Raw genomic sequence first — 57,671 nt, forward strand, 5'->3', positions numbered from 1 at the left:
AATCAAGGCTGTACCAATCCCTTGCCCTTTAAAGTCTTTGGAGATAGACAAACTAGTAACTGCAATAAAGCCTCCTTGACTAGCATTAGGAACCACCCTATGGAACAAGTCATCTGTAAGATAACGTTCCGCAATCACAGGCCCTTCAATGTAGCCAGCTACAACGCCATCAATTTCAGCAATTAGAAAGGTATCACAAATCGTCTTTAAACGCTCCGCAATAGCCTCTGGAGTTGCAGCCTCTTCAGGTGAAAAATTATCTTGTTCGATACGGGCAACATCAGCCCAATCATCCTCTCGGGCATGTCGAATAAGCATACTAAATTCCTTTCTATTAAGAGAAAGAGCTGAGCGAAATCGCTACAGCCCTTAATATATTACATGTGTGTTTGCAAGCTTGCTAGGAGCTCTTCAAACGAGCGTTCGTAAAGTTGGATGTCCCCAGCTCCCATAAAGACATAAACAGCATTGTCATGATCAAGGAGAGGTGAGACATTTTCAACTGTAACCACTTTGGCCGGTTTATTGATCTTAGCAGCAAGATCTTCAACCTTAACATCACCATGGTCAACTTCACGCGCTGAACCATAGATTTGCGCCAAATAAACAGCATCTGCTTCGTTCAAAGCTTCAGCAAATTCATCAAGAAGAGCAATGGTACGTGTGAAGGTATGTGGTTGGAAAATAGCAACAATCTCTTTAGATGGGTACTTTTGGCGTGCTGCATCAAGCGTTGCAATAATTTCAGTTGGATGGTGAGCAAAGTCATCGATGACAACAGTACCACTGATAATTTTTTCTGTGAAACGACGTTTAACACCTGAGAAAGTTTTAAGGTGTTCTGCAACCAAGTCCATGTCGAAACCAGCTACATAGAGGGTCCCAATAACCGCAGTTGCATTCAAGATATTGTGACGACCATAGGCTGGCACATGGAATTCTCCAAGGATTTGTCCATCATGTTTCACCTTAAAATTAGACCCTGTCGTTGTACGCACAATGTCTGTTGCTATAAAGTCATCATTTTCTTCGAAACCATAGTAATAGATTGGCGCATTGGCTGTAATCTTACGAAGGTGTGGATCCTCACCGTAAACAAAGAGTCCTTTTTGCACTTGCTTAGCATAGTCATCAAAGGCAGAGAACACATCATCGATACTTGTAAAGTAATCAGGATGGTCAAAGTCAATGTTAGTGATGATTGAGTATGCTGGGTGGTATGGCATGAAATGACGTTCATATTCATCAGACTCAAAGACAAAGTATTGTGCATTAGCAGAACCTCGTCCAGTTCCGTCACCGATAAGGTATGACGTGTCGGTGATATTTTTCATAACATGTGACAAGAGACCTGTTGTAGAAGTCTTACCATGTGCACCTGCCACACCAAAGCTAGTGAATTGATCCATGAAGTGACCCAAGAACTCGTGATAACGCTTAAAGCTGTAGCCATTTTTAATTGCATAAGCAACTTCAACGTTGTTATCTTCACGAAAGGCATTTCCAGCAATCAATTCAACATCTTCTGTGATGTTTTTTTCATCGAAAGGAAGAATAGGGATACCTGCTTGCTCAAGACCACGTTGAGTGAAGTAATATTTTTCCACATCTGAACCTTGAACCTTGTGTCCCATTTGGTGGAGCATCAAAGCCAAAGCTGACATACCAGATCCTTTAATTCCAATAAAATGATAAGTTTTTGACATAGTTTCTCCTTACAATCGCACTGCGATTAGTTTGCGTCTTCTAAATGCGTCAAATTTAATTCTTGAGCAACTCGGTGTTCACGGTAAGTTTGACGTTCTGGGTAATTATAAACCTGGCTACGTTTCAAGAAGTCATAGCTATTTTTCTTGACCTTCTTACGAGATGGGTTACTAGGCTGTTGATAGGTTGGAGCCACTTCTGCCAAGATGTAAGAATCTTGTTGCAGACGATTTGCCAAGTGATGGATCTTTGAGTGCTTCCCATTAGGTGCTAAAGTTCGCTTGATAGCACTTACAGGAGCTCCCAAGATAGAGGCTGTCACTGGTCCTTTATCCGTTGTTACAGCAGCTGGCTCAACAGTAGCCTCAAAGCTTGGTTTAGCTTCTACCTTAGGCTTAGCAGTCAGTTGACGGCTATTAGTATGTTTGGTTTGTTGAACTTCTTGGCGGAGGAATTTTTGGCGTTTCTCACGTACATCACGCTTAGCCTTTTCACGCGCTTCCTCAGCATAAGTCATGCCAGCCTCTTGTGTCTCCACTCGTTTTGGAGCCTGCTTACGATTGCTAGGCTTAGCTGACAAGAAATCATAGTTCGGCAACAAATCATTGTAGTCCTTATCTTGGTAAGGGCCACGGATATTTGTGATTAAATCTTCATTTTCGTATAGGCGCATAGAGACCGGTTCTTGCAAGCAAGGTTCCCCGTCTGGAATCAGCGGAAATTGTCGTCTTTGGCGATGCATAAAAGACTTCCTTTCATTTTCGAGATGATGCGTATCTTAATATAAATAATCGGGAATGGGAAGATACGTCTTGCAATATTCTATTATAGCCTAATTCAAAAGATTTGCCTAGTAGCATTTTTACCTCTTAGTATTTCAATATCAAATATAACAAATTAAGATATTGCAATACCAAGAATTTCTTTAATATCCTCAACGGTCATGCTGGCACGGCTTTCATTGCCATCCAAGACGGTTGTTACCAGGTTTTTCTTGCCTTCTTGAAGCTCAAGAATTTTCTCTTCAATAGTCCCTCTTGTAATCAAACGGTAAACTTCGACATTTTGTTCCTGACCTATACGATGCGCACGACTAATAGCCTGCATTTCTACCGCTGGATTCCACCAAAGGTCAATCAGAATAACCGTATCAGCACCAGTTAGATTCAGTCCCACTCCTCCTGCTTTTAGAGAAATCAAAAAGGCATCTCGACTTCCTTGATTGAAGGCTCTGGTCATCTCTTGACGACTATCAGATGGCGTTGACCCTATTAGCTTATAAGAGGAAATACCTAATTCTTGTAAGAGCCCCTCTGTAATATCTAACATCCCACGAAATTGTGAAAAGATAAGAACACGGTGGTCTGATTCCTTAATTTGACTAAGCAACTCTCTTAGGCTATCTAATTTTCCGCTATCTCCAGCATAGTCCATAAAAAGAGCTGGGGTATCACAGATTTGTCGTAAGCGGGTAATTCCTGACAAAATTTCCACCTTACGACGGTTGATTTCCTGATCACTTGCAGAAATTAAACCTTGCTGCATCTGTTGCAATTGCGCTAAATAGATAGCTTTTTGAGCATCTGACAATTCACTTTGGTGAGTGATTTCAATCAAATCTGGTAAATCAGGAAGGACCTCTTCTTTCCTACGTCTTAGAATAAAGGGAGAAATATACCTAGCCACTTCCTTTGGTGTTAACTTAAGGAAAGTTTTCTTAGCCGGTAAAAGTCCTGGTAGAATAATTTGGAAAATAGACCAAATCTCCAACAAATGATTTTCAATAGGCGTTCCAGATAGTGCTAAGCAATGTGGAACAGAAAAATCACGTAGATATTGGGCAATCTTTGTCTGTGTATTCTTCATGACCTGAGCCTCATCAAGAATGAGATAGTCATATTTACCAGCCTTATAGGCATCAAAATCCTGACGGAAGGAAGCGTAGCTTGTAATAATAATCTGGTGGTCTTCAGCAATGATGTCATCACGTCTTGGCTTGAGTCCATAAGAAACCGCTACATCTAACTGAGGAGCGAACTTTTTAAACTCATCCTGCCAATTGTAAATCAGGCTTGATGGTGACAAAACCAAGACTCGTTGCTCTTCTTCTAAATGTGCAGAGAGATAGGCAATGGTCTGCAAGGTTTTCCCCAACCCCATATCATCGGCCAAGATACCGCCAAAACCATAGTGATGCAACATAGATAGCCACTGAACACCCTTTTCCTGGTAGGGACGAAGGTCAGCTTCTACCTTATAAGTTGGCAAATCAAAGGTCTCTGGTTTACTCAAATGTTGCGTTAAGAGTTGGAAATCTTTTGAAAAACGAACAGAATCACTTTCTGAAAGAGCATCCATTAATTGATAGGCAGTCAATTGATTTAGTTCTAGGTGACCTTGCCCTGAATATCGAGCTCTTAGAGTTTTGAGACTCTCACTAATACGATGCGTCGCTTCGTCAAAAACAATCAACTGACCACTACGATTGATAAAATAGGGCGAACTTTCCATCAAAGCTGCTAAAGCATGATCCACATCTTCATCGTCAAGACTTGAAAAATCAAAGGAAATATCTAATAAATTCCCCTGACGCTCTACCTGAACCTGTGGACTCTGTTCAACCCGTAAGTCACGCAACTCCTGCCCAATCAGAACCGTCCCTGTATTTTCAAATTCTGGTAGAGTATTCGTAAAGAAATCATAGAGCTCTTGACTGCTACTTAATCGTTTAGATGACTGAAAATCAGGGGTGAATTCATGCTTAGCCATCAAACGGAAAACAGCCTGCTCATGACGATAGTTACTCGTAAATCCTAAATGACTCAACTCTTGTCGATTATGGACTAGGAAACCATCAAAATCAAAGGCTAATGTAAGTATAACCTCACTGTCACCTTTCAGGTCAAAGTGAAATCTCGGTGTAAAATCCTTGATATTAAAGGCTTTAGGAGCTTTAACTGGTCCCATAGTCCTAAAATCAAAAAGACTAGCAGCCAAGATGGCTTGTTCATCAAGATTAAAGCTGACATGCTTATTCAAATCGCTTCCGATTGGAAGAGAGCGTAAACCAACCAAAAGTTTTTGTTGTTTTCGATTCAAGCGATAAAAAACACCTTGATAAAAGAGAATACGATTATTAAAAAAGGCCTGACTATTCTTCTCAGCAACAGTCAATTCAATCATCTTAGGCTCGACAGAAATATCAAACGAGAAGAGATGGGAATCAGCAGTCAAATCCTCAACCAAAAGTCGGTGATATTCGGTTCCTTCCCATTCAAACCTAAAGCCATCCAAATCTTGCATCCGTCTCAAACCTTCCTCAAAAAAACCGTAGGGGAGACAAAGATGACGTGCATTATTCGGTAAAATAAAGTCTAAATTAATCTTGGCTTCATCTGGAATCATCCGTCCTAAGAAGTCTAAAAATGCCTGTGAAGCCTGATCAAATTGAATAAGCGATAGGGGTTCATAATAGTTCTTACCTATCTGATAATAACCCTCAGCCTCTACAAGTTTGAGAAAGGCAGGAATATCTCGAATAACATAAGAACGTTCATCTGGTAAGCGACGTAAACGTATACTCCACCAAATCTCTGAACCAAAGGTAGATTCCTCTCCCTCTACCATCAAGCTATATCTAACAGTATCATCCTCATTTAGGGAAAGGCCTTCTAAAAATAAACCACCAAAAGAGTGTCCTCGCTCTTGTCCCTGAGAGGACTCTTGTTCCTCTTCCAATTCTGCCAATAGACGCTGGCCTTCTTTATCGTTTTTTAGATAATACTCAATCGCTGCTAAATGGGGACAATAGCCTTTTTGAGCGAAATAATCACAGTCACACGTGATTTCAGAATCATTGAGTGTATAAATTAAATGATGTTGGTCAACTGTTGTATCCAACTGAGTTTCTGAGACCTGATGAATGGTAATGAGATCCTTTTCAAAAAGTTCAATACCCTCATTACGGACTCTACCCGGCATCAATTTTGCCATAGTATTCACCCCTATCTTATCCCTCTATTATAGCACAAAATCCTTATAAACTAGGCCTTCACCAAGATAAAACAAAAAACACTCCCGAAGGAGTGTCGCAGATTATTATTCGTAATCAAGTTTATCTGAGTGACCTGAACCATTACCAACATAGTAACCTGTCTTACAGTTAATACTGAAGAGGTAAGTTCCATCTGGAAGGTACAAGTTGTAGTAACCATTACCATTGATGATGTTGACTGGCTCAAGGATGAAGTTATCTCCTGAGAAGTAACCACGTGAGTGTGATGTTTCGATAATCTTATCAAGAACACCATCAGCCCATGTCCAAGCTGGGTTACTTGTATCTGCTACTACGTTTGCATTATAAGGCACACGTGAGCGATTACGTTGAAGGATTGATGGGTTATAATTTGTGATTCCGCGTGTTACAACTGTTGAAGCTGCAGCTGAGCCACCAGTAGTTCCTCCAGTCGCACCAGTTGAACCTGCTGAATCTGCTGAATTAGCTGCTCCATTTTGCGCTCCAGAAGTATTTGATGCGGCCGCACCATCACCATTAGAAGCTGCTCCAGATGTGTTATCACCTGAAGGTGCAGCAGGACTAGCAGTATTGGCGCTGGCAGCAGCTGTCGCTGCAGATGTTGCGCTCGCAGCCTTAGCTTTTTCTTCAAGCTGAGTCTTACCACCCTTAATAGCTTCTTGGACAGTGCTGTCGAGACTCGCATTTCCAGTTGTTGTTACACTTTCTGGAAGATTATTAAAGTTAGCATCTGATTTAACAGCAATAGAGGCATTATAGCTACCATCTACAAGAGCATCTGACTCAAACTGACTGTTAATCTTTTGTACAGCTTCAATTTGTTTCTTCAAGTTATCATATTTTTTCTTAGCTGCATCATAATACTTGGTTTTCTCCAATTTCTTGAGCAGTTTTTCCAAATCTGATAACTTACCAAATTGATCATTAGCGAGTTTCGTTTGCTCGTCATCTGTGAAGAAATTCTTATACATTTCTTCAAAGGCCTTATTATCAGCAGCTGACGTATCCTTGCTTGATGATGATGTCACTGCTGAAGAAGCTGTGCTTGTTGTTTTCGCCGATTGGCTATGTGTTCCTTTATAAAGAGCATAGCTACCACCGATAATAGCTAAAGCAAGAACTGCTAGAGCACCGATAACAACACCTTTACGACGGTAAACTGGAATGTCACCATCAAAGGCACTCTTATGCGATGGTGAAACAGACTCTGAAGAGATTCTGTCTTCTGCAGATGGGCGATTAACTGCCATAGACACTTTTGGTGTTGTCTTTTCTTCATCAGCTTTTACTCCAGTTACCCCTGCCACTGTTGATGCAATAGCTGCCAAATCAATAGTGTCTGAAATAGTAACATCATCCAACAAAGGTTTTGAAGCTTGTGGCTCAGTACCGTCAATATTGGCAACATTGGCAACAGCAGGATTTTGTGGTTCTGGATCATCAATGTTAGCAATCAAAGGATTGTTATCATCAATATTATCTACCAATGCATCGTTATAGGCTGGCTGATTAGTTGAAGTAGATGAATCAGCGAGTGCATCACCAAGGTCAAATTTTTCTGTTTCTGACGTGATGAAACGATCAGCATTTGTTGACGTAATGATAACTTCAGAACTTTGACTTTCTGGTTCTGCAATAACCTCAGGTTCAACAGGGGCATTTGGCAACTGCTTGTCAATATGAGATTGAGTTTCATCAGCCTTGTTATCTGTAGCACCAAAACCAAATGTGACCGGTGTTACTTCTTCAGTAGCTGTTGTTGAGTTGATTGACTCATTAGCCATTGATTGACCAATCAAACCTGAATCCGCAAACTCCTGACGTTGCTTTTGAATAAAAGCATCCAAAGGTGATGTGTCGCCGTCAGCTTCAATTTTCTTTGAAAATTTTTGTGAGGCAACTTCTTCGCGGTGTTGCTTGATATACTTATCCAAAATGCTATCTGTTTCTGTTACACCAGCATTAATCTCGGCTTCTTTTCGGACAGCCTCACCGACCGTCATTTCCTTGGCATCTTGGAAATCTAGCTCTTGGCTACCTTCATAGCCATTTTGTGTTTTATCTTCTGACACGTTTAATTTACCTTTCTAGCCTCAGAACGGCGAACACGCTCTCCAAAATATTGATATAAATCAACACGGAGGGTTCCGTTATAAAGCTTACGTTTTTTATCGGCTTTCATACCGTATTTGCTTTCAAATTGTTCATCGCTGGTCAAGATAAACTTGCTCCAAGTTTTAAGTGGCGCAAAAGTTTGACCCATTTCATTATACAAGATATCCACAGCCTTGTCATCCAACAAACGCTCACCATAAGGAGGGTTTGAAATAATGACACCATTGATTTTATCTGTTTTCAGGTCCTGTAAACGCATTTGTTTCAATTTAATAACATCTTCAAGACCTGCCTCACGAGCATTGGCTTTTGCAATTTCAACCATACGGCCATCAATATCACAACCCATAATATCTAATTCAATATCGTAGTTTGCCTTGCTATCTGCTTCATCACGTATCGACTGTACTAAATCCTTATCCACCCAATTCCATGCTTCAAAGGCAAAATCACGATTAAATCCTGGTGCAATGTTCATGCCAATCATTGCAGCCTCAATACAGAAGGTCCCTGAACCACAAGTCGGGTCAATCAATGGTTTATCCGGATACCAATTACTAAGTTCAAGGATAGCAGCCGCCATATTTTCTTTAATCGGTGCTCCACCTTTATCAGTACGGTAGCCACGCTTAAAGAGACTAGCACCTGTGGTATCAATCAAAACCGTAGCCTTATCCTTCAAAATAGAGACTTCAATCTTAAATTCCGCTCCTGTTTCTTGGAGAGGCACTCCTTCTGGACGGTGGAAATACTTCTGCAATTTCTTAACGACAGCTTTTTTTGAAATCGCCTGAACAGATGGCTCATTATGAAGCTTTGATTTAACACATTTAGCCTTAGAAATTGGAAACTTTGCACCTAGCGCAAGATAATTTTCCCAGTCTAAAGCAAAAACTCCCTGAAAGAGTTCCTCAAAGGTACGTGCTGGAAATTCACCCACTACAATCTTGATACGATCTGCTGCTCTCAACCAAAGGTTGGTTTCAGCAATTGCACGAACACCACCTTGGAAACGCACCTTACCATTTTCAACCTGCGTGTCATAACCTAACTCACGCAATTCACGTCCAACCACAGCCTCAAGACCTGCTGCTGCAGTTGCTACTAATGTAAATGTTTCTTTCATTGTCATCCTTTTATCTCATTGTTACGCGTACAAACTTTCTTAACCGATAGCTTATTTCCCACTCTTTTCTTTAAATATAAAAGAGAGAATTCTTGCTAAAAGAAGGCTGAGACATGCGTCTCAGCCTCACCTATATGCAATTTTCTATAAGCCATGTTTTGTTCCAGAAGTGACTAGGCACCACTTCCTTCGATAATCATCTGTCTACTGCAAAGCAGTCAGGATGGTCCGTTCGTTTCCAGCCATCCCATGCCCCTACCAAAGTTTGGGTTGCTAGCTTGAGGGGTTTACCGCGTTCCACTTTTTAGGTTTCCCTAAAAACTCCGTCACTGTGGCACTTTCAGAGCTACTAAGACCTATCCAACGACTTAGCCGGTTCACTCGCCGTAACTTGAGAATCAAGTCCCTAGGCTTATTGATTCACCTAGCACAAACACTACTGGCATCACAGCCAGTGCTAGCATGGACTTTCCTCATGGAAGACTAACAACCATGCGATTATCCAAAAATTGCACAAAACCAGAGTTATTCGACAATTTGTTTTCCAAAGACTTCTTTTTCCAAACGACTGATACGTTTTAAAATATCGTAGTTTGAAGATGAAGCTACATTGGCAGTGGCACGCGATGGTTCACTTGTTGTACTTGCATAAGCTGAACGACTCGCAGGAGCAGCTGAGGCTTTAGCCTTCAATTTTGCATTTTCCTCTTGCAGTTCCTTAACCAGTGCAATATAAACACCATAGTCTTTGATGACATCATCTAGAAATTCATCAACTTCTTTTTTATCGTACCCACGCATACTAGTTTTAAATTCTTGTTCGTAGATTTTCTTGGGCGTTAAATTAATTTTAGCCATGATACTCTCCAATACTTGTCTTATCTAACTTACTAATACTTTACTGTCTAATGTTTTTATGATACAGAAAAAATAATAAAATTGCAAGCTTAAAAAACAATTATATCCTATTCTGACATCAACTCATTGAGGTCATCAAAAGTCAGCCTAGATAGAGGATAGTCCTTTGCTTCTAACATCATATCGTAAAAATATTTCAGATTTGTTTCATTTTCAGGTTCATAAAACACATAGGCCTGATCGGTATTGTCAATGAGAAACTGGTTAAACTGTTTGAATTGAGCTGGTGATTGGTAGGCAGGAAAACTATACTTAACAAAATCGACCTGCTTAAAAGCTGCAAGTTTGGCCTGATTCGCTTCATTCCAATTCTGCCCATGCGTTTCAAATGGAAAAAGGGTGGCTAATTTCAAAGAGTAATCTTCTTGAAGTTTCTTAGCCACTTCCAACGCCCAAAATTCAAAACCAAGATTTCCAGTAAAAATTATCCAGTCTACCCCTTCATCCAAAAAACGCTTAAAATCACGCTTAATAGCTTTTTTTATGATAGTTACCTTGGGATCATTATCTTTAAAAACACCAAGTTCAAAGCTCTTATAGCCAGTTACCAGTAGTGATGTCATTTGTTGTTTTCCTCATTCATTTTATGGTATAATAAAATAGTCTTTATGCATATCTTATAAAGAAGAAGGGAAAGAAATGGTAAACTATCCCCATCAGATATCTCGTAAGATAGCACAAGTACGTCCTAAAAAATCAAATAGAGTTGACTTTGCCAATCGGGGGATGAGCTTTGAATCTGCTATTAACGCGACTAATGATTACTATTTGTCGCGTGGTTTAGCCGTTATTCATAAAAAACCTACCCCTGTTCAAATTGTCAAAGTCGATTATCCCAAACGCTCACGGGCGAAGATTGTAGAAGCTTACTTTAGACAAGCTTCTACTACCGACTACTCCGGCGTTTACAAAGGATACTACATTGATTTTGAAGCCAAAGAGACACGACAAAAGACATCCATGCCTATGAAAAACTTTCATGCGCATCAAATTGAGCACATGTCTCAGGTCATCAGTCAAGATGGGATCTGCTTCGTGCTACTTCACTTCTCGACGCTTAAGGAAACCTACCTTCTGCCTGCCAAAGACTTAATCGCTTTTTATCAGATTGATAAAGGGACGAAATCAATGCCTCTTGATTATATCAAAAAAAGAGGCTATGCAATTGCAGAAGTAGCTTATCCTCAAGTTCCTTACTTAGAAATCATTGAAAAATTATTAGGTGGTAACACATAATGGCTAAATTTAATTTCAGCAACTTTAAAGAATCACTTAACGGTTTGACTAAACGTGCTAAAAACATCAAGGTCAAGCGTTCAGATTCTTCTCGCTATAGCAAAGGAAAACGCTCTGCCGCTTCAGACCAAAGTTTGGGCTGGCGTATTGCAAAATACGGATTTATTGGACTGCTTACTTTCTTTGTAGTCTGTGTCATCGCTGGTGGTAGCCTCTTTGCCTACTATGTTAGCAGTGTTCCTAAACTTACCGAGAACAAACTGCAATCAACAAACTCAAGTAAGATTTACGACGCTAATGGTAGTCTTGTTGCCGACTTGGGAGCTGAGAAACGTGAGAGTGCATCAACAGATGAAATTCCAACAACTCTAGTTAATGCCATCACCTCTATCGAGGATAAACGTTTCTTCACTCACCGTGGGATTGACGTCTACCGTATCATGGGGGCAGCTGTTAACAACCTTCGTCGTAGCAGCACCCAAGGGGGGTCTACACTCGACCAACAGTTGATTAAGTTGGCTTACTTCTCAACTAACACTTCTGACCAAACCCTTAAACGTAAGTCACAAGAAATCTGGTTGTCACTCCAAATGGAGCGTCAATTCACTAAACAAGAAATCTTGACCTTCTATATTAATAAGGTTTATATGGGTAATGGTTACTACGGTATGAAGACTGCAGCTAAATATTACTTTGGTAAGGACTTGAGCGACCTCTCTGTTGCCCAAGCAGCTCTTCTTGCTGGTATTCCACAAGCACCAACACAATATGACCCTTATGCTAATCCAGATGCTGCCAAAGAACGTCGTAACACTGTTCTTGACGAAATGTATGAAGACAAGAATATTTCTAAAGAAGAGTACGAGCAAGCTAAAGCAACTGATGTATCAGATGGCCTTCTTCCACTTACGAAGAAAGCTAGCTATGAGCCATACTTAGATAACTACATCAAACAAGTTATTGAACAGGTATCTACCGATGCCAACGCTGATATTTACTCAGCAGGTCTCGACGTCTACACTAACCTTAATCCAGATATTCAAAAATATATCTGGAACGTCTATAATACTAACGACTACGTATACTATCCAAACGATAGTCTCCAAGTTGCTTCTACTATTATTGATGTTACTAATGGTCGTGTCGTTGCCCAATTGGGTTCACGTCACCAAGACGAAAACATTGCACTTGGTACCAACCAAGCTGTTCAAACAGACCGTGACTGGGGTTCTGCAATGAAACCAATCACTGACTATGCTCCTGCTATTGAAAAAGGTGTTTATACAAACACTGGTACGACTGTTTACGATAATCCTTACAATTTCCCAGGTTCCTCAACGCCAATTCACAACTGGGACCGTAAGTATTACGGAAGCATTTCATTGACTTATGCGCTTCAACAATCACGTAACGTAACAGCCGTTAAAGCTCTTCAAGCTGTAGGGTTGGACTATGCCCAGTCCTTCTTGAAGGATTTAGGTATTGAGTATCCAGAAATGTTCTACTCCAATGCCATCTCATCTTCAACAACATCGTCAGATCCTAAGTACGGTGCATCAAGCGAGAAAATAGCTGCGGCCTATGCTGCCTTTGCAAATGGCGGTACTTACTATAAACCATCTTACATTAAATCAATCAAATTTGAAGACGGTTCAACAAAATCATTTGATTCTAAAGGTGTCGAGGCCATGTCGCCACAAACAGCTTACATGATGACAAGCATGTTGAAACAAGTAATGACAGGTGGTTCAGCGACTGAAGCTTATGTCCCTGGTACATTCAATGCTGGTAAGACTGGTACATCTAACTATGATGACGATGAATACTACAAGGTACAAAAAGAAAGTGGCGTCTATGCTTATCTTATGGTTCCAGATGAAAATTTCGTTGGTTACAATACTAAGTATTCAATGGCGATTTGGACAGGTTACAAAAACCGTAAAACACCACTTCATGATTCAGACCTTGACATTGCTAAACAAATCTACGGTGTAACAAGTAGCTACCTTAACCAGATGTATGGTGCGGGTTCTGAAGATTTCGATATGCCTAGCGGTGTTTATAATAATGGTAGCTATGTCTTCCTTACTGGTTCTTCAACATCAAATGTTTACACAGGATCACTTGGAACATCTAGCTCATCATCAAGTTTAGACTCAAGCCAAAGCAGTGACTCATCAAGTTCACAAGATAGTCAACAGTACGGTCCTGATGCTTCAACAAATCCATCGACATCGGCCTCTTCTAATGGCTCTGAACATTCAAATTCAAACACTGCTACAGCAGAAGAATAAGAAATAAAAAGGGTTATCTGATTGGATAACTCTTTTTTTACCGATAGATTTTAAAGAAACTATAAAAAACACTGGAAAATTTCCAGTGTTTTCATGTATTGTCTTATTTTGAAGCAAGGGCTCCCATTGGATCCCAAGGAGCAAGTACTTGTGGCTCTGCTTCATAGGCTGCCAATTCTTCAGCTGTAAGGAAGTCTTTGCGGACAACGATTTGATAAGTGTATTCATCCATCCAGGCATCAGAAGCGACAAAGTAACCTTTTTGTCCAACCTTGTCTCCCCAAGAGTTTTCAACTTTCCATTTAACAGGTTTGTCATCGGCATCCAAATCAACCCCAGTCAATACCATGGCATGAGTCATGAGAGATTCACTGTAGTCCAAACGTCCTGCCTTATCTTGAGTCAAGTTAATATCCATGCTAGCTGTAAAGTCATAAACATTAGTTGCAAGAATACCTTTTTGACGGTCTGAAACTTGACCAACATCTGAACCAAACCAAACAGTTTCTCCAGACTTCATCTGTGCAATTGCAAGCTCTTTGAAACGGTCCATTGGGAGGTTGATATAACGAACACTTGGTGCACCCACAACATTACCCAACATCTCAACAGTATAAGATTTTCCGTAAGGTTTATCAGCTGTTGGAGCGTTGATAACTGACACATAATCACTGAGTTTTAGACCCACATATTTTTCAAAGAAAGCTTGTGGTGTGATATTTTTCTCAGATTGATAGTTGTCATCTTTATCTCGGTAGGCAAAATCAAACTGACGTGGTGGTAAGCCAAGAGTCATGGCAAGATAGTTGAAGATTTCTTGAAGAAGCTCTTCCTTCTTAGCTTGAACAGCAGCTTGAACAGCACCACCAGCAATCAAATCACGTAAAATTTGAGCATCTTGACGAAGAAGCTTATTGAGGTATTGATTAAGCTCACGACTATTGCTTGAAGCTACAGATTCTGGATAAACTGATTTTGGCACAACACCATATTTTTCAAAAAGTGATACGACCATATCCCATTGTCCACCATCTTGTTGAGGGGTATCCAAAAGGAATTTAACCTTACGACTGCCAATCTCTTGATCTGCTGTAGCAATAATTTGTTCCAAGAACCAGTTTGATTTTTCATACTTGTCCCAGAAGAAGGTGTGGGCTTGAGAAAGCTCGAAACTTTCCAATTTGAAGTCTGAGATTAATTTATGGCGGAAAGTATTTAGTGCCGCAAACATCCAGCAACGTCCTGAAGCCTTTTGGTTAGACACCTCATCTTTAGTCAAATCGATTGAGAAAACATGGTCATTTTCAACTTCTGATCGACGTGTTTCGATGGATTTGAGCAAGCCATTATGAGTTACAGCATTCTCAATAGCACTGTACTTGGCATTGGCCTCATATTCTGCAAATAGTTTATCTGTGAAATCCGTTGATAGTGAAGTCATAAGATTCCTCCTTTTAAGCCTTATTCTTCTCTATTTTATCACTAATTTCTGAAAATTCAATTTAAAAATACCCCTAGGTTAAACCTAGGGGTACGACAATCTTATTCAACTTTATCAAACTGCGTTTCAGGTGCTAGTTTCGTTGGTTGACAAGACATGATAAGGAGGACAATGCTTCCAATCAATGAGAAGATAACCAAGATTGGTACAAGCCCTATATAACTTAGAAGTACCCAAGCCGGATGAAAGCCTGCATCTCTTAAACGACGGATTTGTAGAGACAATTGAGGGATAAGTTCAATTAAGCTAAAAAGCATTAGTGGCCAAGCATAGGTAATAATTATTTTTTGCAGTTCAGTCTGATTATTCAACAGAGCTGGGTCACTAAGGTCAACATTACTGAAGAAAGGAATAAGAACACAAAAAACAGTAAGAATAGTAATAATAATGACATTAACCAAGTAAGCCCACCAGTAGTCTGGACGAGTCGAACGTCCGCTAAAATCAAAGGCACGTTTCCAAAAGTCAATATAAGCTTTAATCATAAATCAATTCTCCTCTTATTTCCAAAAATCGTCAAAAATAGTGATTGGCAAGTGACGTTTGTGTTGACCTTTACGCCACCAAGACTCAATCGTTTCCTGGGCTTTAGCTGAGACTTCCTTGCCTTCAAGGTAGTCATCAATTTCACGATAGGTCACACCAAGTGCCACCTCATCAGCGATTCCTGGTTTGTCCTCTTCCAAGTCCGCTGTTGGCACTTTTTCATAGAGAGCCTTGTCCGCACCAAGTTCTGCAAGAAGGGCTGCACCTTGACGCTTGTTTAGACGAAAGAGCGGCAAAATATCCGCACCACCATCGCCAAATTTTGTGAAGAAGCCAGTAAGGTTTTCAGCGGCGTGGTCTGTCCCGATAACTGCCCCACTATTTTCACCCGCAACCGCGTATTGGGTAATCATACGTTGACGGGCCTTGATATTTCCCTTGTTGAAGTCAGAAACAGTGACACCTGCCTTAGCAAGTTCCTCAACCTGACCGTCAACAGCTTCTTTGATGTTAACCGTAAGACTCACATCTGGCTTGATAAAAGCAAGAGCACGTTGGGCATCATCTTCATCTGCTTGAACACCATATGGCAATCGAATGGCGATAAACTGATAGTCTTTTCCTGTCTCTGCACGGAGCTCTTCAACCGCAAGTTGTGCCAGACGGCCAGCCAATGTAGAATCTTGACCTCCTGAGATTCCCAAAACATATGTTTTAAGGAATGGATGTTTGAGCATGTAGGACTTCAAAAAATCAACGGATTTTCTAATTTCTTCCTTTGGATCAATGCTAGGTTTAACACCTAGTTGAGCAATAATAGTTTCTTGCAAAGTCATAATTTCTCCTTTTACTCTGACAGGTCATGAGCTTTCTTACGGACATTATCAATCAAGGTCATCTTGTTATCCCAGACATCTTTAGCCAAATCAACTGGATAATCTTGAGGGTTAAGCACGCGCTTATACTCATTCCAAAGTTCGTCCAATTCCTTAGTCGCATAAGCCTTGATTTCATCAAGACTTGGTAAGTCATAGATTAGTTGCCCCTTGTCGTAGATTGGGACCAAGAGTGGCACTGCATCGAAATCACGAACAGTCTTATTAATGTAGGTATATGTTGGGTGGAACATATTAATTTCTTCTAAAGCATTAACATCCGTGTCTGCGAAGGTGATATAGTCACCTTCTGATTTGCCCTTGGCACGACTCGTAATACGCCAGACTTGCTTTTTACCTGGTGTCGAAACTTTCTCAGCATTGTTGGACAACTTGATAGTATCATGCATGACACCCTGATCATCTTCCATTGAGACAATCTTGTAGACAGCACCCAAGGCTGGTTGATCATAGGCAGTGATAAGCTTAGTACCCACTCCCCAGACATCAATCTTGGCCTTTTGCATCTTCAAGTTGAGGATGGTATTTTCATCAAGGTCATTTGAAGCATAAATTTTGGCATCAGGGAAACCGGCTGCATCTAGTTGCTTACGGACCTGCTTCGATAGATAAGCCAAGTCACCTGAATCAAGACGAACACCCAAGAAATTAATCTTATCACCTAGCTCTTTAGCGACACGGATAGCATTAGGAACACCAATCTTAAGGGTATCATAGGTATCTACAAGGAATACACAGTCCTTATGAGTAGATGCGTAGGCTTTAAAGGCATCATAATCGTTGCCATAGGCTTGAACAAGGGCATGGGCATGGGTACCAGAAACTGGGATTCCAAAAATCTTGCCGGCACGTACATTTGACGTTGCATCCGCACCACCAATTACGGCTGCACGCGTCCCCCAGATTGCTGCATCCATCTCTTGTGCACGACGTGTCCCAAACTCCAACAAAGGAGCATCCTCAATGACAGAGCGAATGCGAGCTGCTTTTGTCGCAATAAGAATCTGGTAATTGAGGATATTTAGCAAGGCAGTCTCTACTAACTGACACTGAGCCAAGGGACCTTCCACTTGGAAAATCGGTTCATTAGCAAATACCAAATCACCTTCAAGGGCTGAATTGATAGTCAACTCGAGTTTTAGGTTGGCTAGATAGTCCAGAAAATCCTTAGGATATCCTAAATCCTTAAGATAAGCAATATCAGTTTCTGAGAAAGTCAGATTTTCAAGATAGTTGACAATACGTTCCAGACCTGCGAACACAGCAAAGCCATTTTTAAACGGAAGTTGACGGAAATAAACTTCGAAAACGGCCTTTTTATTGTGAATACCTTGGTTGAAGTAGACCTGCATCATATTGATTTGATACAAGTCAGTGTGCAAGGTTAAACTGTCATCTTTATACATAGAATTCCTCCAATCGAATAGGTACTTCTTTTTTGTTACTTATAGCTTGTTTATGCTGACTATTATAGCATTTTTGGGCAATTGTCTCCACTTTTCAGAAAGTTAATTATTGTTTGGATTTTCCGATTATTCTAATGGTAATTTTGACAAAAAAGAGCAATCTGGGGAGACTACTCTTCATTTCTATTCATATCTTAGGGACTCGACAGGGTCCATTTTACTGATTTTACGGGCTGGAAGGTAGGCTGATACATAGCCCATCAAGAGCGAGAAGCCAAACATGATGAGAATTGATGTCAGATTTAGATCAAACACCTTGCTGACACTTGGGTAGAGATGTGAAACAATCATGTTGGCCAGGGTTCCAATCCCCTGTGATACAAGGAGGGCAAGAGCTAGTGAGATACCCGTAATCCAGAGGGCCTCATAAACAAAGATAGCTTTCACGTCACGATTAAGATAACCGACAGCCTTCATAACACCAATCTCTTTTGAGCGTTGCATGATGTTAATATAGATGATAATTCCAATCATGACAGCTGAAACTAGGATAGCTTGTGACGAAAGGATAATCAAGAGGGCCTGGATCACACGGATGAATTTAATAATGACATCTAAGATGGCCTGCTGTGAAAGAACCAGATACTTCTTGTTTTTCTGCAATTTTTTAGTGACTTCCTTAGTCTTAGCTGGATCCTTGAGCTCCAAAAGCATGTAAGAGACTGTTTTGGTAAAGCCATTTTCTTTGAGCAATTCTTCCAATTGTTTGGCTGGCATATAGCTATTGCTCTCTTCAGCATCCTCGCTGTCATCAACAATACGGACAATCTTAGTCTTGATATCTGCTACTTTAGTTCCATCAGCAGTATTTTCAACAATCTGAGCTGAAATTTCTTTACCGATAAATTCTTTAGCCTTGAGCTTCTTCCCTGTTTCTTGGTTGTAGTGTTTGACAAAACTCATCGGAAGGGTTAGGCCCTTTTCATCTGCAGATTTAAAAGGTTTCCCAGCTGAAATTTTATCCTTATCATTGCGAGAGGTAGAGATTTTTGTGTTCTTGTAAAGACTGATAACCTGAGAATAGTTAGGAAGATCCTTACTGAAATCCATGGTCTTGCCATCAAGGGTAAGACTTGCCATGTTCATTCCAAAGGGACTCTCCAAATACTTAATGTCATCACTCTTAATCTGGCTACGAATAAACTTCTCGTCATCCGCATTTAGAACCCCTCTGGCTGCTGATTTAGCACTAAGACTGATCTGAATTTGGGATGGAATGTTGCCACCATCGGTACTGTCATTAATCATACCAACAATAGCATTTCCCAAACCAAAGGAAATTAGGACACCGATAAAACCAATGGAAGTTGCCGTCGCAATCAAAAGATTACGCCACTTACGTTCCATAAAGTTGTTCAATGACAATTTAAGTTTATTCTTGAGGGTCAATCCCTTATTTTTCGATTGTTTCAACGACTTCACCATCCTTCATTTTAATGACAACATCCGCATAATCCGCCACCTCAGGGTTATGGGTTACGATAATCACAGTCTTACCTGCCTCGGCTAGCTCTTTAAAAATTTCAAGAACATTTTCCTGAGACTGAGAATCAAGAGAACCAGTCGGTTCATCAGCCACAATCATTTCTGGATTATTAACTAGGGCACGGGCAATGGCCACACGTTGTTTTTGCCCACCAGAAAGCTGCTTAACATTTTTCTTGATAAATTCTCCGATTCCAAGACGACTGAGCTCCTTTTCCGCAATCTCGACCATCTCTTTATCAGTCATATTTTTAACGTAAAGAGGCATCTTGACATTTTCAAGGACTGATTGATGAGGGATAAGATTGAAATTTTGAAAGACAAAGCCAATATGGGCCTTTCTAAAATAGGTCAGGTCACGCTCTGAAAAATCACGCATGTTCTGATTCTTGAAATACAGATTTCCCTGATACTGACTATCCAAGCCGCTAATAATACTGAGCAGACTGGTCTTACCACAGCCAGATGGACCGTAGATAGCAGTGATCTTTCCTGGTGCAATCTCAAGTGTAACATCGTTCAAAGCGCGCTCTTGGTTCGTACCGTCGAGATTATAGTACTTTGAGATGTGGTCAATGGTTAAAATGGACATGGTTTCCTCCGTAAAATTGATTTAGATTAGAATTTGATTAACTTTTATCCAATTATCTGCTTATCTATTTCAAGCAAAATAGCAGAAACACTTAACTAATCGCCTTCTAAAACGATACATTAATTATAAACATTAAATGATTATAAAAATAGTGACATGAATGTCACTATGGCATGAGAAAAAGCCAAAGTCCCTAAGACTTTGGCTTTAGTTTATTGACAATAAATACGAATAGCTTCTGCGAGAAAAACTGCAGTCCCTGATCCCCCGACTTTATCGATAAAACTAGAAAAGCGATTATCTGTTTGGTACATCTGACCTAGACCAGCTAATACCGTTTGGTCACATGGATAAAAATGCTGACTAATATAGTCTTGTAACACCTTTACTTGCTCCTGAACACTAATGTCATCAGGATTAGACTCTTTGAGCTGGCCGAAAGTAGACATGATTGTGGTCATCTCTTTTGTGACTTCAGGGAAGGACTCCTCTCCCTTAGCCGCAAAAGCTTGATAAGCTTCTGTCTGACCCCATCTAGCCTGAGCTTCTTCCTGAAATGCTTCCATAGCTTTTTGATCAAATGCTTCAAATGACATTTCTTCTTCCTCCATTTGTAAGGCCTTGGCATGGGCTATGACAGCTTCTAAACGGGACTTTTTCAGCTCTAAAAGCTTGATTTGATCCTTAAGCGCCTGGACTTTATCATAGCCTGCTTGACCTACGATTTCCTTAATTTTTTTGAGAGGAAAGTCTAACTCACGGTAAAGCAATATTTCCTGCAAACGGACAACCGCATCGCGATTATAGTAACGGTAACCATTTTCAGCCACAACTGACGGTTTCAGCAAATCAATTTCGTCATAATAATGAAGGGTGCGCACACTGACACCTGATAGTCGGCTCACTTCTTTTACAGATTTCATTAGAACTCCTCTCTGATTAAGAGTATAGGCTATGACGTGGCGTGAGGGTCAAGGGGCAAAAAAGTCTTTTTTTGAAGTTCGTATAATTTCTTACTTTTCTTTCTTTTTCTGGCTTCGACGATGTAATAAGGCTTGGTTAATACGTTGGGTTCTTATATGCATTTGCCAAATGAGGTAAAGCCAGATAATAATATAAACGGAAATGAAGACAATCCATATGATCGGATTCAGCACAGCATCAATCCAACCCACTATTAGACAAGTCCCTATCAGTACAATCGCTGTCAACAAGAAATGCAAGATTACTCTAAGCCTATACGACATGCGGTCAAGCTCTTCCAAAATCCACGAGAGCATCCCCATTAAGCCACTCATCATAAAGAGGGCTAAAATATTTCCCACACTAACTTTTGGATAGATAAGCTGGGGAAATAATTGACCTAGTAAAAGGAGGGCAAGATAGAAGAACGATCCCGTTCTCACGCCGGATACAAAATAAGCAATAAAACGTTTCATAGGTTCCTCCTAGACCCCTAAATAATCCATCAAGGATTTGACATATTTTCGGCTGACACTAGACTTCACTCCACCTGTCATTTTGGCCATCATATTGCCAGAAAAACTATCCGATAGGGATTCCAAATGGTCTATATTCATAACAGCATGACGTGATATCTGTAAAAAACTTCGACGATTGATGCGATGCTGAAAGTTTGTCAGTGTCTCTTTCATCGTATAGGTTTTGTCTATTGTATAAATCGTTAACACATTCTTATCAATCTCAGCTAGGATAATATCATCAATTTTTACCATAACCAAATGATCATCCGTTTTAATAGGAATCACCACTTGATTTACAACTGAAAATTGTTCGAGGTAATCCATTACCTCTCGTGCTTGATCAGACAATCGCTCCGCTTGGATAACCACACAGGGGTCCTTTGTCGAAATATCTGACTTTTCTTCAAAACGAAGTTTCATTCCTATTCCAACTCTCACTTATTTTTTCTTACTAGACTTTTTCACTAAAATAGCCCAAAGAATGCCTACTAGAAGAATACCTCCTAACACTATAAGGTAAGTATTTTCCTTTGTCAACAACTCTTGCCACTTGAGTTGAACACCCATTTTCTCTTGGAACTCTTGACGAAGATCATCTTGACCTTTAAAAGTCTCACTTAATGTTTCATTCATGAGGACTTGCCGATAAAGTGCAGCAATATAAGTTGCTGGGGTACATTTCATTAGTAGTTGAGCAAAATTAGGTAGAACGCCCAAAGGTACATAAGTCCCTACCAAAAAACCGGAAGCTGTACCCACTATGGTCGCAAACTTTCCAAGACTATCTACTGATTGGAAAAAGTGAACAAAAATGGCATTCACCAAGCTAGAAAGCAGGCTACTAAGCAACATAATGAGGAGAACTTCAGGTAGTATGGATAGTTTGGGAACTTCTCTAAAATAGCCACACATCAGCACACACATAAGGACCTGCATGGCAAAAGAAATGATGATTGCACTCGCTAGATATGAAGATGGTAACCGCCACTTCCCTTGATCCGATAAATAAAGATCCTGATCTACTTGATGTTCACGGTCCTTTACCAACTGAGTCAAGGCAGCCAGACTGGTCGTAATCCCTGTCACTGCAAGCGTTCCACTCATTAGCCAATTATTTAACAAAGGACCATTATTGGGGAGCTGAGCCCAAGCATCTGTTAGATTCTTTTGAAGAAAAATAATATAGAGAATAAAGGAAATCAAGGCTCCCAACAAGGAGAAGAAAACCCCTGAACGATTTCTAAAATATAATAAAAAATTCCGCTTTAGTAAGGCTAGCATTAGCGGACCTCCCTTCCTGTAAGTGCAATAAAGGCATCATCCATGGTCCCTGGACGAAACTCAAAATGGGCTATTTTATCTCTAACTTGCGCCAGGTAATCAATGGCTTCCCTTTCACTCTCGGGTTGAAGAACATACTCCAATTGACTTTGTTGCTCTACTGACATTCCCGAAGTTTTGAGACTTTCTATCTGCTGTATCTCCTTGAAGCGAATCTTCAAGATGTTTTTTGCATACTGACTCTTAATATCTAATGCCGATCCTTGAGCAATCACTTTCCCATGGTCCACAATATAAATCTGATTTGCTTCATCTGCTTCATCAAGATAATGCGTGGTCAGTACAACGGTCATCCCCTCTTCCCTCTGCAATTGATAGAGCAAATCCCAAATAGACTTACGAGTTTGGATATCCAAACCCGTTGTTGGCTCATCCAAGAATAATATATCTGGTTGTGAGAGAAGTGCACGCGCAATGTCAACCCGACGCTTTTGGCCACCTGAAAGCGTCCCGTATTTTTGTTTTTGGAAAGCTGATAGACCTAATCGATCAATGAGATCTGACACACGATTAGGTTTAAGACCTTTATACTGTTTAGCACGAATAATCAGATTTTCCCTAACCGTCAGCATCTCATCTAAAACACTGGTTTGGAAGACCACTCCAATTTTAGTACCGGGTTCATAAATAATGTCGCCTTGCGTTGACTGTTGCAAACCAATCAACATGGAAATTGTCGTCGATTTGCCAGCCCCGTTCGGACCTAGAATCGCATTGAACGTCCCTCTTTTAAATTGTAAGTGAATATTATCCACGGCAAGATGATTTCCGTAACGTTTGCTTATGTTTTTAGCTTGTAAAATCATGTTCTCTCTCCTTTTTGACAATATCAGTCTAGCAAAAAAGCCGTTATAAAAACGACTTTTGGGGATAAACGGTCAAAATGAGGGTCCAAGTGGCGAGATGGAAGAGATAAACTGTATCTTCTGAAAAATCAAGTATTACAATAAAAAGCCAACTTCCATATTTAATTGCCGATAAAAAATAACACAAAAAGTAGGAATGAACTATCTTTTAATTTTATCCTCATAAAGTTTCTAGTATCACTTCTTTAAATGCCTATCAAAAAAATGAATCGTTGCCAACCAAGAATCCTCACTCTCTTTCATCAATAATCGCCAATCCCTTCGGTAACGATGATTTGGTTGATAAGCCACTGTCAACATGTGACCTGTTTCATGGTATTTTTTAAATGTAATGTGGTGGCCTTTATAATGTGAAACAATATCATCAATTGCTGATGAGGCATCCCATATTTCATCAACAATACTTCCGAGCAATAAAATTGGCGAAGAGAGTCTACTAATATCTATCCTAGCAGACCAATCTTTAGGGAAGGATTTTTTTAAAAGTTTGCTGAACAGATAATCTCTAAGTTGAAACTTTTGATAGGTAAGTTCTTTTTGCAAATGCGTCCAAGAAGAAGTATGAGAGTTCCATTTCCCTCTTATCCCTTCATACACCACATCAGAGGGGGAATTTAGTACCAAACATTGAACGTCATTATAAATGCTCTCCTCAGCTAAAACTAACTCTGCTCCTTTAGACCGTCCATAGATTCCAATTCTTTCACTATCTACTTGAGGATGCTGACGTAGATAATCCTTTGCTTCCACAAGGCACTCTAAAGGAATACGTTCCAAATGTTTTGGTAACCCCTCTAAACCAAAGTAGGCAACTGCTAGGCAAATATAACCTCTAGAAGATAAAAGCTGAGCTATGTTCTGTGCCTTTTCAATCCGTCCTTCACTACCGCTCACAATAATCAATGCTGGTGTTTTTATTGCCTTTTTATCATAGAAGAGTCTCCCTTGAAAATGTTTCCCATAAATATCTTTATGACTAATTTGCGAACTCATGTAATGTCTTGTGAAAGTTCTCTCTGCAATGACAGTATTTCCTTGCATAATTTTGATTTCCACAAAAAACCGATCTAGTAAAGGAATTTTAGAAAGAGAGGTTGGGAGCTTCTTTTTCTTATTGGTCAAGGGCTTTGCATTAGAAAATAGTCCCATTGTTGAAATGCCTTCATAAGAGCCAGAACAAGATGGAGTTTGTGAAATATCAATAATACCATTCTTATCTGATACAAAAATCCCTGTTGATCTCCATAAACCATCATGAGCTAAAAGCATGGGAGCATTGATACAATAATAATCGGATAGAAACATTTCGACTCGATATGTTTCCCTTGGTTTTAAGCCATCGATGACAATACTAAAAGATTCGTCTGCTAACTCAGACTCTGAGATCAGTTCAATTTGTATAGTCATATCTTCCTCTTTTTTTGTTAACATAATTAACAATATGGTTTTAAAATTACCGTGACTGTTACCACGGTAACTCTTGCCATACCTGTTCAACATCATCCATCAGTTTCATAACCATTTGAAGGTCCTCTTCACTATAGTTTCTTAAAACTGAAAAAATGGTTTTTTCAATATATTCTTGCTGCTCTTTATGAATGTTAAAAACGTCAACCCCTTTTTTGGATAATATCAGATATTTATTTTTTTCATTATCTGGTGCAAATTCAAAAGAAACGAGGTCTTTCTTGATTAAACGTCTAACACTCTGAGTAATAGCACTCCTAGATACTTCAAGTAACTCAGATAATGTCACTAGATTCACAGGCTGATTGCGGCCTATTAGATCAATCAAATGGACTTCATTAATAGTGATTGATTTATCAATACTGTTCCGATGTTGATCCTTTTTCAACTGTTCAAAGGCTAAAACAAAACTGTTAAAACGATTATTAAACTTATGCAGTTCTTTCTTATTCATAGTGTCCCTCTTTTTGTTAATAACATTAACAAAACTACTATTTCTTGTCAAGCTGAACCTAAAAAATCCTCCAGAGCTTAGCTCTAGAGGATTCATTTTTATTTCACAACAATATTAACGAGTTTATTAGGGACACTAATCACTTTCACGATTTCCTTGCCATCAATCTCTGCTTTGACTTTTTCGTCAGCCATAGCCACTTCTTGCAATTCTTCGCGTGAAAGGTCTTTCGCAACCATGAGTTTAGCACGGACTTTTCCTTTGATTTGGACGACGATTTCGATTTCGTCTTCAACCAATTTGCTTTCGTCCCATGTTGGCCAAGCTACATAAGAGATTGACTCACCTGTTGCTGCCACTGTTTGCCAGAGTTCTTCTGCCAAGTGAGGCGCAAATGGAGCGATCAATTGGATAAATCCTTTGGCGTAATCCACATAGAGTTTATCTTCCTTGTTAGCAGCATTAACAAAGACCATGAGTTGGGCAATAGCTGTGTTGAATTTCATAGACTCGATTTGCTCAGTGACAGATTTAACAGTTTCGTTATAAACCTTGTCTAGAGCGCCATTGTTTTCCGCAACAATCTCTTTACTTGTAATCAAACGGTAAACACGGTCTAGGAATTTACGGCTTCCTTCCAATCCTTCTTCAGACCAAGCGATTGAGGCATCAAGTGGTCCCATGAACATTTCATAGACACGAAGGGTATCAGCACCGTATTGTTCCACCACATCGTCTGGGTTGACAACGTTCTTGAGGGATTTAGACATCTTGGCTGGTGCTTGCTCCAATTCTTCTCCTGTTTCCACATGGAAGAAGGAACCGTCACGTTTTTCAACTTTATCAGTCGCCACGAGAGCACCACGGTGGTCACGGTAGCTAGTTCCCAAGATCATTCCTTGGTTGAAGAGTTTTTGGAATGGCTCTTTAGTCGGTACAACACCAAGGTCATAGAGGAATTTATGCCAGAAACGAGCGTAAAGCAAGTGGAGCACGGCGTGTTCTGCACCACCCACATAGATATCTACTGGCAACCATTGTTTGAGGAGATCCTCGTCAGCCAATTTCTCTGTGTTGTGTGGATCGATATAGCGGAGGTAGTACCAGCTTGAACCTGCCCATTGTGGCATAGTATTAGTCTCACGACGACCTTTGACACCATCCTCACGAGTCACTTCAAGCCAGTCTGTCAAGTTAGCCAATGGGCTTTCACCAGTACCTGAAGGGCGAATGTCCTTGGTTACTGGCAAGACAAGTGGGAGTTCACTTTCTGGAACAGCTGTTGAAGTACCATCTTCCCAATGAATAATTGGGATTGGTTCACCCCAGTAACGTTGACGGCTAAAGAGCCAGTCACGAAGACGGTAAGTGATTTTTTCTTGACCAAAGCCTTTTTCTTCCAACCAAGCCACGATTTTAGCAATCGCTTCCTCTTTGTTGAGACCGTTCAAGAAGTCAGAGTTGACGTGAAGGCCATCTTCTGTGTAAGCAGCCTCTTCAACGTTTCCACCTTCCAAGACTTCTACGATTGGAAGGTCAAACTGTTTTGCAAATTCCCAGTCACGCTCATCGTGGGCAGGTACGGCCATAACAGCACCTGTTCCGTAGCTGGCAAGAACATAGTCCGCAATCCAGATTGGGATTTCTTTCCCATTGACAGGGTTGACGGCATAAGCACCAGTCCAAACCCCTGTTTTTTCCTTGGCAAGGTCTGTACGAGCCAAGTCTGATTTAAGACTGGCTTGGTGTTTGTAGTCAGCTACAGCTTCTGCTTGTTCAGGTGTTGTGATGGCATCTACCAAGTCATGTTCAGGCGCCAAAACAGTGAAGGTCGCACCAAAAAGAGTATCTGGACGTGTCGTAAAGACTGTGAATTCCTTGTCAGTCCCCTTCACTTTGAAAGTGACATTAGCACCAGTTGATTTACCAATCCAGTTGCGTTGCATGTCCTTGATAGACTCTGGCCAGTCAAGGTCATCCAAGTCATTGAGCAAGCGCTCAGCATAGGCAGTGATTTTGAGCATCCATTGACGCATTGGTTTACGAACAACTGGGTAGCCACCACGCTCAGATGTTCCATCTGGAAGAACTTCTTCGTTGGCGATAGCTGTTCCCAATTCTTCAACCCAGTTTACTGGCACTTCAGCTTCATAAGCCAAACCTTTTTCGTAAAGCTTAGTGAAGATCCATTGCGTCCACTTGTAGTAGTTCGGATCTGTAGTATTGACTTCACGGTCCCAGTCGTAAGAGAAGCCAAGCGCATTGATTTGGCGTTTGAAGTTGGCAATGTTTTCTGCTGTGAATTCCGCTGGGTCATTTCCTGTATCCATAGCGTATTGCTCTGCAGGCAAGCCAAAGGCATCCCATCCCATTGGGTGAAGGACATTGTAACCTTGAGCACGTTTGAAACGGCTGAGGATATCAGTCGCTGTGTAGCCTTCTGGGTGTCCTACGTGAAGACCCGCTCCAGATGGGTAAGGGAACATGTCAAGCGCATAAAACTTAGGTTTTGAGGCATCTGTTCCTGTCTTAAAAGTGTGATTGTCAGCCCAGTATTTTTGCCACTTAGGCTCGATTTCTTTATGATTGTAAAAACTCATGGTTTCTCTCCAATATTCGTAATGCTTCTATTATAGCATTTTTGAAGGATTTTTAAAGATGATAAGGGAACTTTAAGAGGCAAATTCACCTTAATCTATTTTGCACTTTTTTTATTCTTTTTAAGTTTTTTTGCGCTTTTGTATTGTGAAAAAGCAAAAAGATGCTATACTAGTATCAGAAAGAAGGTGACTCATGTATCAGGAACAACGATTAGAGAAAATATTAACACTCTTGGAAGAGAGGGGAAACCTATCTGTCAAAGAAATGGTTGATGAATTAGAAGTTTCCAAAGACACTGTCAGAAGAGATTTCGACTGTCTCAGCCAGAGAAATCTGGCTCAACGTACCCATGGTGGCATTCTGCCAGTTAAAAATACCACTGTTCTAGGCTTCCAAGAACGTCAGAAAGGACTCACTGAAGACAAGAAAAAAATGGCAGACCTAGCGCTTAGCTTGGTCAAAGACCAATCTCTACTCTTTTTCGATGTCTCTACCTTGATGCTTGAAGTCTCACAAAAATTGACTAAGAAGGTCACTATCTACTCCCACTCTTTGGACAACGCCTTGGTCCTAAGTGGCAAAGAAGGCGTTGACTTCCATCTCTTGGGAGGAAGATTTTACAGTAAAAACCGCTTCTACTATTCGCTTCACGAAGCCCAGCTCTTGCAACATCTACAATTTGACTTAGCCTTCTTTGGAGCGGCTAGTCTCAATCAAGGAGTGGTCAGTTATGAGGACGAGGAGGATGTTGCTGTTAAGCAACTGGCCATGCAGGCTGCCCGAACCAAGATTCTTATTGCTGAATCAGACAAGTATGAAAAACATTCCAAATATATCTTGGGTAAGATTAAAGACTTTGACTACTGGATTACAGATAAAAAACCTGATCCTGATTTGATCGAAGCCCTTAAAGACAGAGTAACGATTTTATATGATGGAAAGGATAGCGACTATGAGTAAGATTCGTTTGATTATCAGTGACATTGATGGCACTATTCTCACTAGTAACCACCAGGTGGATGAACAACTGATTGAGGTAATGCCAGAGCTTGAAAAGGCAAATATTCCCTTTGTTTTAGCTTCTGCCCGTTCTCCACTAGGAATGCAACCAATCGCTCATAAACTGGGACTTCATGACAATCCCATCGCCTGCTACAACGGTGCCTTAGTACTTGAGGGTGACCGTACTATCATCCAACACCCTGTGGATAAAGCTGAAATTCAAGAACTTCTTGGCTACTTATCCACAGATTACCCAAGTGTCTCTGTGAATATCTACTCTGGCAAGGACTGGATTACCAACAAACTAGACAAATGGTCTCAGTTGGAAGGAAGCATCACGGGTGAATCTCCTATGATTAAGGAGCTGCAAGACACGGTCTCAGATTCAGAGCCTCCTATCCACAAGCTTTTGTTGATTGATGAGCCTGAAGTTATTCAGGACCTCCATCAAAAACTCCTAAGCATGGATTTTACACAGACAGCCTTCTACTTATCCAAAGATAACTATCTTGAAGTCACAGCCAAACATGTTTCTAAAGAACACGCTCTCATCGAGGTTGCCAAATATTACAACCTTCCTCTTGAACAAGTCATGACAATCGGAGATAACTTCAACGACAGTCCTATGTTGGCTCTAGCTGGCCTGGGAATTGCTATGGGCAATGCACCTGAAGGGGTCAAGGAAACAGCAAACTTAGTAACGACTTCAAATGATGAACATGGTGTGGCTCAAGCTATTACAGAACATGTCCTAAACTAAGCCAATATCTAATGGTGGGAACAGCCTTTAATTGCCAACTCGAATTTTAGAACAAAAGGAAAGGTGCTCCAGAGGTACCTTTCTTTTTTCAACGAAAAAAGCCCTCCTCTTTCAAAGAAGGACTAGATTTTCTATAGGTAAAGAAGAAGACCCACAAGGATTCCAATGACATAGCCTGCTAAAACATCACTAGGATAGTGAACACCACCTAGCACGCGCAAAAGAGCTAGAGCACCCGCCAGAAAAAGCATAGCCCCACCTAGCCAGGGGTTAAGCGTCAGCGCCAACATAGCAATAACAGTCGCTGAGAAAACATGCCGGCTGGGAAAGGACTTGCCTAGACTGTCCTTCTTAATAAGGGGTTGGATAGCCCAAGTCTGGTATGGACGCGGTCGATTATAGAGACTACGACCAAGAGAAAGAAGGAAAAAGCCTCCCCCCATAATAAGCACTGTCGTAGAGAGAATAAACCAGCCACCCCTTAGCCAAACCCAAATAAGAAATATAGGAAAAAGCAGGTAAAAAGTCCTAGTTATAATTTTGTTCAAGCCTTCTAAAACCTTAGCGTAAGGACGTAAAGGAGTACTAATCCTATCGTAAAATCGTTTATAATTCATCATCCGTTAGAAAAAAGGGAGTGACACAGAACTAAATTTCAAAAATCTAGCTTCTAGTCTCTCCCCTCAAGTTTAATGAGATAGTCTTCCGATGTTGAAGTCTCTTATCTCGACCTCTATTTGTCTATCTTAGAGTTCAGCGATTTGGTAAAGTTCAAGTTCAGCAGCTGTTTCTGAACCAAACATGTTAATCATGATTTTAACCTTGTTGTTTTCAATTTCTACAACACGGCCTTCTTGACCCATAAAGGCACCATCAATGATTTGAACCACATCACCAACCTTGATATTAGTATCAAAGACATCAACAGTTTGACCCATTGAAATCAAGATTTGACGGATTTCTTCTTCCAAAAGTGGTGTTGGTTTAGAACGGTTACCGTGAGAACCAACGAAACCAGTAACGTTCGGAGTATTACGGACAACGAACCATGCTTCGTCTGTCATTACCATCTCAACAAGAACGTAACCAGGGAAGCGGTTTTCTTCCACTTCTTTAACTTTACCGTTTTTCTCAACATTGACAGTTTGAGTTGGGATTTCAACACGCAAGATATTTTCAAGCATGTTATAAGTTTGGGCACGTTGCAAAAGGTTTTCTTTAACTTTGTTTTCGTATCCTGAATACGTTTGAAGGACGAACCAGCCCTTGTCGAATGAATCTAGCATTTTAGGATTCCTTTCTTTTTTCTAAATGACATTTAAACACCTTTGGCTAGCTATCTTCTAGATGCGAGTGTTAAATGTAAATGAATGCCTATGGTTTAATTCAAAGCGTAATAAAAAAGCCTGATGGCCCTTGTTCTCGCTTTTATCTGCATTTATTATAACAAAAAAGAGCAGGTATTCCCACTCTTTTTGTGTTTTCTTTAGAAAAAGTTAATCAGTGCTGACATAGCGCGACTCAACAATTCATCAAACGCATAGATGATGACAGTGAAGAACGCAGTATACTCAAGAACTGAAATAAAATCATGCCAGCGTTGTTTACGGTCTGGCCAAGTCGTGTCTTTCAAGACTTTGAAAATACTTCCAGTTTGTCTCACGGTGTCTCCTATCTTGTTTCCTTATGCAAGGTGTATTTTTTACAATGTTTACAAAATTTGTTAACTTCTAGTCGTGTTGGTTTGGGAGTGCTACTCACATTAATTGAGTAGTTTCGGCTCCCGCATTCAGCACACGCTAGGCTTGCTTTTTTCTGTGCCATAACGCCTCCGTTCTTTTTATCTTACCACTTTTAGGTGCAATTGACAAGCTATCTAAACAGACCTGAGAAGGAGTCTGTAATCTTATCCCATAGGCTACTTGCCTGATCTTTAACGTCATTCACAACATCTGATGCCTTATCTGTCCATGACTTGTTACTACTATTACGTGAGTCATTTGGATCTGCCGTATAGTCTAGGGTTTGACCATCAGCTGCATAGGCATTTTCAACAGTAAACTCAGTACCTGGTGTATTTGGTAAAACATCCGCAGCGATATAGCTGAAGATCGTCGAAGCTGTTCCCGAGCTTGCTCCTGTTAGGTAGTGACTTTCGTCAGTCTTATCAAAACCAATCCAGGTCGTCATGACCACATCAGGAGTATAACCAATCACCCACTGGTCACTAGTCAAATCCTTGTTGAATTCAGCCTGAACAGTACCTGTCTTACCTGCCATTGTGTAACCCGTGTAGTTGGCATTCACAGCGGAACCATTTGAGAAGGTACCAAGCATCATGCTGGTCATCTGGTTAGCTACTGACTGGCTGACAACACGTTTAGACTTCTTACTATGGGTAGCAATAATGTCTCCACTGGCATTTTCAATTTTAGTGATGAAATAAGCTGTATTCATCTCACCACCATTAGCAAAGGTCGCATAAGCCTGAGCCATTTGAAGAGGACTGGCTGTCACACCACCACCAAGTGAAATTCCAAGTTCTTCCGGAACATTGTCAAAGTTAAGACCAAATTTTTGACCGTAACTAATCCCCTTTTGAATACCGATTTGATTAAAGAGGTAAACTGCTGGGATATTGTAGGAGTTAGCCAAAGCTTGATACATAGGCACATCCTCTGTCTCAACACCACCGTAGTTGGTTGGAGTATAGCCGTTATAGTCGATTGGTTTATTAGGAAGGTCCTTATTGATGCTCCATCCTGAAGCCAAGGCCGGAGCATAGACCACTAAAGGTTTGATGGTCGATCCAGGACTACGCTTTCCTTGAGTCGCATAGTTAAAGTTACGGAAGGTTGTATCACTAGTACCACCTACACGACCTACTAGACCACGGACCGCTCCAGTTGTTGGATCAAGTGCCACACTAGCTGACTGAGCTGTACTACCATCACTTTCTGACGTTGGGAAGAGATAGGTATTTTCATAGGTCTGTTGCATATTAGCTTGTGAGTTGGCATCCATCTCTGTGTAGATTTTGTAGCCATTTTTTACGATTTCATCCTCACTCAAACCATAAGTTTTCGTAGCTTCTTCAATGACGGCATCAAAGTAAGACGGATACTTGTAGTCATCGCCAGTCCCTTGATAGGTATCATCCAGACGACTAGCCATATCAACTCCAGCCGCACTGTCGGCATCTGCCTGACTCAACTTCTTGTCATCAACCATGTTGGCGAGGACAGTGTTTCGACGGTTAGTCGCATTTTGGATATTATCGATTGGGTTATAAATTTCAGGTCCCTTAAGCATACCCGCGAGGGTCGCTGCTTCATCAACAGTTAGATTGGCAGCACTTGTCCCGAAGTATTTTTGACTGGCGTCTTCAACACCCCAAACCCCATTTCCGAAATAGGCATTATTGAGGTACATAGTAAGGATTTCTTGCTTGCTGTATTTCTTGGTTAATTCCAAAGAGAGGAAGAATTCCTTGGCCTTACGAGTAACAGTCTGTTCTTGAGTCAAGAAGGCATTTTTAGCCAACTGTTGGGTAATGGTTGAACCACCACCAAAGCGCCCCATGGACACAATAGCCAGGAGGAATCGCTTGACGTTAACCCCGCTATTTTTATAGAAGGTACGGTCCTCAGTTGCTATGACAGCGTTCTCTAGGCTATCACTAATGGCATCCAGCTCCACATAAGTCCCTTTTTGCCCTGACAAAGAACCAGCTTGATTGCCTTCTTTGTCATAGATAACCGTAGTTGCTTTCAAGGCATCTTGAAGATCTGAAACATTGGTCGTCTTGGCAATATAGAAAAGGTAGGAACCTACTGTCAAAACCAGCACAGCTAGCATGATAAAGAGAATTTTCCCAATATGATAGCGACGCCAGAAACGGCGAATAGGATTTCTTGGCGAAAGCGTAAACTTGCTCAAGAACGCCTGAACCTTACCTAAGGGTTTGGTGGTATCAATAGGTTTCTTTTGCTTAGAACGTTGATAACGTGACGTCTCTTGACTTTCCTGAGACATATCCAAGTCTTCAACGGCTTGTTCAACCTCATCAGGTTTCTTAGCGAACAATCCCTTTATCTTATCTTGTAAATCCTTCGATTTACTAGCAGACTGGGATTCCTTACCCTTTCCGCTAGTTTCTTCTTTAAAAAGTTTGTTTTTTAGATTATCAAAAAATGTCATAACCTTATTATACCAAGTTTTTACAGATTCTGTCCTCTTTTAAACGTTCATGATATAATGAAACCATGACTTTACACGTAGAAATTATCAATCCCCATCCTGCAACAACTGTCAAAGACTTACTAGAAACTAAGCTCCTCATTCCTCGTAAGATTCGTCATTTCCTACGTACGAAAAAGCACATCCTCATCAATGGAGAGACTATTAATTGGCAGAGTCCTGTTGAAAAAGGTGATAAGATTAGCCTGACCTTTGATACAGAGGACTACCCTGAAAAAATTATCCCTATGGGAAATGCCAGTCTGGTTGAGCCTCTCTATGAGGATCAGCATCTCATCGTGGTCAATAAACCTGAAGGAATGAAAACACATGGTAATGAACCCACAGAAATTGCTCTACTTAACCATGTTTCGGCCTATTGTGGGCAAACCTGTTACGTCGTTCATCGACTAGACATGGAAACTAGTGGGGCTGTACTCTTCGCAAAAAATCCGTTTATCCTGCCAATTCTCAATAGACTCTTGGAAGATAAGAAGATTCAGCGTCAATACTGGGCTTTGGCTGAAGGTAAATTTCAGACCAAGGAGACTGTGTACAAAGACAAGATCGGACGCGACCGCCATGACCGTAGAAAACGGGTGGTTGATCCTAGAAAAGGTCAGGTTGCCTATACAACTATCACGCGCCTCAAAGTCTTCAAAGGAGCTAGTCTGGTCAACTGCCAACTAAAAACCGGCCGGACCCACCAAATTCGTGTTCATCTAGCCCATCATGGGCATGCCATTCTGGGGGATCCTCTTTATAGCCACCGAACCGCATCTCGACTCATGCTCCACGCCCACACTCTTAGTTTCACCCATCCCTTAACACTCGAAAAAATCACTGTTAAGGCGAATTCAGACAGTTTTGAACAAGGGTTGAGAAATCACAAATAATAGAAGTAGGCTCATTCTCAAGCATAGTGCGAAAGGATTATCCTAATGATCCTCTAGTTATGACACAGTGGAAGCTTGCAAATAAGTTGCTTTTATTGACCTCAAAAGCCTTGACCACCTTGAATCTCCCTGGACATTATGTTAAGCTTTACATATCATATAAATTAGAGGAGTATTTAATTATGAATCCAGCAGATCAATGGTTAGCTATCAATGCCAAGTATTTCCCAACAGAACAAGTTCAGTACATCCGCCAACGTCTTGAGGCACTTCCTGAACAACAGCTTTCAATGCTTTACTCAATCAGCTTCCAAGATCCTACAATGATGCTTATTATCTCACTTTTCGGTGGTTCTCTTGGAATTGACCGTTTTATCTTAGGACACGTTGGCTTAGGTGTTGGTAAACTATTGACATGCGGTGGCTGTGGTATCTGGACTATCGTCGACTGGTTCCTTATCATGGATGCTACTCGCCAATCAAACGCTCAAAAACTCTTTGCAGTTATTGGCTAATGAAAAACTATTTCACACGCTTGTGGGCCTACCACCAGCGTTTTTTTAGATTATATCTTTTAGTTTTTGTAGCAATTTATGGAGTCTATTTTTTGCATCTTCCAACACCACTCAGTTTAATCCTAAGACCATTTGGACTTAAAGGTTGGAGTGCCGGTCTAACACGCGCTAGCGTTAGGCTCTTACACCTAGATTGGCAAGGAGCCTGGGACTATAATCCACTGATATATCCTCTAGTGGTCTATATCCTAACCTATTTCTTTCTCTTTCCCATCTTCAGTGATAAGAAGATTATAAGGAAATAAAGCAAACACTCTTATTCGATTCCCATTGCCGTCCCCTTACACTATTGCTATAATTGTAATTATCAACATTTTTATAATCAAGTTATCTGGAGGTTATACACATGAAACAACAAGATTGGATTGATTTTTTCCAAGCAGTTAATGGTCGTAATCCAAGTATTCAAGAAATGGCTGAAGCAGCTCAGAAAGGCGAGTTTGTCCGAGAAACTCCCAAACCAACTGTCGAAATAACAAAACCTGTCCCACAAAAAGAGACTGTAGAAACTGCCGAAAATGATGTTGACAATTATGATGTTGCTGAAGAACCACTAGCTGATACCAACTTAGAGGAACTACAGGATTTACCAAATACTAGCCCCGCGTCAAGTCAGACTAATGCTACCTTCCAACATCCAAATCATAACTTTAACGAGACTTGGACGCAACACGAAAGTAAGTCTCAAACAAACCTCATCATGATAGCCATCGCTTCTATCCCAGTTATCCTCTGGGCTCTTGCAATGATACTCTTTGGAATTGCCAGTGATGAGCTTAGTGGCGGCTTGCTCACGGCTTTTCTCTCCATCATCATTTCTTTACCCTTGGTAGTACTTCAAATATTACCAGCTCTTCTAAATAAAACCGATAAAAAATGGCCAATCTTTATCCTATCCTTTCTTCTAGGATGGACATTCATCGGTTGGGTTATCTTTCTTGTTATTTCTATCAATACGAATAAGGAAGCAGAGCGCATTAGACAGCAACAAATGATGATGCAAATGGCAGGTCAACAAGGAAGTTCTGGTACATTTAACCCTTTTCAGTAATTAACAACAAATAATTGAAAAAAAGAAAACCCAGAAAAAGTTTCTCTACTTTTCCTAGGTTTTTTCTTTTGCTTTTTAAACTCTTAGTAACCCATCATTCCTGGATCCATAGCTGGCGCTGCTGGAGCCTCTGGTTCAGGTTTGTTGGCAACGACTGCTTCGGTTGTCAAGATAAGACTTGCTACTGAAGCGGCATTTTGAAGGGCAGAACGCGTTACCTTAACTGGGTCAATGATTCCTGCTTCAACCATATCTACCCATTCACCATTGGCAGCGTTAAATCCTGTACCAACTGGGCTATTCTTCAATTTATCGATGATAACGGAACCTTCATAACCAGCATTATAGGCAATTTGGCGAACTGGCTCTTCCAAAGCACGAAGAACAATGTTACGTCCTGTAGCGTCGTCACCTTCAAGATCAAGTTCAGCAACCTTAGCAATGACGTTAACAAGAGCTGTACCTCCACCTGCTACGATACCTTCTTCAACAGCGGCACGAGTAGCGTTAAGGGCATCTTCGATACGAAGTTTCATTTCTTTAAGGGCTGTTTCAGTGGCTGCACCAACCTTAACGACTGCAACCCCGCCCGACAATTTAGCCAAACGTTCTTGAAGTTTTTCACGATCAAACTCAGATGTTGTTGTTTCCAATTGAGATTTAATGAGGTTAACACGGTTAGCAATGGCTTCTACGCTTCCTGCTCCTTCAACGATAACTGTGCTATCCTTATCCACAGTTACTTTCGAAGCCTGACCAAGTGCTGCCATAGTTGCATCCTTAAGTTCAAGACCAAGATCCTCAGTAATAACAGTTGCTCCAGTCAATACAGCAATGTCTTCCAGCATCGCTTTACGACGGTCACCAAAGCCAGGCGCCTTAACAGCAACGACATTGAAAGTTCCACGAATCTTGTTAAGAACAAGTGTTGGAAGCGCTTCACCATCCACGTCATCAGCAATAATCAAAAGTGGACGACTTGTCTTAAGCACTTCTTCCAAGAGTGGGAGGACATCTTGAATATTTGAAATTTTCTTGTCAGTCACAAGGATAAATGGATTTTCAAGGTCAGCGACCATTTTTTCATTATCAGTAACCATGTACTGAGAAAGATAACCACGGTCAAACTGCATACCTTCAACCACTTCGAGTTCTGTCTCCATACCACGAGACTCTTCAATAGTGATAACACCGTCATTACCAACACGTTCCATAGCTTCTGAAATGTATTCACCAACTTTTTCAGAGCGTGATGAAACCGCTGCGACTTGGGCAATGGCTTCTTTATTAGCAACTGGTTGAGCAATGGCTTTAAGCTCTTCCACGGCTGTAGCTACAGCTGCTTCAATCCCACGACGGATACCGATTGGATTGGCACCAGCTGTTACATTTTTTAGTCCCTCACGAACAATAGCTTGCGTCAAAACAGTCGCTGTAGTTGTTCCGTCACCGGCAATATCATTCGTTTTTGAAGCCACTTCGCTGACGAGCTTGGCACCCATATTTTCAAAGTGATCTTCGAGTTCGATTTCTTTAGCAATTGTCACACCATCATTAGTGATAAGAGGTGAGCCAAAAGCTTTTTCCAAAACCACGTTACGACCTTTAGGGCCAAGCGTTACCTTAACTGTATCAGCTAAAGTATCAACACCACGAACCATTGCTGCGCGTGCATCTGATGAAAATTTAATATCTTTTGCCATAGTTACTCCTTCTTTATCTTAGTTTATATCTAATTAGCATTGACCTAAGCTAGGACCGCTAAAATATCTGCTTCACGGATAATTGAAACGGAATCATCTCCGTCTTTAACATTGACACCTGCACCATTTTCAACAAGGACTTTATCGCCTGCTGCAACACTAGGTGCAATCAATTCACCAGTAAGAGTACGGATTCCTTCACCTACTGCCAAAACCTCAGCAGTCTTTGTAGCTTCATGACTAGCTCCTGCCAATACAAAGCCACTAGCTGTTTTTTCTTCTGTTTCTTCAAAACGGACAACGATACGATCGCCCAATGGTTTCAATGCCATACCAATTACCTCCAAATGTTATTTGTTATTAGTAACGTGTGAAACGTTATTTTTAGCACTCATTAACCAAGAGTGCTAATCTATATATTTATTTTAGCACTTGGTCAAAAATAGTCAAGAAAAAACTACCCAAAATCTGAACTTTGGATAGTTTCTTTTTGCTTATTAACCGAGTACCAAGGCATCGTCATTGAGGACTTGTCCACTATTTTTGTGGAAGAGATCCATAAGTTCTGCAACAGTGAGATTTTTCTTTTCCTCACCTCGCACATCGACGACGATTTTACCATGATAGAGCATGACCAGACGGTTCCCATATTCGATAGCATGTTCCATATTATGGGTAATCATAAGAGTTGTCAATTCTTGTTCTTCAACAATCTTACGTGTCAAATTCATGACCATGTCACTTGTCTTAGGATCTAATGCTGCTGTATGTTCATCCAAAAGCAAGATTTTTGGACGAACCAAGGTTGCCATAGCAAGTGTCAAGGCCTGACGTTGTCCACCTGACAAGAAATTAGCATCGGTCTTCATACGATTCTCAAGACCAAGACCAAGATCTACCAAGGCTTCCTTGAAGACTTGACGTTCGCTTTCAGTGATAGACTTTTTAAAAAAGCTACGTTTCTTACCACGACGATAAGCAATCGCCATATTTTCTTCGATAGAAAGGTTTGTCGCTGTCCCCATTCGAGGATCTTGGAAAACACGGCTAATGTCTTTAGAGCGCTCATCTACAGATGCTTTCTTAATAGATTGCCCCTCTAACAAGATATCCCCCTCATCAATGCTAAGAACACCTGCAATTGAATTCATCAAGGTTGATTTACCAGCACCATTTCCCCCGATGACAGAGATAAAATCTCCCTGCTCAATGTCGAGATCCAAACCACGAAGGACGTGATTTTCATTGACCGTGCCTTTTTCAAAGGTTTTATGAATCTGTTGTAAACTAAGTAAAGCCATTACTTGTCACCTCCTAGAGTCAAGGATTTGTTAGGTCTAATTTTCAATTTTTGTCGTACTTCTGGCACATAAAGGATGATAGCAAGCAAGATGGCTGAAGCCAATTTCAACATTTGAGCATCAACGTTCATGGCAAGGATAATAACCAAGACCAAACGGTAGAGAACAGCACCTACGACAATTGACCAGAGGCGTTTGCCAAGTGGTAGATACTTGACGATAACTTCGGCTAAGATGATTGCAGCCAAGCCATTTACGATTGTACCAGTACCCATATTCATATCCGCATAGCCATTGTTTTGAGCTAGGAGGGCACCTGATAGGGCAATCAAACCATTAGAAATCATGTAGCCAAGTATCTTCATGCGGTCAACCTTGATACCATTGGCTTCACCCATGGCAAGGTTATCACCTGTCGCACGAAGGGCCAGACCAACCTGCGTATTAAGGAGGACAACTAGCATGAGTACCACAAGACTCACAAAGATAAGTCCTAATAGGATTACACCATTCAGCTTAGACAAACCAAGCCCCATCACCATAGTTACCAGCGTATTATGTCCTGAAAGAGAGACATTGGCACTACCAAGAACCAAAAGGTTAACCGAATAGAGACCGGTTAAAGTGATGATCCCCGTTAAGAGAGCCGGTATTTTCATTTTGGTATGCATAAAGCCAGAAACAGCTCCTGCAAACATACCAGCTACAAAACCACCTAGAGTTGCAAAGATTGGGTTGATACCACGGATAATCATGATAGTTGTCGTTGCAGCACCAAGTGGGAAGGCCCCCTCAGCTGTCAAATCAGCAAGGTCCAAAATACGGAAGGTAATGAAGACCCCAATAGCCATAATCGCCCAGAGAAGCCCCTGAGAAATGGCTGTCAGAACGACATTTGAAAAACCATTTTTAGATGACTTATTAACCTTAAGCTTAATGACACCTTTATCTTTTTTAGCAATTGGTTTGTCATCTTGTGTTGATGCCTTAGATTCCTCGTCACTAATGCTAGAAACATCAATACCAAGTTCTTTAGCCATGTCATGGTTAACCACAACATTTAGTGTTTTAGGATACTCTGCATCGACATCCTTGACCTTCTCACCTCGCAGAACACGACCTGCCAACTTACCTGTTTGACGACCAAGCGCTTCATAGTTAGTTCCATAAGTGAATAGGACACCTTTTTCTACACTACCAGCGTCACTACCAACAACTGGAACCTTAGTCTCTTTAGAAAGATCTACCAAGGTATTAATAGCACTAACAATAGTATTGTCAGTTGGGATGAAGATGACTTGGGTCTGACTCATCAAGCTCTTGGCTGTATCTTGGATATCGTTGGTTGATGAAATTCCCTTAATAACCGTTTCAATACCAGCTTCCTTGAAGTATTTCTTGGCTTCTTCAACCTGAACTTCTGAGTTACGCTCGCTGGTCGTGTACATAATCCCAACTTTTTTAGTATTTGGAAGGACCTTTTTCAACAACTCAACCTGTTTGTTGATAGGTGACATGTCACTTGTCCCTGTCACATTTCCTCCAACATTGTCCATAGACTTAACCAATTTAGCTGAGACAGGATCTGTGACAGCTGTAAAGAGAATTGGCTTGTCCTTTGTCAAACTACTCAAAGACTGAGCTGCTGGGGTTGCGATAGCCAACATGACATCATTATCTTCAATAAGCGACTGAGAAATCGTCTGCAAGTTAGACTGATCCCCTTGTGCATTCTGATAATCAATTTTGATGTTCTTACCGTCAACATAACCTTCCTCTTTGAGTTCTTCAATGAACCCTTTACGTGTCGCTGACAAGGAAGGATGTTCCACATATTGGAGCACACCGACGTGAACCAAATCTTTATTAGAAGCATTGGAACATGCTGCCAAGAGGACAGCTGTGATAACAGCCATCATACTGACCAAGAATTTCTTCATCTTGTATACCTCTATTTTTTATTCTATCTATTTCCAATTTTCTTTTATGCTTTTTCCGAGACGATAGGGTCAAAAGAAAATTAAAAATAGACCACGGTATGAAAAAAACCAGTTAGGACAGGCCCAACTGGTTTTATGCATCTTGACTAGCACAGGCTAGCTTATGTCACCGGTTAGACCTATTCATCTAATCGGCTAATCCATCACAAAATGCTTTAGCTTCATAGATACAAACTGACTGACGCTTGTATCCTGAAACACAAACGTCCTATCTAAAGAAACTAAAGTAATAAAAAGCTTTAAGATTTCCCAAATGGGTCGCTTTATTAAGCATGTGATGCCTCCGTAGTTATGATAGTTTTAAGTTTACACTATTTAGACAATTCTGTCAAATTGGAATTTACTCCCTTTTCTCTCAATTTATCATTGTCACTGCAAAAGAAAAATCTCTTCCTGCTCCAGCAAGAAAAGATTTTTTAATCTTAAGCATCTTGGTCTGTTGTTAAGATAGCAAGTGTTTCAATCAAGTTATCGGCATTAACTTCAATAGTATCACCAGTTGCCTTGATTTTAACTTCGACAACACCTTCGCTAGCTTTTTTACCAACTGTCACACGGATTGGAAGTCCAATGAGGTCACTATCAGAGAATTTAGAACCGACACGCTCATTACGATCATCTGTCAAGACATCATAACCTTCAGCCATAAGAGCTGCTTCCAAACGTTCTGTCAAAGCATTGGCTTCTTCATCCTTAGTGTTAACTGTGATCAAGTGAACATCATATGGAGCCAATTCTTTAGGGAAGTTAATTCCCCATGCATAGCGGTATTGACCTTTTGGTGTCTTGTTAACAAAGAGACGTGCATGTTGTTCAATCACAGCTGACAAGATACGGCTAACACCGATACCGTAACATCCCATGATAATTGGAACAGCACGGCCATTTTCATCAAGAACGTTAGCACCCATACTTTCAGAGTAACGTGTCCCAAGTTTAAAGATATGACCAATCTCGATACCACGCGCAAACTGAAGGACACCTTGACCGTCTGGAGAAATTTCACCCTCTTTAACTTCACGAATATCCACGTATTCTGCCTTGAAGTCACGCTCTGGGTTAACTCCTGTCAAGTGGTAACCATCTTCGTTAGCTCCAACAACCGCATTAGCCACATCTTGAACCTTACGGTCCGCAACGATGCGAACATTTTCAGGAAGGTTAACTGGACCAAGGGAACCGAAGTTAGCACCAAAGACTTGACGTGCTTCATCTTCCGTAGCTGGTTCGAGGAAATCAGCAGCAAGGTAGTTTTTCAACTTCACATCGTTAACCTGATCATTACCGACGAGAAGAGCCACTACTGGTTCATCATCAGCGATGAAAAGTAAAGTCTTGATGGTTTGTTCTTCTGGAACATTCAAGAAAGCAGCGACTTCATCAATTGACTTGCAATCTGGTGTTTCAACACGAGCCACTTCTTCTTGAGTCACAACCTTAGTCGCTGGTGTGTAGGCGTTTGTTGCCATCTCAAGGTTAGCTGCATAGCTTGACTCTGTAGAGTAGGCAATTGTATCTTCACCAGATACCAACCATGATGTCAATTCTTTCTTGATTTCTTCCATGACATCTTCTGGAATCTCATCCAATGAAGCAATTGACTTGTCAAGAACTACCCAACGGTTGAGATCTGTACGCTCAGGAGTGACCGCCATAAATTCTTGAGAATCCTTACCACCCATGGCACCACCATCACCGATGATTCCTTTAAATTCAAGGCCAGCACGTGTAAAGATAGCCTCGTAAGCTTTACGGTAGTCTTCATAGGTTACATCCAAATCTTCATAGTTTTGGTGGAAACTATAAGCATCCTTCATGATAAATTCACGTGTACGAAGAAGACCGTTACGAGGACGTTTTTCATCACGGTATTTTGATTGGATTTGGTAGAGATTAAGTGGTAACTGTTTGTATGATTTAACTGCATCACGAACCAAGGCTGTAAACGTTTCTTCGTGAGTTGGACCGAGGATAAAGTCAGATTTATCACGGTTTTTCAATTTATAGAGGTCTTCACCGTAAGTTTCATAACGGCCTGACTCACGCCACAAATCTGCTGTCAAAAGCGCTGGCGCCAACATTTCAACCGCACCGATTTTTTCAAATTCCTCACGCATGATAGTTTTGAATTTCTCGATAGCACGATTTGCCAATGGCATATAAGCATAAATACCAGCAGAAACCTGACGCACGTAACCCGCACGTACCATAAGGGCATGACTGATAACTTGAGCATCACTTGGCATTTCACGAAGTGTTGGAATCAACATTTTACTTTGTTTCATCATTTACATACTAAGGAGGCTGGCCCTTGGGTCAAGTCCCTTAGACTTCCTTTCGTTTCTTTGTTTCTAATTAAAAGAAAGCACGCATAATATCATTCCAAGTGACTGCAATCATAAGAACAACCATGATAGCAACACCTGCAAGTGTAATATAGCTTTCAATTTCTTGATTAAGTGGTTTACGACGAATGGCTTCAATAATATTCATAACAATTTTTCCACCGTCAAGGGCTGGAATTGGGATAAGATTGAAAATTCCCAAGTTAATTGAGAGCATCCCCATAAGGTTAAGAATGGAAATCAAGCCACTTTCTGAAGCCTGGGCAGACATCTGGAACATGGCAACTGGTCCACCAAGTTTATTCAAACTAAAGTTGGTGATAAGCCCCTTGAGTGCCACGAGAATTTTGAAGGCCCCCTCCCAAGCCATTTGGAAACCACCAAAAATCTTATCTTTAAGACTTGTTTTTAAAGCAGGAGAAACACCCAAAAAATAGCTACCTTGGTTCTCCTGAGGTTTAACAGAGATTGTTTCTTCCTGACCGTTACTTCTCTTAACTGTCACAGAAAGGCTGTCACCTTTGGAGAATTTTTGGGTATTCTCTGTCAATGCTTCCTTCAAGCTGTCCCAATCAGTAACCTTGTCCTTATTGATAGCCTCGATGGCATCACCATTTTTCAATCCTGCCACCTGAGCAGCGCCTCCATCGGCTACCTGGATACGGTTGGTCGATATATCTTGAACACCACCTTGAACAAAGGCTAAGATAATAAAGACAAGCACCCCAAGAATGAAGTTATTCATAGGACCAGCAAAGTTGGTAATTAAACGTCCCCAAATGCTTGCATTTTGATATTGGACATCCTTAGGAGCGATACGAAGTTCTGTACCATCCTCCTCAACGATAGTGGCATCATGATCAACCTCATAGGTCTTGGTCTCATCTAGGACTAGACCTGTAATGGTTAACTTATCTTCCAAATCATAGGCAGTGACGTTCATAGGCAAAGCCGTCTGGTCAACCTGGCGATCCGAAAGGTTGATACGTCTTACCTTACCATCTGATCCAATCGTTAGACTGGCAGGGCTACCTGTTTTAATCTCAGTTGTATCTTCACCCCAACCAGCCATACGGACATAACCACCCAAAGGGAGGATACGGATAGTATAAACGGTACCATCCTTACCTGTATGTGCAAAAATTTTCGGTCCCATACCAATGGCAAATTCACGAACCAAAATTCCTGAGCGTTTGGCGAAAAAGAAATGACCAAACTCATGGAAGACGACAATCACACAGAAAATCAGTAAAAAGGTAATAATAGCTTTCATCTAGACACCTCCACTCTTAAAAAAGTCCTAGGAAGTGCATGATTGGGAAAACGAAGATCCAGCTATCGCAACGGTCCAAAACACCACCGTGTCCAGGAATGAGATTGCCTGAGTCTTTAACGCCAAAGTGACGTTTAATAGCTGATTCAACCAAATCACCAAATTGACCAAAGATACTAAAGAGAATCGTACAGATAAGCAACCAGAAGAAGTTATGAGGGGCATAAACGCCGTGGTTAATCAAACCAAAGATAAGAGCCACAATGATTGCGGATAAGATACCACCGACACTACCCTCAATAGTCTTATTTGGTGATACTTTTGGCAATAGCTTATTCTGACCAAATTGACGACCAAAAAGGTAAGCTCCAATATCTGTTGCCCAAACAATAAAAAGGGCAAAGAGAACTTTTTCCCAACTATCCAAACGTGCCGCAATGAGATTTTGGAAACCAAAACCAACATAAAAGGCAGATGCGATTGGATAAGCTGCATCATCAAAAGAATAGTGGTCGCTATTAAGGACAGTCCCAGCTAGAATCAAAAATGAAATAACAGCGAAACCTGTCACACTAGCATTTGTTGGAAGACTGATAAAATACTGATCAATCGGCACAGCCAAGATAAAGGCTGCCACCATTGATAAAATACCCTCGATAGAGAAAATCTCCAAGTGCTTCATGCGAAGCATCTCAGACACTGCAACCATGGCCATGGCTCCAACCAAAAGTTGGAAAGGAAGACCACCGATAAAGAGCAATGGGAGGAAAATGGCTGCTGCCACACCCCCACCAATTAAACGTTCTTGCATGAGAGGTCCTTTCTAGACACCACCGAAGCGACGGTGACGTTTATTGTAGTCAGAGATGGCTTGACGTAGCCCTTGATGATCAAAGTCTGGCCAGAAAACATCTGTGAAGTAAAACTCACTATAGGCAGATTGCCAAGGCAAGAAGTTACTTAGACGAAGCTCGCCACTCGTACGGATAATCAAATCTGGATCACGGTAGAGGTAAGGCAATTTATCTGTCATCAAATGCTTAGCAATGAGATCTTCATCAATAGCTTCAGGACTGAGTTTGCCTGCTTCAACCTCTTTAGCAATCGCTTGAACTGCAGATACAATCTCCGCACGACCACCATAGTTCAGTGCAAAGTTGAGAACCAAACCGGAATTATGTTTTGTCTGCTCAACTGCCTTTTCAAGAGCATCTAAGGTTTCCTTAGGCAGACGACTGTTATCTCCGATTGTCAAAATACGAACATTGTTTTTGTCTAATTCTGGTACATACTTGTTAAAAAATTCAACTGGCAAATTCATGATGAATTTCACTTCATCTTGTGGGCGTGACCAGTTTTCAGTTGAGAAGGCATATACTGTCAATACCTTAACTCCAAGTTGTGACGCTTCGATAGTTACCTTTTGCAAGGCGTCCATCCCAGCCTTATGCCCCATCACACGTGGTTGTAGACGTTTTTTAGCCCAACGGCCATTTCCATCCATAATAATACCGATATGGTTGGGAATATTGTCTAGAACCTCTTGATGAGATTTTTTTCTAAATTTAAACATGGAATATCCTCTAAATATAGTTTACCCTTTATTTTACCACATTTTCAGGGGTTCTGAACAGCTTTTAATACCGATAAGATTAGAAAACGCAAAAAGACCAGGATTTAACCTAGTCTCAAATACACATCTTAGTTTTCATCAGCAGACTCAATTGCTGAATCTTCTTCGATAATTGTCTTTTTAGTTGTTTCTGCTGTTTCTGTAGTTGGTGCTGGTGTGATTACTTTCATGATTGAACGACTCAAATCAAAGGTCAAGAAAACACCTTCTGCATCCAAAACAATACGATTATTTTCTTTGTCAATCTCATCGACAATAGCAATCAAACCACCGATTGTTTCAACCTCAGCACCCTTAGCAAGACCTGCAAAACGATCTTCCTGTGCCTTTGCTTGGCGACGACGGCTGAAAGCCACATAAGCAACAATTGCGACCACATAAATGGCCAAAACTAGCATCATATTCATATTTCGTATTCCTCCAATAATTCACTTGGCTACTACTATATCAGATTAAGTCAGGACAAGCAAGACAAATCCTTAGACAGACCACATAAAAACACTTTCCTTACGATGGAAAGTGTTGAATGAGATTACATATCTGCTACGTTGTGATATACCTTTTGAACATCATCGTCTGCTTCAAGCGCATCAATAAGTCCTTCGAAAACTTCAAGGTCTTCACCTTCAAGAGTAACCTCAGTTTGTGGAATCATTTCAAGTTCAGTCACTTGGAACTCTTCTTGTCCGTTAGCACGGAGAGCTTCCAAAGCTTTGTGAAGATCTGTTGGCTCAGTATAAACAGTGATAGTACCATCTTCTGCTTCTACATCTTCAACTTCTACATCTGCTTCAAGCAATTGTTCAAAGATAGCATCTGCATCTTCACCTGCAAATACGATAACACCTTTTTTATCAAACATGTATGAAACAGAACCTGAAGCACCCATGTTACCACCGTTTTTACCAAAGGCAGTACGTACGTTAGCAGCTGTACGGTTAACGTTTGAAGTCAAAGTATCTACGATAATCATAGAACCATTTGGTCCAAAGCCTTCATAACGTCCTTCAACGAAAGTTTCATCAGTGTTACCTTTAGCCTTATCAATGGCCTTATCAATAACGTGTTTTGGCACTTGCGCTTGTTTAGCACGCTCCAAAACGAATTTCAAAGCTGAGTTTGATTCTGGATCTGGTTCACCTTGTTTAGCAGCCACATAAATTTCGACACCAAACTTAGCGTAAACCTTAGAGTTTGCACCATCTTTAGCAGTTTTCTTAGCAACGATATTAGCCCATTTACGTCCCATGGGATTCACCTCTTCTAAGAGATTTGTATCTCTGATTTGTTTTTTCTTTTTTGAAAATAGCAAAGCTTGCTAAATTCACAATCCCTTACATTATAGCACTTTGACTGCCGTTAGTAAAATTGAAATAAATCCTAAGCATTTATCATATGAAACATTTACTCAGTCCCCTCTCCCAAACGAATAATCTTATCAAAATATGGTTCATTTTCCTTTATAAGATGGTGGGTAACCGTGATATAAGTGATATTAGGATCACTTAATAAAAGGTGCTCAATACGAGTAGCATTATTATGGTCAAGATTTGCAGTGGCTTCATCAAAAATCACAACAGAACTTCCTTTTAAAAACGCTCTTATCAGGCCTATTCTTTGTTTTTGACCCTCCGAAAAGCTACCGTCGCTTACTTGCTCATCTATACGGTTTAAGAAAGATAAAAGATTAACTCTTTCAAGAACTTTCTTGATTTGTGTATCAGTAATAGCTTCATTCCAAAGGGTTAGATTGTTCCTCAAGGTATCATTATAGATATGAGTTTGACTCCCAATATAGGCACATTCAGACACGATTGAGTTCTCATCAATCTCTTTTGACTCCAATTTTCCAAACAAGATTTTTCCCTCGTAATCTTTAAGATTACCTAGGAATATATTAAGCAGGGTTGACTTCCCACTACCTGAGCATCCAGTAATAGCATACTTACCTCCTTTTTTAAAGGTTTGGGTGAATCCCTCAAAAATAGCCTTATCTCCAAAATGATAACTTACATTCTCAAAGCGAACATCCTGAATAGTCGCTATGCAAGTCTTTGGACCCTCTGGAAAATCGTGAAATTTTTTTAAGATAGGATCGACAGACTTAATTGTCACTTGCAGCTGATTAATGGTGGATAGAGAGTTAAAAATATTACCTGATATCTGACCCACAGAAGCAATGGTACCTACGGCAATATTCCCAAAAATAATTAACAAGCCAGTTAGAAGAAGTATCAACATCTGAGCGGCAACTGAAAATAAAGCCATCAGCGTCTCTGTGCTAGTATTTCTTTTTGTAAAAATAATTTTTTGTACAATATATTTCTCAACAATGGACCTCACTTGTCTAAGAAATATCTGTTTACGACTGGCGTAATAAACATCCGCATATCCATATAACTGATCGCTTATTCCAGAAACAAGCTCCTCATTCGCTTGGGAAAATTTCTCCATTGATTTCTGCATTTTATTGGTAAATGGTTTGGGAAGATAGGTCAGACACAAAGTTAAAAAAATGGCTAACAGAACAATCCTTACATCATAACTTAATAAGGCAATAATTGAAAACAAAGTAGTGAATACTGTTGAACAAAGGGTATAAATACTTGTAAAGCCATTTGATTCAATCAATTGGATATCATTATTTAATACTGAGAGATGCTCTCCAATATCACTCTTTCTGAATTCACTAAAAGAATGGTGAATAATTTTACTAAGATAAGACTGACGAATAGACAAAGTCATTTTCTGGATTAGTTTTGTTTGATTTACAGCAATAATATAATTTAAAACTAAATAAATAACGTAAAGCCCTATCTCTAAACCTAATAAAGCTAAAAAGGATTGGATTCGCTTCGATACCAGCTGATTAGTCATTAAAGCCAAGGTTACCGAAGCACTCACGAAAATAGCAGCATTCAAGGCTAACAGTAAGATATGAACTAAATTTTCATATTTGTATTTAAGAATATAGGTTCTCATAGATTTCCTCACAATCTAAATCACCTTGGTATTTAGTCAGTTGGATAAATTGAAGACATGGGAACTCAATATATCCATTGAAAATTAAAAACCATAGTGATATCGTACTATGGTCTTAGTTTATTCTATTTTTTAACTCACTCTATAAAATTGTCATATAGTGGAATTTAGCAACTCTTGATACTCTGATTCCTTAGTAAGCAATAAATTTTCCGCACCTAAAGTCCTAAGAGTTTCTAAACACCCCTCAATTAGATTTCTCCCTTCAGTAACTTCACCTGACTTTATCAAGTAGGTTCCCATTACAAATATCAACTCATGTCTTTCATATAATAAAACCTCAGGAATTCCACTATCATTGACTAAATCTAAGTAGTATTTCGCAGAATCTAGTTCATCACGCCGTAAAAACTCATAAGCTGCATTAATAAGAAGACTAAGTCGAATTCTTTGATTTGAGTCGCTCTTTCCAAAAAGGCTAGTTCTATACACGATCTCCTTGGTCAAAACATTAAGTGTCTGGGTGGAAATAAACGACATACTATTTCCTAATATGATTAACTCTCTTTTTCCCCATTGTTCAATGCTAAAAAGATAGTCTGTTAATTCCCTTACCTTATTTTCATCAACTTCTTTATTTGAAACACTTACCAAAAAAGATTCTAGCATAATACTGTTATAGAGAAATGATTTGTCTTGTGTGAGCTCAAATTTATGACGCTCTTCTCCAGCGTACTTCTGTAACAATAAACTATCGTTTTGATAATAAGCCTTACTAGCACTTTCTAATAACTTTTCAGTATGAGTTGGATTATCTTGAGATAAAATACCATAGAACTCTTCAATACTGACATCCAATTTATCTAACAAAAGAAAAAATCTAGATAATGAGATATCAGATTCTCCACGTTCAAATTTTGATAGGAAAGATACTGATAAATAATCACTAGCAAGTTCTTTCAATGTCAAATTCTTTGATAAACGAATTTTTTTCAACAAAGCACCCATTTCAACAGGTCCAATCATGATCCATCCTCCTATGCTTGAACTAATTATAACAGCAATCATTTCTAAATTAAAGAGCCACAAAGCCCAACTAGCCAGTCCAAAACGTTTAAAATAAAAATTCGTAAATTAACCTACAAGAAATAATCAATGGAAAGTTTTAGCTTACAAATGGATAAAAAAAGACCAGCCAAAGCTGATCTTATCTGAGAATTACAAGCGAGCGTTAAGTTCTGCTCCAAGTTCTTCAAATCCTGGTTTACCAAGAAGGGCGAACATGTTTTTCTTGTATGCTTCTACACCTGGTTGATCGAATGGGTTGATAGCATTCAAGTAACCTGAAAGGGCGATAGCAATTTCAAAGAAGTAGATGATGTAACCCAATGTAAAGGCATCTTGTTCAGGAAGAGTGATGAACATGTTTGGCACATCACCATCTGTGTGTGCAAGAAGAACACCGTCTGTTGCTTTTTTGTTAACAAAGTCAACATCTTTACCTTGGAGGTAACCAAGTCCATCAAGATCTTCTTCCAATTCAGGGATAATCACGTTCTTACGTGGTTTTTCCACACGAACAACTGTCTCAAAGAGGTTACGTGTACCTTCTTGGATAAATTGTCCAAGAGAGTGCAAGTCTGTTGAGAAGTTTGCTGATGTTGGGTAGATACCTCTTTGGTCTTTACCTTCAGATTCACCAGCCAATTGTTTCCACCATTCTGAGAAGTATTGAAGTGATGGTTCGTAGTTAGCTAAGATTTCAGTTGTGTAACCTTTACGGTAAAGGATGTTACGAAGTGCAGCGTATTGGTAAGCTTCGTTTTCAGAGATTTTAGATGAAGAATACTCTTTACGTGCAGCGTTAGCACCTTCCATAAGTGCTTTGATATCAGCACCTGAAGCTGCGATTGGCAAGAGACCTACAGCTGTCAATACTGAGAAACGTCCACCGATGTCATCTGGAACAACGAAAGTTTCCCAACCGTTAGCATCTGCTTCAACTTTAACTGCACCTTTTTGGCGGTCAGTTGTTGCGTAGATACGTTTGTTTGCTTCTTCTTGACCGTATTTCTTAACAAGGAGTTCCTTGAAAACACGGAAAGCGATAGCTGGTTCAGTTGTTGTACCTGATTTAGAGATAACGTTAACTGAGAAGTCTTTATCTTCAACATACTCAAGCAAGTCTGCAAGATAAGTTGATGAAATTGAGTTACCAGCGTAAACAATTTGTGGTGCTTTGCGTTCTTCTTTTGTTTGAAGGTTAGCAAAGTGATGATTCAAGAAGTCAATGGCTGCTTTGGCACCAAGGTAAGAACCACCGATACCGATAACAACCAAAACATCGCTTTCTTCTTTGATTTTTTCAGCAGCTTTCAAGATACGATCAAATTCTTCACGATCGTAGTTTTCTGGAAGGTCACGCCATCCAAGGAAGTCTGCCCCTGGGCCAGTTCCTTTGCGAATCATTTCGTCTGCTACTGTTACTTGTGCTTGAAGGTTGTCCACTTCGTGTGGTGCTACAAATTTATCCAAAACTTTTGAATAATCAAATGTAATATGAGCCATTAGTCTCTCCTTATAAAAATTCAATTATAGCTTCTAGTTTACTCTTTTATTTGTCTTTTGACAATGTTTTTTACCCTTATTAGGTCATAATAGGATACAGTTCTACTTAAATGTTAATTCTGCTTCAAGACCGTAGTGGTCACTTACCAAAGGTTGATTATTGCCGTCAAAAATCACACTAAGGCGCTCTACTGTCCAATCTTGGCTTGCAAAGACATAATCGATACGTAAAGGCTCTTCATTGCCCTTCCAGCCATCGATACCTGGTCCAACTGTATAGCTACCAGTTGTTTCTTTAGCTACTTCAAAACTATCTTGAAGATTGAGCGAGCTAGCCAAGATGGCTTGATGCCCTTCGCGACCTGCTGGGTTATTAAAGTCACCTGCTAGGATGAGCGGTTTCCCAATAGCTTTGAAACGTTCCTCAATACGTGCCCACTCTTCTTGGAAACCTTTGTCCCACCATGAAAGGTGAACACTAGCAACAGCAACTTCTCGGCCATCTACAGTAGTTTCAGCAACTGCTACACGGCGTGTATGGTAGTCAGTTGGATCATCAACATCTGAAACCAAGATTTCACTCGCTGTCAATGGTTGACGTGACAAGACGGCAACCCCTTCATTAAGGTGATCATAACCAATGTGATTATAGGCCCAAGTCCAATGGTATTGAAGCCCTTCTTCAGCCAACTTTTCCACAAGAAGACGGACAAAGTGATCTTGGTGGATTGGTGTTGCTGATGGAAGTGCATGATAGTAAGCATCCGTGTCTACAACAGAAGTCTCTATTTCTTGGTTAACTTCCTGGAAGCAAATAATATCATACTTAGCCTTTAGGATCTGTTCCTTTAAGGTTTGGAATTTTCCTTCAGCATCTTCTTCCATCCAACTGTGGGTATTTAAAGTTAGAAATTTCATAAGTTTATCCCTCTTCTGACTTGCATCTAGAAATGACATAGGGTCATTTACAAACAAAACAGCCCAAGGGCTGTCTGCTTGTTTATCGTTTAGCAAATTAAAGTTCTACTTCTGCAACTGGAGCGTTAGCAGCCAATTTACCTGTATGTTCTACTTTAACTGATTTGATTGCATCTGCATTTGTAAAGACAACAACTGTAGATGTTTCACGACCTGCTTCACGGATAGCATCAAGGTTTGCTTCAACCAAGAGATCACCTGCAGCAACTGTTTGACCTTCAGTAACTTTAACGTCGAATGGTTTACCTTCAAGACTAACAGTGTCAAGTCCGATGTGAACCAAAACTTCAAGACCATTGTCTGTTACCAAACCAAGAGCGTGCTTAGTTGGGAAGATACTTGTTACTTTACCAGCTACTGGTGAAACGATTTTACCGTTTTCTGGTTCTACAGCGAAACCGTCACCCATCATTTTTTGTGAGAATACTGGGTCTTTAACATCTTCGATGTTGATAACTTGACCATCAGCGACTGAATGCACTTCATCAGTCACACCTTTGAAGGTAGCTTCTGCTTTTTGAACAGCAGTCATTTGACTTGGAAGTGTTTCAGGAATAACTTCACCTGAATCAAGAACGTCTTGGATATCAGATTTCAATACGTCAGCTTTAGGACCATAGATAGCTTGAACCCCTTGTCCTTTCATGACAAGACCCATAGCTCCTTCAGCTTTCCATTGTTCTTCAGTTCCGACTTTTTCAGCGTCTTTAACAGTAACACGGAGACGAGTCATACATGCGTCAACATCGACGATGTTAGCACGTCCACCAAGAAGGTTGATAATGTTGATAACTTGTGAACTTGCTGAACTTGTTCCAGCACCTGCTGATCCAGCAGATTCTGCAGGAGCATCATCGTTTTGTTCATAGTTACCGTTACGTCCTGGTGTAGCATAATCAAATTTCTTAATCATGAAGTTTGCGATGAAGAACATGATAACACCAAAGAGTACAGTTACCCAAATGAAGTTAACGATATCCATCGCCAAACCAGCGTTAATAGCGAGTGGTGTACGTGTCAAGAATTCGATAGAACCGAATGAGTGAACACGAAGGTGAACGATATCAGCCATTGCAAAGGCAGCACCTTGTACAAATGCGTAAATAATGTAAAGTGGAGTAGCTACGAACATGAACATATACTCGATAGGCTCTGTTACCCCTGTCAAGAATGTTGCAAGCGCAGTTGCAGTCAACATACCTTTGTACTGATGTTTCTTATCATCATCAACGTTACGGTAGATAGCTACCACCATACCCATCAAGATACCAAATGAACCAATCATTTGACCAACTTTAAAGCGGGCTGGTGTAACGGATTCAAGAAGGTGTTTGTATTGTTCTGGGTGTGCACCTTTAAGGTTTGCAAGGTCAGTAACCCAAGCAAGCCAGAGTGGGTCTTGACCCAATACTTCAGTACCTTTAGCGGCACCAGTCAATACGTGGTAAGTACCACCCAATTGAGTATAGTTAATTGGGATAGTCAACATGTGGTGGAGACCAAATGGCAAGAGAAGACGTTCCAAAGTACCGAACAAGAATGGTGCCAAGATTGGAGCAGTTTCTTTTGAGTTGGCAATCCACATACCAAAGCCGTTGATTCCTGATTGGATAACTGGCCATACGATAGCAAGAACGATAGCTGCGATAGCTGAACGAAGAATAACTACGAATGGTACGAAACGTTTACCATTGAAGAAAGACAAAGCTTCTGGCAATTTACGGAAGTTATAGTATTTGTTGAAGGCAGTAGCTCCGATGAAACCAGAGATGATACCTACGAACACACCCATGTTAAGGGCTGGAGCTTCCATAACGCTGATAAAGTAATCAGATACCTTGATTGATTGACCAAAAATGGTGTGGACTGTAGCAGCCTTATCAGCAAGAATATCTGAAGTAACACCAAAGATTGAACCAGTCAAACGGTTAATCAAGATAAAGGCAAGACCTGCCGCAAAGGCACCGCCTGCACGTTCCTTAGCCCAGCTACCACCAATGGCAAGGGCGAACAAGATGTGAAGGTTACCGATAACCCCCCAACCAATCTGCTCAAGAAATCCACCAGTAATAACGAGTGGTGCCATGTTTGGATTAATCATGGCAATCGTTTTACCGATAGAAATCATGAGACCTGCTGCTGGCATAACCGCGATAACAACCATGAGGGCTTTACCGAATTTTTGCCAGAACTCAAAGCCAAATTTTTCTTTTAGCTTATTCATTTCATTTCCTCCTATGTTTGATGCAAACGTTTGCATAACTTATACAATTATTATAGCACCTTTTGATGATTTGTAAAGCGTTTTCGTAAACTTTTTTTGAATTTTTTTACAAATTTAAAAAAACTCAGAAAAACCGGGGTTACTTGATTTTTTTTAAGCCATAAGAACCATCAAAATTGGAATAACAATCATGGTAGCAAGGGTAGTCTCAGTAACCATGACAGCAGCGTAATCACTATCAGCCCTATATAGTTTAGCAACGACTGGAGCATTGGTCATGACAGGCATAGCCGACTGGATGATAAAAACTTGCTTCATCAAAGTTGGGAGGGGTGCCCAATATACGATGGTAGCCATCAAGAGAGGAGCAACCACAAAGCGTCCCAGCAAAATCAGTAACTGGTCCTTTTTAAGAACCAACTGCTTGACACCTGCATTGGATACTGACAAACCGATGAAAATCATAGATAGAGGAGTCGTCAAACTACCTAAATACTGCAAGTCACTGGCTAAAAAGCTTGGTAATTTAATATGGAGGATAACAATAATAAGGCCTAACATGAAGCCCATTAGAGGGGGGGAGAAGATTTTTTTCAGACTTGTTCTTAAATCAAATTCAGCGTCTCCTTCCCCATCACGTTGGATGAGGTAGGTCCCCAAGGTCCAGAAAAAGGTCGTATTGCACATATAATAGATAAGAACATAGGGGATACTAGCATCGCCAAAGAGGGCTTGATTGATAGGGAGCCCCACAAAAATGGTATTCGAATTAAAAAACATGGAAATAAAGAGACCACGACGCTCCTTTTTCACTGCAAAAATTCTAGCCACCGCTGTCGCAATCCCGAGTAAAATCACCATAGAAAGTGTAGGAAAACGCAATTCCGGCAACATTTTAAGTAGGTCTGCCGCTGTGAAACGCTGTGTAATCGTATAGAGCATATAACAAGGAAGGGCAATTTGAGTGACTAGCTTAGCTATAAGACCACGTGACTTGTCGTCAAACCAGCCTTTTTCACCCATTACGAATCCCACTAAAATCATACCCAAAATGACTAGGATTCCCGATATACTCGTTAGAAAGATTTCCATGTTTTCTCCTTTTTGTTACTATTACAAATGATAGTGGATACTAGAGAATTATAATCATCATTTCTGCCTAGAAGGCTACCATTCTTATTTTAACTTCTCTCAAAAACCACTTTAGTATATCACAAAAAGAGCTTGATTTCTCAAGCCCTTTTCTTCTATTATCTATTCTGCTTTTAAGAGAGGTTCAAAGATTGATACCAGACCAAAGAAGGCGATAAAGATAAGGGTAATAGTGGCACTAGCTGGTGTTTCCCAATAATAGGAAATAAAAATACCAGAGAGCATGCCAACCAAACCAATACCAATAGCCCAGAAAATGACAGATTTAAAGGTTTGACCTATTTTCATACCAATAGCTGCTGGAAGAATCATGATAGTGGAAACCAAAAGTGACCCTGCTGCTGGAATCATCAGGGCAATCGCTATCCCTGTCACAATATTAAAGAGGAGAGACATGAGACGAACTGGCAAGCCATCCACATGAGCGGTGTCCTCGTCAAAGGTTAAAAGATACATAGGACGAATAAAGAGTAAGGTCAAGACCAGTACAATAGCCGCAATAACAAAGAGGGCATAGACCTGTTCAGAGCTAATGGTGATGATAGAACCAAAAAGATAGCTATCCAGACTCATGCTACTGCTACCCGCCTTGTTACTAAGAATAAGAGCCACTGCCAATCCCATTGACATGAGGATAGCCGTTGAAATCTCCATATAATGCTTGTAACTGACCCTGAGATATTCCAAAACCAAAGCGGCAATAACCACAACCACAAGGGTCATCCAAGTGGTTGATTGTCCCAAGAAAATCCCAACAGCCACCCCAGCTAGGGACACGTGACTCAAGGTATCACTCATCAGACTCTGACGACGAAGAATTAAGAAGAGCCCCAAAATCGGAGAAAATATACTGATAGCAATCACGGCGAGAATAGCACGTTGCATAAAATCATAGGCTAATAATTCACTAATCATGTC

The 57,671-nt window shown here is 40.5% G+C and carries 53 protein-coding genes and 1 other RNA gene (2 of these 54 running past the window's edge); 8 read left to right on the forward strand and 46 right to left on the reverse strand.

Going from position 1 to position 57,671, the window contains the following annotated elements:
- From HMPREF2637_RS00485 to HMPREF2637_RS00525, 9 genes are all read right to left on the reverse strand, one after another.
- Positions 1-318, reverse strand: the 5' portion of a protein-coding gene (locus HMPREF2637_RS00485; protein WP_037598959.1) for a GNAT family N-acetyltransferase. Its footprint begins 177 nt before the window's first position; only the first 318 of its 495 coding nucleotides appear in the window; it begins with the start codon at positions 316-318; its stop codon lies off the left edge, out of view.
- 59 nt (positions 319-377) lie between these two features.
- Complete coding sequence (gene murC, locus HMPREF2637_RS00490; RefSeq protein WP_070838890.1) at positions 378-1,706, reverse strand: UDP-N-acetylmuramate--L-alanine ligase; 1,329 nt, start codon at positions 1,704-1,706, stop codon at positions 378-380.
- 26 nt (positions 1,707-1,732) lie between these two features.
- Positions 1,733-2,449 carry a divisome accessory protein ZapJ gene (locus HMPREF2637_RS00495; protein WP_070838891.1) on the reverse strand — a complete coding sequence of 239 codons (717 nt, stop codon included), beginning with the start codon at positions 2,447-2,449 and terminating at the stop codon, positions 1,733-1,735.
- A 155-nt stretch (positions 2,450-2,604) separates the two neighbouring features.
- Entirely contained in the window at positions 2,605-5,700 is a 3,096-nt protein-coding gene (locus tag HMPREF2637_RS00500) for a pilus expression-regulating Snf2 family helicase (RefSeq protein ID WP_070838892.1), read from the reverse strand.
- Between the two features lie 105 nt (positions 5,701-5,805).
- Positions 5,806-7,815 carry a cell division site-positioning protein MapZ family protein gene (locus tag HMPREF2637_RS00505; protein WP_070838893.1) on the reverse strand — a complete coding sequence of 670 codons (2,010 nt, stop codon included), beginning with the start codon at positions 7,813-7,815 and terminating at the stop codon, positions 5,806-5,808.
- A gap of 2 nt (positions 7,816-7,817) precedes the next feature.
- A complete protein-coding gene (locus HMPREF2637_RS00510) occupies positions 7,818-8,984 on the reverse strand; it encodes a THUMP domain-containing class I SAM-dependent RNA methyltransferase (RefSeq protein WP_070838914.1) in 1,167 nt (388 codons plus the stop codon).
- 142 nt (positions 8,985-9,126) lie between these two features.
- Positions 9,127-9,494, reverse strand: an RNA gene (rnpB, locus tag HMPREF2637_RS00515) — RNase P RNA component class B.
- Between the two features lie 15 nt (positions 9,495-9,509).
- Positions 9,510-9,842, reverse strand: a complete 333-nt coding sequence (gene gpsB, locus HMPREF2637_RS00520) for a cell division regulator GpsB (RefSeq protein WP_004183742.1) — start codon at positions 9,840-9,842, stop codon at positions 9,510-9,512.
- Between the two features lie 107 nt (positions 9,843-9,949).
- The gene (locus tag HMPREF2637_RS00525) at positions 9,950-10,465 is read right to left on the reverse strand and encodes an SLOG family protein (protein ID WP_070838894.1); all 516 of its coding nucleotides are present in this window, start codon (positions 10,463-10,465) and stop codon (positions 9,950-9,952) included.
- A 76-nt stretch (positions 10,466-10,541) separates the two neighbouring features.
- Between HMPREF2637_RS00525 and recU the strand changes: the two genes are divergently transcribed.
- A complete protein-coding gene (gene recU / locus HMPREF2637_RS00530; RefSeq protein ID WP_070838895.1) occupies positions 10,542-11,138 on the forward strand; it encodes a Holliday junction resolvase RecU in 597 nt (198 codons plus the stop codon).
- Positions 11,138-13,432, forward strand: coding sequence for a penicillin-binding protein PBP1A (pbp1a, locus tag HMPREF2637_RS00535; RefSeq protein WP_070838896.1), 2,295 nt, complete (start codon positions 11,138-11,140; stop codon positions 13,430-13,432). Before recU ends, pbp1a begins: the two co-directional genes overlap by 1 nt.
- Before the next feature lie 103 nt (positions 13,433-13,535).
- Here the strand turns inward: pbp1a and pepC are convergent, their stop codons facing one another.
- The 14 genes from pepC to leuS form a co-directional block, all read right to left on the reverse strand.
- On the reverse strand, positions 13,536-14,873 hold the full coding sequence (pepC, locus tag HMPREF2637_RS00540) for an aminopeptidase C (protein WP_070838897.1): 1,338 nt from the start codon (positions 14,871-14,873) through the stop codon (positions 13,536-13,538).
- Positions 14,874-14,974: 101 nt separating this feature from the next.
- Positions 14,975-15,418, reverse strand: coding sequence for a DUF805 domain-containing protein (locus tag HMPREF2637_RS00545; RefSeq protein WP_070838898.1), 444 nt, complete (start codon positions 15,416-15,418; stop codon positions 14,975-14,977).
- A 15-nt stretch (positions 15,419-15,433) separates the two neighbouring features.
- On the reverse strand, positions 15,434-16,255 hold the full coding sequence (gene nadE, locus HMPREF2637_RS00550; protein WP_070838899.1) for an ammonia-dependent NAD(+) synthetase: 822 nt from the start codon (positions 16,253-16,255) through the stop codon (positions 15,434-15,436).
- Positions 16,256-16,266: 11 nt separating this feature from the next.
- Entirely contained in the window at positions 16,267-17,721 is a 1,455-nt protein-coding gene (locus HMPREF2637_RS00555; protein ID WP_070838900.1) for a nicotinate phosphoribosyltransferase, read from the reverse strand.
- A gap of 183 nt (positions 17,722-17,904) precedes the next feature.
- Positions 17,905-19,206, reverse strand: a complete 1,302-nt coding sequence (locus tag HMPREF2637_RS00560; RefSeq protein WP_083320392.1) for an ABC transporter permease — start codon at positions 19,204-19,206, stop codon at positions 17,905-17,907.
- Positions 19,175-19,858 (reverse strand): ABC transporter ATP-binding protein, encoded by a 684-nt coding sequence (locus tag HMPREF2637_RS00565; protein ID WP_002883700.1) that lies wholly within the window; start codon positions 19,856-19,858, stop codon positions 19,175-19,177. Before HMPREF2637_RS00565 ends, HMPREF2637_RS00560 begins: the two co-directional genes overlap by 32 nt.
- 212 nt (positions 19,859-20,070) lie before the next feature.
- Entirely contained in the window at positions 20,071-20,781 is a 711-nt protein-coding gene (locus tag HMPREF2637_RS00570) for a MerR family transcriptional regulator (protein WP_070838901.1), read from the reverse strand.
- Between the two features lie 90 nt (positions 20,782-20,871).
- Entirely contained in the window at positions 20,872-21,297 is a 426-nt protein-coding gene (locus HMPREF2637_RS00575; protein ID WP_070838902.1) for a DUF3021 domain-containing protein, read from the reverse strand.
- A 9-nt stretch (positions 21,298-21,306) separates the two neighbouring features.
- Positions 21,307-21,762, reverse strand: coding sequence for a LytTR family DNA-binding domain-containing protein (locus tag HMPREF2637_RS00580; RefSeq protein WP_021151391.1), 456 nt, complete (start codon positions 21,760-21,762; stop codon positions 21,307-21,309).
- 18 nt (positions 21,763-21,780) lie between these two features.
- Positions 21,781-22,623: an ABC transporter permease gene (locus tag HMPREF2637_RS00585; RefSeq protein ID WP_064525506.1), complete on the reverse strand. Its 843-nt coding sequence runs from the start codon at positions 22,621-22,623 to the stop codon at positions 21,781-21,783.
- Positions 22,623-23,489, reverse strand: a complete 867-nt coding sequence (locus HMPREF2637_RS00590; protein ID WP_064525503.1) for an ABC transporter ATP-binding protein — start codon at positions 23,487-23,489, stop codon at positions 22,623-22,625. Before HMPREF2637_RS00590 ends, HMPREF2637_RS00585 begins: the two co-directional genes overlap by 1 nt.
- Before the next feature lie 237 nt (positions 23,490-23,726).
- Entirely contained in the window at positions 23,727-24,956 is a 1,230-nt protein-coding gene (locus HMPREF2637_RS11225; RefSeq protein WP_064525500.1) for an acyl-CoA thioesterase/BAAT N-terminal domain-containing protein, read from the reverse strand.
- Positions 24,957-25,014: 58 nt separating this feature from the next.
- Complete coding sequence (locus tag HMPREF2637_RS00600) at positions 25,015-25,470, reverse strand: MarR family transcriptional regulator (protein WP_064525498.1); 456 nt, start codon at positions 25,468-25,470, stop codon at positions 25,015-25,017.
- Positions 25,471-25,568: 98 nt separating this feature from the next.
- Positions 25,569-28,070: a leucine--tRNA ligase gene (gene leuS / locus HMPREF2637_RS00605; protein WP_064525495.1), complete on the reverse strand. Its 2,502-nt coding sequence runs from the start codon at positions 28,068-28,070 to the stop codon at positions 25,569-25,571.
- 193 nt (positions 28,071-28,263) lie between these two features.
- Between leuS and HMPREF2637_RS00610 the strand changes: the two genes are divergently transcribed.
- Positions 28,264-29,031: a DeoR/GlpR family DNA-binding transcription regulator gene (locus HMPREF2637_RS00610; RefSeq protein WP_064525492.1), complete on the forward strand. Its 768-nt coding sequence runs from the start codon at positions 28,264-28,266 to the stop codon at positions 29,029-29,031.
- Positions 29,024-29,833 (forward strand): Cof-type HAD-IIB family hydrolase, encoded by an 810-nt coding sequence (locus HMPREF2637_RS00615; protein WP_064525488.1) that lies wholly within the window; start codon positions 29,024-29,026, stop codon positions 29,831-29,833. Before HMPREF2637_RS00610 ends, HMPREF2637_RS00615 begins: the two co-directional genes overlap by 8 nt.
- 131 nt (positions 29,834-29,964) lie before the next feature.
- Here the strand turns inward: HMPREF2637_RS00615 and HMPREF2637_RS11715 are convergent, their stop codons facing one another.
- From HMPREF2637_RS11715 to pbp2a, 5 genes are all read right to left on the reverse strand, one after another.
- Positions 29,965-30,453 carry a phosphatase PAP2 family protein gene (locus HMPREF2637_RS11715; protein ID WP_064525485.1) on the reverse strand — a complete coding sequence of 163 codons (489 nt, stop codon included), beginning with the start codon at positions 30,451-30,453 and terminating at the stop codon, positions 29,965-29,967.
- 126 nt (positions 30,454-30,579) lie between these two features.
- Complete coding sequence (gene nusG / locus HMPREF2637_RS00625; protein ID WP_002883644.1) at positions 30,580-31,119, reverse strand: transcription termination/antitermination protein NusG; 540 nt, start codon at positions 31,117-31,119, stop codon at positions 30,580-30,582.
- A gap of 200 nt (positions 31,120-31,319) precedes the next feature.
- Positions 31,320-31,496, reverse strand: a complete 177-nt coding sequence (secE, locus tag HMPREF2637_RS00630) for a preprotein translocase subunit SecE (protein ID WP_002883656.1) — start codon at positions 31,494-31,496, stop codon at positions 31,320-31,322.
- 8 nt (positions 31,497-31,504) lie between these two features.
- Positions 31,505-31,657, reverse strand: a complete 153-nt coding sequence (gene rpmG, locus HMPREF2637_RS10705; RefSeq protein ID WP_002886472.1) for a 50S ribosomal protein L33 — start codon at positions 31,655-31,657, stop codon at positions 31,505-31,507.
- A 48-nt stretch (positions 31,658-31,705) separates the two neighbouring features.
- Positions 31,706-34,033: a penicillin-binding protein PBP2A gene (gene pbp2a / locus HMPREF2637_RS00635; RefSeq protein ID WP_064525482.1), complete on the reverse strand. Its 2,328-nt coding sequence runs from the start codon at positions 34,031-34,033 to the stop codon at positions 31,706-31,708.
- Between the two features lie 65 nt (positions 34,034-34,098).
- Here pbp2a and HMPREF2637_RS00640 point away from each other — a divergent pair, with 65 nt between their 5' ends.
- The 4 genes from HMPREF2637_RS00640 (at position 34,099) to HMPREF2637_RS00650 (ending at position 36,594) form a co-directional block, all read left to right on the forward strand.
- Positions 34,099-34,968, forward strand: a complete 870-nt coding sequence (locus HMPREF2637_RS00640) for an RluA family pseudouridine synthase (RefSeq protein ID WP_064525480.1) — start codon at positions 34,099-34,101, stop codon at positions 34,966-34,968.
- Between the two features lie 182 nt (positions 34,969-35,150).
- Entirely contained in the window at positions 35,151-35,483 is a 333-nt protein-coding gene (locus HMPREF2637_RS00645) for a TM2 domain-containing protein (protein WP_021143504.1), read from the forward strand.
- Entirely contained in the window at positions 35,483-35,788 is a 306-nt protein-coding gene (locus tag HMPREF2637_RS10710; RefSeq protein WP_073686514.1) for a DUF2752 domain-containing protein, read from the forward strand. The genes HMPREF2637_RS00645 and HMPREF2637_RS10710 overlap by 1 nt, the downstream gene beginning before the upstream one ends.
- A 101-nt stretch (positions 35,789-35,889) precedes the next feature.
- Positions 35,890-36,594 carry a superinfection immunity protein gene (locus HMPREF2637_RS00650; RefSeq protein WP_037598933.1) on the forward strand — a complete coding sequence of 235 codons (705 nt, stop codon included), beginning with the start codon at positions 35,890-35,892 and terminating at the stop codon, positions 36,592-36,594.
- Between the two features lie 83 nt (positions 36,595-36,677).
- Here HMPREF2637_RS00650 and groL read toward each other — a convergent pair whose 3' ends face one another.
- The 18 genes from groL to HMPREF2637_RS00740 all read right to left on the reverse strand — a co-directional run.
- Positions 36,678-38,297, reverse strand: a complete 1,620-nt coding sequence (gene groL / locus HMPREF2637_RS00655) for a chaperonin GroEL (RefSeq protein WP_070838903.1) — start codon at positions 38,295-38,297, stop codon at positions 36,678-36,680.
- A gap of 44 nt (positions 38,298-38,341) precedes the next feature.
- Complete coding sequence (groES, locus tag HMPREF2637_RS00660; protein WP_002883604.1) at positions 38,342-38,629, reverse strand: co-chaperone GroES; 288 nt, start codon at positions 38,627-38,629, stop codon at positions 38,342-38,344.
- Positions 38,630-38,794: 165 nt separating this feature from the next.
- Positions 38,795-39,598: an ABC transporter ATP-binding protein gene (locus tag HMPREF2637_RS00665; RefSeq protein WP_002883592.1), complete on the reverse strand. Its 804-nt coding sequence runs from the start codon at positions 39,596-39,598 to the stop codon at positions 38,795-38,797.
- Positions 39,598-41,538 carry an ABC transporter substrate binding protein gene (locus HMPREF2637_RS00670; RefSeq protein WP_064525474.1) on the reverse strand — a complete coding sequence of 647 codons (1,941 nt, stop codon included), beginning with the start codon at positions 41,536-41,538 and terminating at the stop codon, positions 39,598-39,600. Before HMPREF2637_RS00670 ends, HMPREF2637_RS00665 begins: the two co-directional genes overlap by 1 nt.
- A 482-nt stretch (positions 41,539-42,020) precedes the next feature.
- The gene (locus HMPREF2637_RS00675; protein ID WP_134954484.1) at positions 42,021-43,883 is read right to left on the reverse strand and encodes a proline--tRNA ligase; all 1,863 of its coding nucleotides are present in this window, start codon (positions 43,881-43,883) and stop codon (positions 42,021-42,023) included.
- A gap of 70 nt (positions 43,884-43,953) precedes the next feature.
- Complete coding sequence (gene rseP, locus HMPREF2637_RS00680; protein WP_070838904.1) at positions 43,954-45,216, reverse strand: RIP metalloprotease RseP; 1,263 nt, start codon at positions 45,214-45,216, stop codon at positions 43,954-43,956.
- Positions 45,217-45,232: 16 nt separating this feature from the next.
- Positions 45,233-46,027, reverse strand: coding sequence for a phosphatidate cytidylyltransferase (locus tag HMPREF2637_RS00685; protein WP_021143497.1), 795 nt, complete (start codon positions 46,025-46,027; stop codon positions 45,233-45,235).
- Positions 46,028-46,039: 12 nt separating this feature from the next.
- Positions 46,040-46,789, reverse strand: a complete 750-nt coding sequence (locus HMPREF2637_RS00690) for an isoprenyl transferase (protein ID WP_021143496.1) — start codon at positions 46,787-46,789, stop codon at positions 46,040-46,042.
- Positions 46,790-46,917: 128 nt separating this feature from the next.
- Positions 46,918-47,256 carry a preprotein translocase subunit YajC gene (locus HMPREF2637_RS00695; RefSeq protein WP_002883701.1) on the reverse strand — a complete coding sequence of 113 codons (339 nt, stop codon included), beginning with the start codon at positions 47,254-47,256 and terminating at the stop codon, positions 46,918-46,920.
- A gap of 125 nt (positions 47,257-47,381) precedes the next feature.
- Positions 47,382-48,098 (reverse strand): YebC/PmpR family DNA-binding transcriptional regulator, encoded by a 717-nt coding sequence (locus HMPREF2637_RS00700; protein ID WP_002883635.1) that lies wholly within the window; start codon positions 48,096-48,098, stop codon positions 47,382-47,384.
- Between the two features lie 155 nt (positions 48,099-48,253).
- Positions 48,254-49,831 carry an ATP-binding cassette domain-containing protein gene (locus HMPREF2637_RS00705; protein ID WP_070838905.1) on the reverse strand — a complete coding sequence of 526 codons (1,578 nt, stop codon included), beginning with the start codon at positions 49,829-49,831 and terminating at the stop codon, positions 48,254-48,256.
- Positions 49,832-49,984: 153 nt separating this feature from the next.
- Positions 49,985-50,857 carry a helix-turn-helix domain-containing protein gene (locus HMPREF2637_RS00710; protein ID WP_013989987.1) on the reverse strand — a complete coding sequence of 291 codons (873 nt, stop codon included), beginning with the start codon at positions 50,855-50,857 and terminating at the stop codon, positions 49,985-49,987.
- Positions 50,858-51,049: 192 nt separating this feature from the next.
- Positions 51,050-52,399, reverse strand: a complete 1,350-nt coding sequence (locus HMPREF2637_RS00715; RefSeq protein ID WP_002883580.1) for a glucose-6-phosphate isomerase — start codon at positions 52,397-52,399, stop codon at positions 51,050-51,052.
- Positions 52,400-52,501: 102 nt separating this feature from the next.
- Positions 52,502-53,317: an endonuclease/exonuclease/phosphatase family protein gene (locus tag HMPREF2637_RS00720; RefSeq protein WP_021143492.1), complete on the reverse strand. Its 816-nt coding sequence runs from the start codon at positions 53,315-53,317 to the stop codon at positions 52,502-52,504.
- A 97-nt stretch (positions 53,318-53,414) separates the two neighbouring features.
- Entirely contained in the window at positions 53,415-55,601 is a 2,187-nt protein-coding gene (locus HMPREF2637_RS00725; RefSeq protein WP_070838906.1) for a PTS transporter subunit IIBC, read from the reverse strand.
- A 153-nt stretch (positions 55,602-55,754) separates the two neighbouring features.
- Positions 55,755-56,693, reverse strand: a complete 939-nt coding sequence (locus HMPREF2637_RS00730) for an AEC family transporter (protein WP_070838907.1) — start codon at positions 56,691-56,693, stop codon at positions 55,755-55,757.
- A gap of 162 nt (positions 56,694-56,855) precedes the next feature.
- Positions 56,856-57,668 carry a metal ABC transporter permease gene (locus HMPREF2637_RS00735; protein WP_037598920.1) on the reverse strand — a complete coding sequence of 271 codons (813 nt, stop codon included), beginning with the start codon at positions 57,666-57,668 and terminating at the stop codon, positions 56,856-56,858.
- On the reverse strand, positions 57,661-57,671 hold the 3' end of the coding sequence (locus HMPREF2637_RS00740; protein ID WP_070838908.1) for a metal ABC transporter ATP-binding protein. It continues 697 nt past the right edge of the window; the window shows 11 of its 708 coding nt (coding positions 698-708); its start codon lies off the right edge, out of view — the gene reads right to left on this strand; it ends in the stop codon at positions 57,661-57,663. Before HMPREF2637_RS00740 ends, HMPREF2637_RS00735 begins: the two co-directional genes overlap by 8 nt.

The sequence above is a fragment of the Streptococcus sp. HMSC065H07 genome, from assembly GCF_001837325.1.
Lineage (GTDB): Bacteria > Bacillota > Bacilli > Lactobacillales > Streptococcaceae > Streptococcus > Streptococcus salivarius_H.

Coding starts and splice junctions, on each gene's coding strand:
- HMPREF2637_RS00700 (WP_002883635.1), bottom strand. CDS start 48,098: ATGGGACGTAAATGGGCTAATATCGTTGCTAAGAAAACTGCTAAAGAT.
- HMPREF2637_RS00570 (WP_070838901.1), bottom strand. CDS start 20,781: ATGAAATCTGTAAAAGAAGTGAGCCGACTATCAGGTGTCAGTGTGCGC.
- HMPREF2637_RS00545 (WP_070838898.1), bottom strand. CDS start 15,418: ATGATTAAAGCTTATATTGACTTTTGGAAACGTGCCTTTGATTTTAGC.
- HMPREF2637_RS00730 (WP_070838907.1), bottom strand. CDS start 56,693: ATGGAAATCTTTCTAACGAGTATATCGGGAATCCTAGTCATTTTGGGT.
- HMPREF2637_RS00715 (WP_002883580.1), bottom strand. CDS start 52,399: ATGGCTCATATTACATTTGATTATTCAAAAGTTTTGGATAAATTTGTA.
- pbp2a (WP_064525482.1), bottom strand. CDS start 34,033: ATGACATTTTTTGATAATCTAAAAAACAAACTTTTTAAAGAAGAAACT.
- HMPREF2637_RS00580 (WP_021151391.1), bottom strand. CDS start 21,762: ATGAAACTTCGTTTTGAAGAAAAGTCAGATATTTCGACAAAGGACCCC.
- HMPREF2637_RS00555 (WP_070838900.1), bottom strand. CDS start 17,721: ATGTATAAAGATGACAGTTTAACCTTGCACACTGACTTGTATCAAATC.
- HMPREF2637_RS00575 (WP_070838902.1), bottom strand. CDS start 21,297: ATGAAACGTTTTATTGCTTATTTTGTATCCGGCGTGAGAACGGGATCG.
- gpsB (WP_004183742.1), bottom strand. CDS start 9,842: ATGGCTAAAATTAATTTAACGCCCAAGAAAATCTACGAACAAGAATTT.
- HMPREF2637_RS00650 (WP_037598933.1), top strand. CDS start 35,890: ATGAAACAACAAGATTGGATTGATTTTTTCCAAGCAGTTAATGGTCGT.
- nadE (WP_070838899.1), bottom strand. CDS start 16,255: ATGACTTTGCAAGAAACTATTATTGCTCAACTAGGTGTTAAACCTAGC.
- HMPREF2637_RS00645 (WP_021143504.1), top strand. CDS start 35,151: ATGAATCCAGCAGATCAATGGTTAGCTATCAATGCCAAGTATTTCCCA.
- HMPREF2637_RS00640 (WP_064525480.1), top strand. CDS start 34,099: ATGACTTTACACGTAGAAATTATCAATCCCCATCCTGCAACAACTGTC.
- HMPREF2637_RS00695 (WP_002883701.1), bottom strand. CDS start 47,256: ATGAATATGATGCTAGTTTTGGCCATTTATGTGGTCGCAATTGTTGCT.
- HMPREF2637_RS00585 (WP_064525506.1), bottom strand. CDS start 22,623: ATGCTAGCCTTACTAAAGCGGAATTTTTTATTATATTTTAGAAATCGT.
- pbp1a (WP_070838896.1), top strand. CDS start 11,138: ATGGCTAAATTTAATTTCAGCAACTTTAAAGAATCACTTAACGGTTTG.
- HMPREF2637_RS00610 (WP_064525492.1), top strand. CDS start 28,264: ATGTATCAGGAACAACGATTAGAGAAAATATTAACACTCTTGGAAGAG.
- HMPREF2637_RS00500 (WP_070838892.1), bottom strand. CDS start 5,700: ATGGCAAAATTGATGCCGGGTAGAGTCCGTAATGAGGGTATTGAACTT.
- HMPREF2637_RS00510 (WP_070838914.1), bottom strand. CDS start 8,984: ATGAAAGAAACATTTACATTAGTAGCAACTGCAGCAGCAGGTCTTGAG.
- HMPREF2637_RS00690 (WP_021143496.1), bottom strand. CDS start 46,789: ATGTTTAAATTTAGAAAAAAATCTCATCAAGAGGTTCTAGACAATATT.
- HMPREF2637_RS11225 (WP_064525500.1), bottom strand. CDS start 24,956: ATGACTATACAAATTGAACTGATCTCAGAGTCTGAGTTAGCAGACGAA.
- leuS (WP_064525495.1), bottom strand. CDS start 28,070: ATGAGTTTTTACAATCATAAAGAAATCGAGCCTAAGTGGCAAAAATAC.
- HMPREF2637_RS00600 (WP_064525498.1), bottom strand. CDS start 25,470: ATGAATAAGAAAGAACTGCATAAGTTTAATAATCGTTTTAACAGTTTT.
- HMPREF2637_RS00705 (WP_070838905.1), bottom strand. CDS start 49,831: ATGAGAACCTATATTCTTAAATACAAATATGAAAATTTAGTTCATATC.
- pepC (WP_070838897.1), bottom strand. CDS start 14,873: ATGACTTCACTATCAACGGATTTCACAGATAAACTATTTGCAGAATAT.
- rseP (WP_070838904.1), bottom strand. CDS start 45,216: ATGAAAGCTATTATTACCTTTTTACTGATTTTCTGTGTGATTGTCGTC.
- HMPREF2637_RS00725 (WP_070838906.1), bottom strand. CDS start 55,601: ATGAATAAGCTAAAAGAAAAATTTGGCTTTGAGTTCTGGCAAAAATTC.
- HMPREF2637_RS00735 (WP_037598920.1), bottom strand. CDS start 57,668: ATGATTAGTGAATTATTAGCCTATGATTTTATGCAACGTGCTATTCTC.
- nusG (WP_002883644.1), bottom strand. CDS start 31,119: ATGCTAGATTCATTCGACAAGGGCTGGTTCGTCCTTCAAACGTATTCA.
- HMPREF2637_RS00615 (WP_064525488.1), top strand. CDS start 29,024: ATGAGTAAGATTCGTTTGATTATCAGTGACATTGATGGCACTATTCTC.
- HMPREF2637_RS00495 (WP_070838891.1), bottom strand. CDS start 2,449: ATGCATCGCCAAAGACGACAATTTCCGCTGATTCCAGACGGGGAACCT.
- HMPREF2637_RS00720 (WP_021143492.1), bottom strand. CDS start 53,317: ATGAAATTTCTAACTTTAAATACCCACAGTTGGATGGAAGAAGATGCT.
- HMPREF2637_RS00675 (WP_134954484.1), bottom strand. CDS start 43,883: ATGAAACAAAGTAAAATGTTGATTCCAACACTTCGTGAAATGCCAAGT.
- HMPREF2637_RS00685 (WP_021143497.1), bottom strand. CDS start 46,027: ATGCAAGAACGTTTAATTGGTGGGGGTGTGGCAGCAGCCATTTTCCTC.
- recU (WP_070838895.1), top strand. CDS start 10,542: ATGGTAAACTATCCCCATCAGATATCTCGTAAGATAGCACAAGTACGT.
- HMPREF2637_RS00665 (WP_002883592.1), bottom strand. CDS start 39,598: ATGGCTTTACTTAGTTTACAACAGATTCATAAAACCTTTGAAAAAGGC.
- rpmG (WP_002886472.1), bottom strand. CDS start 31,657: ATGGCACAGAAAAAAGCAAGCCTAGCGTGTGCTGAATGCGGGAGCCGA.
- groES (WP_002883604.1), bottom strand. CDS start 38,629: ATGGCATTGAAACCATTGGGCGATCGTATCGTTGTCCGTTTTGAAGAA.
- HMPREF2637_RS00565 (WP_002883700.1), bottom strand. CDS start 19,858: ATGTCCATTTTAACCATTGACCACATCTCAAAGTACTATAATCTCGAC.
- HMPREF2637_RS11715 (WP_064525485.1), bottom strand. CDS start 30,453: ATGATGAATTATAAACGATTTTACGATAGGATTAGTACTCCTTTACGT.
- HMPREF2637_RS00525 (WP_070838894.1), bottom strand. CDS start 10,465: ATGACATCACTACTGGTAACTGGCTATAAGAGCTTTGAACTTGGTGTT.
- groL (WP_070838903.1), bottom strand. CDS start 38,297: ATGGCAAAAGATATTAAATTTTCATCAGATGCACGCGCAGCAATGGTT.
- HMPREF2637_RS00590 (WP_064525503.1), bottom strand. CDS start 23,489: ATGATTTTACAAGCTAAAAACATAAGCAAACGTTACGGAAATCATCTT.
- HMPREF2637_RS00710 (WP_013989987.1), bottom strand. CDS start 50,857: ATGATTGGACCTGTTGAAATGGGTGCTTTGTTGAAAAAAATTCGTTTA.
- murC (WP_070838890.1), bottom strand. CDS start 1,706: ATGTCAAAAACTTATCATTTTATTGGAATTAAAGGATCTGGTATGTCA.
- HMPREF2637_RS00560 (WP_083320392.1), bottom strand. CDS start 19,206: ATGGTGAAGTCGTTGAAACAATCGAAAAATAAGGGATTGACCCTCAAG.
- HMPREF2637_RS00670 (WP_064525474.1), bottom strand. CDS start 41,538: ATGAAGAAATTCTTGGTCAGTATGATGGCTGTTATCACAGCTGTCCTC.
- HMPREF2637_RS10710 (WP_073686514.1), top strand. CDS start 35,483: ATGAAAAACTATTTCACACGCTTGTGGGCCTACCACCAGCGTTTTTTT.